The 55086-nt window shown below is 60.6% G+C and carries 57 protein-coding genes and 1 tRNA gene (2 of these 58 cut by a window edge); 21 read left to right on the forward strand and 37 right to left on the reverse strand.

Going from position 1 to position 55086, the window contains the following annotated elements; genetic code table 11:
- A protein-coding gene (locus ACK9YZ_RS21930) for a type II secretion system F family protein (protein WP_416065158.1) crosses the window boundary here: on the forward strand, positions 1-663 show its 3' portion. The gene continues 321 nt to the left of window position 1, outside the view; 663 of the gene's 984 nt are visible here — the last part of the coding sequence; its start codon lies beyond the left edge, outside the window; its stop codon occupies positions 661-663.
- A gap of 14 nt (positions 664-677) precedes the next feature.
- Here the strand turns inward: ACK9YZ_RS21930 and ACK9YZ_RS21935 are convergent, their stop codons facing one another.
- Positions 678-983 carry a hypothetical protein gene (locus tag ACK9YZ_RS21935; protein WP_416065159.1) on the reverse strand — a complete coding sequence of 102 codons (306 nt, stop codon included), beginning with the start codon at positions 981-983 and terminating at the stop codon, positions 678-680.
- Between the two features lie 229 nt (positions 984-1212).
- Between ACK9YZ_RS21935 and ACK9YZ_RS21940 the strand changes: the two genes are divergently transcribed.
- The gene (locus ACK9YZ_RS21940; RefSeq protein WP_416065160.1) at positions 1213-1845 is read left to right on the forward strand and encodes a LysE family translocator; all 633 of its coding nucleotides are present in this window, start codon (positions 1213-1215) and stop codon (positions 1843-1845) included.
- A 1-nt stretch (position 1846) separates the two neighbouring features.
- On the opposite strand, the gene ACK9YZ_RS21945 is transcribed toward ACK9YZ_RS21940, so the two are convergent.
- Positions 1847-2680: a tetratricopeptide repeat protein gene (locus tag ACK9YZ_RS21945; protein ID WP_416065161.1), complete on the reverse strand. Its 834-nt coding sequence runs from the start codon at positions 2678-2680 to the stop codon at positions 1847-1849.
- A 139-nt stretch (positions 2681-2819) separates the two neighbouring features.
- Here ACK9YZ_RS21945 and ACK9YZ_RS21950 point away from each other — a divergent pair, with 139 nt between their 5' ends.
- The 3 genes from ACK9YZ_RS21950 to ACK9YZ_RS21960 all read left to right on the forward strand — a co-directional run bounded on the left by ACK9YZ_RS21950 (position 2820) and on the right by ACK9YZ_RS21960 (position 5552).
- Positions 2820-4211, forward strand: a complete 1392-nt coding sequence (locus ACK9YZ_RS21950) for a leucyl aminopeptidase family protein (RefSeq protein WP_416065162.1) — start codon at positions 2820-2822, stop codon at positions 4209-4211.
- A gap of 113 nt (positions 4212-4324) precedes the next feature.
- Positions 4325-4675 carry a MarR family transcriptional regulator gene (locus ACK9YZ_RS21955; RefSeq protein WP_416065163.1) on the forward strand — a complete coding sequence of 117 codons (351 nt, stop codon included), beginning with the start codon at positions 4325-4327 and terminating at the stop codon, positions 4673-4675.
- Between the two features lie 22 nt (positions 4676-4697).
- Positions 4698-5552: an NlpC/P60 family protein gene (locus ACK9YZ_RS21960; RefSeq protein WP_416065164.1), complete on the forward strand. Its 855-nt coding sequence runs from the start codon at positions 4698-4700 to the stop codon at positions 5550-5552.
- Between the two features lie 8 nt (positions 5553-5560).
- On the opposite strand, the gene ACK9YZ_RS21965 is transcribed toward ACK9YZ_RS21960, so the two are convergent.
- The 12 genes from ACK9YZ_RS21965 to ACK9YZ_RS22020 form a co-directional block, all read right to left on the reverse strand.
- On the reverse strand, positions 5561-6949 hold the full coding sequence (locus tag ACK9YZ_RS21965) for an amidase (RefSeq protein WP_416065165.1): 1389 nt from the start codon (positions 6947-6949) through the stop codon (positions 5561-5563).
- Positions 6950-6985: 36 nt separating this feature from the next.
- Positions 6986-7849: an ABC transporter permease gene (locus ACK9YZ_RS21970; RefSeq protein ID WP_216758961.1), complete on the reverse strand. Its 864-nt coding sequence runs from the start codon at positions 7847-7849 to the stop codon at positions 6986-6988.
- Positions 7849-8796 carry an ABC transporter permease gene (locus ACK9YZ_RS21975; RefSeq protein ID WP_416065166.1) on the reverse strand — a complete coding sequence of 316 codons (948 nt, stop codon included), beginning with the start codon at positions 8794-8796 and terminating at the stop codon, positions 7849-7851. Before ACK9YZ_RS21975 ends, ACK9YZ_RS21970 begins: the two co-directional genes overlap by 1 nt.
- Before the next feature lie 43 nt (positions 8797-8839).
- Entirely contained in the window at positions 8840-10369 is a 1530-nt protein-coding gene (locus tag ACK9YZ_RS21980) for an ABC transporter substrate-binding protein (RefSeq protein ID WP_416065167.1), read from the reverse strand.
- 149 nt (positions 10370-10518) lie between these two features.
- Positions 10519-11439 (reverse strand): LysR family transcriptional regulator, encoded by a 921-nt coding sequence (locus tag ACK9YZ_RS21985; RefSeq protein WP_416065168.1) that lies wholly within the window; start codon positions 11437-11439, stop codon positions 10519-10521.
- 46 nt (positions 11440-11485) lie between these two features.
- Entirely contained in the window at positions 11486-12481 is a 996-nt protein-coding gene (locus ACK9YZ_RS21990) for a P1 family peptidase (protein WP_416065169.1), read from the reverse strand.
- Between the two features lie 140 nt (positions 12482-12621).
- Positions 12622-12816 carry a hypothetical protein gene (locus tag ACK9YZ_RS21995; protein ID WP_184394344.1) on the reverse strand — a complete coding sequence of 65 codons (195 nt, stop codon included), beginning with the start codon at positions 12814-12816 and terminating at the stop codon, positions 12622-12624.
- Between the two features lie 522 nt (positions 12817-13338).
- Positions 13339-16266, reverse strand: a complete 2928-nt coding sequence (locus tag ACK9YZ_RS22000) for an aminotransferase (protein ID WP_416065170.1) — start codon at positions 16264-16266, stop codon at positions 13339-13341.
- A gap of 112 nt (positions 16267-16378) precedes the next feature.
- The gene (purU, locus tag ACK9YZ_RS22005) at positions 16379-17263 is read right to left on the reverse strand and encodes a formyltetrahydrofolate deformylase (protein WP_216756670.1); all 885 of its coding nucleotides are present in this window, start codon (positions 17261-17263) and stop codon (positions 16379-16381) included.
- Between the two features lie 214 nt (positions 17264-17477).
- Positions 17478-18494 (reverse strand): acyltransferase family protein, encoded by a 1017-nt coding sequence (locus ACK9YZ_RS22010; RefSeq protein WP_416065171.1) that lies wholly within the window; start codon positions 18492-18494, stop codon positions 17478-17480.
- A 55-nt stretch (positions 18495-18549) separates the two neighbouring features.
- Positions 18550-19821: a hypothetical protein gene (locus ACK9YZ_RS22015; protein WP_416065172.1), complete on the reverse strand. Its 1272-nt coding sequence runs from the start codon at positions 19819-19821 to the stop codon at positions 18550-18552.
- 1 nt (position 19822) lies between these two features.
- Positions 19823-20878, reverse strand: coding sequence for a glycoside hydrolase family 5 protein (locus ACK9YZ_RS22020; protein WP_216756675.1), 1056 nt, complete (start codon positions 20876-20878; stop codon positions 19823-19825).
- A 131-nt stretch (positions 20879-21009) separates the two neighbouring features.
- Between ACK9YZ_RS22020 and ACK9YZ_RS22025 the strand changes: the two genes are divergently transcribed.
- Positions 21010-22629, forward strand: a complete 1620-nt coding sequence (locus ACK9YZ_RS22025) for a GumC family protein (protein ID WP_416065173.1) — start codon at positions 21010-21012, stop codon at positions 22627-22629.
- 70 nt (positions 22630-22699) lie between these two features.
- Positions 22700-23026 carry a hypothetical protein gene (locus ACK9YZ_RS22030; protein ID WP_216756677.1) on the forward strand — a complete coding sequence of 109 codons (327 nt, stop codon included), beginning with the start codon at positions 22700-22702 and terminating at the stop codon, positions 23024-23026.
- A 36-nt stretch (positions 23027-23062) separates the two neighbouring features.
- On the opposite strand, the gene ACK9YZ_RS22035 is transcribed toward ACK9YZ_RS22030, so the two are convergent.
- The 13 genes from ACK9YZ_RS22035 to ACK9YZ_RS22095 all read right to left on the reverse strand — a co-directional run bounded on the left by ACK9YZ_RS22035 (position 23063) and on the right by ACK9YZ_RS22095 (position 34057).
- Entirely contained in the window at positions 23063-24187 is a 1125-nt protein-coding gene (locus ACK9YZ_RS22035; protein ID WP_416065174.1) for a class I SAM-dependent methyltransferase, read from the reverse strand.
- Positions 24188-24216: 29 nt separating this feature from the next.
- A complete protein-coding gene (locus ACK9YZ_RS22040; RefSeq protein ID WP_216756680.1) occupies positions 24217-25071 on the reverse strand; it encodes a phytanoyl-CoA dioxygenase family protein in 855 nt (284 codons plus the stop codon).
- Positions 25068-25793 carry a WbqC family protein gene (locus ACK9YZ_RS22045; protein WP_416065175.1) on the reverse strand — a complete coding sequence of 242 codons (726 nt, stop codon included), beginning with the start codon at positions 25791-25793 and terminating at the stop codon, positions 25068-25070. Before ACK9YZ_RS22045 ends, ACK9YZ_RS22040 begins: the two co-directional genes overlap by 4 nt.
- Positions 25790-26509 carry a formyltransferase family protein gene (locus ACK9YZ_RS22050; protein ID WP_416065176.1) on the reverse strand — a complete coding sequence of 240 codons (720 nt, stop codon included), beginning with the start codon at positions 26507-26509 and terminating at the stop codon, positions 25790-25792. The genes ACK9YZ_RS22045 and ACK9YZ_RS22050 overlap by 4 nt, the downstream gene beginning before the upstream one ends.
- The gene (locus tag ACK9YZ_RS22055) at positions 26502-27254 is read right to left on the reverse strand and encodes a cephalosporin hydroxylase family protein (protein WP_216756685.1); all 753 of its coding nucleotides are present in this window, start codon (positions 27252-27254) and stop codon (positions 26502-26504) included. Before ACK9YZ_RS22055 ends, ACK9YZ_RS22050 begins: the two co-directional genes overlap by 8 nt.
- A gap of 29 nt (positions 27255-27283) precedes the next feature.
- Complete coding sequence (locus tag ACK9YZ_RS22060; protein ID WP_416065177.1) at positions 27284-28432, reverse strand: DegT/DnrJ/EryC1/StrS family aminotransferase; 1149 nt, start codon at positions 28430-28432, stop codon at positions 27284-27286.
- 110 nt (positions 28433-28542) lie between these two features.
- Positions 28543-29787 (reverse strand): glycosyltransferase family 2 protein, encoded by a 1245-nt coding sequence (locus tag ACK9YZ_RS22065; RefSeq protein WP_216756688.1) that lies wholly within the window; start codon positions 29785-29787, stop codon positions 28543-28545.
- Positions 29784-30326, reverse strand: a complete 543-nt coding sequence (gene rfbC, locus ACK9YZ_RS22070; protein WP_416065178.1) for a dTDP-4-dehydrorhamnose 3,5-epimerase — start codon at positions 30324-30326, stop codon at positions 29784-29786. The genes ACK9YZ_RS22065 and rfbC overlap by 4 nt, the downstream gene beginning before the upstream one ends.
- Positions 30323-31558, reverse strand: a complete 1236-nt coding sequence (locus ACK9YZ_RS22075; RefSeq protein WP_416065179.1) for a methyltransferase domain-containing protein — start codon at positions 31556-31558, stop codon at positions 30323-30325. The genes rfbC and ACK9YZ_RS22075 overlap by 4 nt, the downstream gene beginning before the upstream one ends.
- Complete coding sequence (gene rfbG / locus ACK9YZ_RS22080) at positions 31555-32619, reverse strand: CDP-glucose 4,6-dehydratase (RefSeq protein ID WP_416066788.1); 1065 nt, start codon at positions 32617-32619, stop codon at positions 31555-31557. The genes ACK9YZ_RS22075 and rfbG overlap by 4 nt, the downstream gene beginning before the upstream one ends.
- Entirely contained in the window at positions 32610-33383 is a 774-nt protein-coding gene (rfbF, locus tag ACK9YZ_RS22085; protein ID WP_216756693.1) for a glucose-1-phosphate cytidylyltransferase, read from the reverse strand. The genes rfbG and rfbF overlap by 10 nt, the downstream gene beginning before the upstream one ends.
- 322 nt (positions 33384-33705) lie before the next feature.
- Complete coding sequence (locus ACK9YZ_RS22090; RefSeq protein ID WP_216758971.1) at positions 33706-33879, reverse strand: hypothetical protein; 174 nt, start codon at positions 33877-33879, stop codon at positions 33706-33708.
- Between the two features lie 93 nt (positions 33880-33972).
- Positions 33973-34057 (reverse strand) — tRNA-Leu (locus ACK9YZ_RS22095).
- Between the two features lie 169 nt (positions 34058-34226).
- Here ACK9YZ_RS22095 and ACK9YZ_RS22100 point away from each other — a divergent pair.
- Complete coding sequence (locus tag ACK9YZ_RS22100) at positions 34227-34634, forward strand: BA14K family protein (RefSeq protein ID WP_416065180.1); 408 nt, start codon at positions 34227-34229, stop codon at positions 34632-34634.
- A 3-nt stretch (positions 34635-34637) separates the two neighbouring features.
- On the opposite strand, the gene ACK9YZ_RS22105 is transcribed toward ACK9YZ_RS22100, so the two are convergent.
- On the reverse strand, positions 34638-34931 hold the full coding sequence (locus ACK9YZ_RS22105; protein ID WP_007813273.1) for a SelT/SelW/SelH family protein: 294 nt from the start codon (positions 34929-34931) through the stop codon (positions 34638-34640).
- A 185-nt stretch (positions 34932-35116) separates the two neighbouring features.
- Here ACK9YZ_RS22105 and ACK9YZ_RS22110 point away from each other — a divergent pair, with 185 nt between their 5' ends.
- On the forward strand, positions 35117-36166 hold the full coding sequence (locus ACK9YZ_RS22110; RefSeq protein WP_416065181.1) for a GH25 family lysozyme: 1050 nt from the start codon (positions 35117-35119) through the stop codon (positions 36164-36166).
- Between the two features lie 74 nt (positions 36167-36240).
- Here the strand turns inward: ACK9YZ_RS22110 and ACK9YZ_RS22115 are convergent, their stop codons facing one another.
- Entirely contained in the window at positions 36241-37317 is a 1077-nt protein-coding gene (locus tag ACK9YZ_RS22115) for a class I SAM-dependent methyltransferase (protein WP_416065182.1), read from the reverse strand.
- 160 nt (positions 37318-37477) lie between these two features.
- Here ACK9YZ_RS22115 and ACK9YZ_RS22120 point away from each other — a divergent pair, with 160 nt between their 5' ends.
- The gene (locus tag ACK9YZ_RS22120; RefSeq protein WP_416065183.1) at positions 37478-38524 is read left to right on the forward strand and encodes a GlxA family transcriptional regulator; all 1047 of its coding nucleotides are present in this window, start codon (positions 37478-37480) and stop codon (positions 38522-38524) included.
- A gap of 5 nt (positions 38525-38529) precedes the next feature.
- On the opposite strand, the gene lepA is transcribed toward ACK9YZ_RS22120, so the two are convergent.
- Positions 38530-40362: a translation elongation factor 4 gene (gene lepA / locus ACK9YZ_RS22125; protein ID WP_112705713.1), complete on the reverse strand. Its 1833-nt coding sequence runs from the start codon at positions 40360-40362 to the stop codon at positions 38530-38532.
- A 76-nt stretch (positions 40363-40438) separates the two neighbouring features.
- On the reverse strand, positions 40439-41137 hold the full coding sequence (gene tenA, locus ACK9YZ_RS22130; protein ID WP_416065184.1) for a thiaminase II: 699 nt from the start codon (positions 41135-41137) through the stop codon (positions 40439-40441).
- A gap of 132 nt (positions 41138-41269) precedes the next feature.
- Between tenA and ACK9YZ_RS22135 the strand changes: the two genes are divergently transcribed.
- On the forward strand, positions 41270-41839 hold the full coding sequence (locus tag ACK9YZ_RS22135; RefSeq protein WP_416065185.1) for a helix-turn-helix domain-containing protein: 570 nt from the start codon (positions 41270-41272) through the stop codon (positions 41837-41839).
- Between the two features lie 29 nt (positions 41840-41868).
- Positions 41869-42387 (forward strand): GNAT family N-acetyltransferase, encoded by a 519-nt coding sequence (locus tag ACK9YZ_RS22140; protein WP_416065186.1) that lies wholly within the window; start codon positions 41869-41871, stop codon positions 42385-42387.
- On the opposite strand, the gene ACK9YZ_RS22145 is transcribed toward ACK9YZ_RS22140, so the two are convergent.
- Positions 42369-42995, reverse strand: a complete 627-nt coding sequence (locus tag ACK9YZ_RS22145) for an HAD-IA family hydrolase (RefSeq protein WP_416065187.1) — start codon at positions 42993-42995, stop codon at positions 42369-42371. The genes ACK9YZ_RS22140 and ACK9YZ_RS22145 overlap by 19 nt on opposite strands.
- 151 nt (positions 42996-43146) lie before the next feature.
- Between ACK9YZ_RS22145 and ACK9YZ_RS22150 the strand changes: the two genes are divergently transcribed.
- From ACK9YZ_RS22150 to ACK9YZ_RS22160, 3 genes are all read left to right on the forward strand, one after another.
- A complete protein-coding gene (locus tag ACK9YZ_RS22150; protein ID WP_416065188.1) occupies positions 43147-44172 on the forward strand; it encodes a histone deacetylase family protein in 1026 nt (341 codons plus the stop codon).
- A 9-nt stretch (positions 44173-44181) separates the two neighbouring features.
- Positions 44182-44733 (forward strand): recombination regulator RecX, encoded by a 552-nt coding sequence (gene recX, locus ACK9YZ_RS22155; RefSeq protein WP_416065189.1) that lies wholly within the window; start codon positions 44182-44184, stop codon positions 44731-44733.
- A 93-nt stretch (positions 44734-44826) separates the two neighbouring features.
- On the forward strand, positions 44827-45720 hold the full coding sequence (locus ACK9YZ_RS22160) for an EamA family transporter (protein ID WP_416065190.1): 894 nt from the start codon (positions 44827-44829) through the stop codon (positions 45718-45720).
- A 4-nt stretch (positions 45721-45724) separates the two neighbouring features.
- On the opposite strand, the gene ACK9YZ_RS22165 is transcribed toward ACK9YZ_RS22160, so the two are convergent.
- On the reverse strand, positions 45725-46192 hold the full coding sequence (locus tag ACK9YZ_RS22165; RefSeq protein ID WP_416066789.1) for a group III truncated hemoglobin: 468 nt from the start codon (positions 46190-46192) through the stop codon (positions 45725-45727).
- A 173-nt stretch (positions 46193-46365) separates the two neighbouring features.
- Between ACK9YZ_RS22165 and mbfA the strand changes: the two genes are divergently transcribed.
- On the forward strand, positions 46366-47349 hold the full coding sequence (gene mbfA, locus ACK9YZ_RS22170) for an iron exporter MbfA (protein ID WP_416065191.1): 984 nt from the start codon (positions 46366-46368) through the stop codon (positions 47347-47349).
- Between the two features lie 131 nt (positions 47350-47480).
- Here mbfA and ACK9YZ_RS22175 read toward each other — a convergent pair whose 3' ends face one another.
- Together ACK9YZ_RS22175 and ACK9YZ_RS22180 are read right to left on the reverse strand one after the other, a co-directional pair.
- Positions 47481-48080 (reverse strand): transglutaminase-like cysteine peptidase, encoded by a 600-nt coding sequence (locus ACK9YZ_RS22175; protein WP_416065192.1) that lies wholly within the window; start codon positions 48078-48080, stop codon positions 47481-47483.
- Between the two features lie 209 nt (positions 48081-48289).
- Positions 48290-49087 (reverse strand): alpha/beta hydrolase, encoded by a 798-nt coding sequence (locus tag ACK9YZ_RS22180; protein ID WP_416065193.1) that lies wholly within the window; start codon positions 49085-49087, stop codon positions 48290-48292.
- Positions 49088-49266: 179 nt separating this feature from the next.
- Here ACK9YZ_RS22180 and infC point away from each other — a divergent pair, with 179 nt between their 5' ends.
- The 5 genes from infC (at position 49267) to pheT (ending at position 54420) form a co-directional block, all read left to right on the forward strand.
- Positions 49267-49803 (forward strand): translation initiation factor IF-3, encoded by a 537-nt coding sequence (infC, locus tag ACK9YZ_RS22185; protein ID WP_216758965.1) that lies wholly within the window; start codon positions 49267-49269, stop codon positions 49801-49803.
- A 299-nt stretch (positions 49804-50102) separates the two neighbouring features.
- Positions 50103-50306 (forward strand): 50S ribosomal protein L35, encoded by a 204-nt coding sequence (gene rpmI, locus ACK9YZ_RS22190; RefSeq protein WP_004108077.1) that lies wholly within the window; start codon positions 50103-50105, stop codon positions 50304-50306.
- A 39-nt stretch (positions 50307-50345) separates the two neighbouring features.
- Positions 50346-50750, forward strand: coding sequence for a 50S ribosomal protein L20 (rplT, locus tag ACK9YZ_RS22195; protein ID WP_007813309.1), 405 nt, complete (start codon positions 50346-50348; stop codon positions 50748-50750).
- A 148-nt stretch (positions 50751-50898) separates the two neighbouring features.
- Positions 50899-51981, forward strand: coding sequence for a phenylalanine--tRNA ligase subunit alpha (gene pheS / locus ACK9YZ_RS22200; RefSeq protein WP_216756719.1), 1083 nt, complete (start codon positions 50899-50901; stop codon positions 51979-51981).
- 15 nt (positions 51982-51996) lie between these two features.
- Positions 51997-54420, forward strand: a complete 2424-nt coding sequence (pheT, locus tag ACK9YZ_RS22205; RefSeq protein WP_416065194.1) for a phenylalanine--tRNA ligase subunit beta — start codon at positions 51997-51999, stop codon at positions 54418-54420.
- 51 nt (positions 54421-54471) lie between these two features.
- Here pheT and ACK9YZ_RS22210 read toward each other — a convergent pair whose 3' ends face one another.
- A complete protein-coding gene (locus ACK9YZ_RS22210; RefSeq protein WP_216756722.1) occupies positions 54472-54831 on the reverse strand; it encodes a nuclear transport factor 2 family protein in 360 nt (119 codons plus the stop codon).
- Positions 54832-54945: 114 nt separating this feature from the next.
- Positions 54946-55086, reverse strand: the 3' portion of a protein-coding gene (locus tag ACK9YZ_RS22215; RefSeq protein WP_416065195.1) for a ferritin-like domain-containing protein. Its footprint extends 360 nt past the window's final position; only the last 141 of its 501 coding nucleotides appear in the window; its start codon lies beyond the right edge, outside the window; it ends in the stop codon at positions 54946-54948.

Here is a 55086-nt window from a genome sequence, read left to right on the forward strand (position 1 = left end):
TTTCGCTCGGAAAACGCGTTGAACACTTTCCTCGTCGCGCGCTTTCTTCTGCCATTTCTCTTCCTGGCCGTTGCCGCCTTCTGGATGTTCGGTCTCGGCAACCTTGCCGACAAGGGCCTGCCGATACGGGTCTTCATCGTCATCGGCATCGCCTATGTCGGCTTCTATGCCCCAAACATCTATATCTCCAACCGGATGGGCAAGCGTCAGCACTCCATAAAGCGCGCCTGGCCGGATGCGCTGGACATGATGTTGATTTGCGTGGAATCGGGCATTTCCATCGAAGCAGCCATGCGCCGTGTTTCCGAAGAACTCGGCGAACAGTCGCCGGCGCTCGCCGAAGAAATGGTGCTGACGACCGCTGAGCTCTCTTTCCTGCCGGATCGGCGCGTGGCGCTCGAAAACCTCGCGACCCGCACCCAGATCGATCTCGTCCGTTCCGTCACACAGGCGCTCATTCAGGCAGATCGCTACGGCACGCCGGTAGCAACGGCGCTGCGCGTGCTGGCGCAGGAAGGCCGCGACGAACGCATGAACGAAGCGGAAAAGAAGGCTGCCGCCCTGCCGCCGAAGCTGACCGTGCCGATGATTCTCTTCTTCCTGCCGGTGCTCGTCGCGGTCATCCTCGGCCCCGCCGGCATCCAGGTCGCTGACCGGTTCTGACGCCCGCCCCGGTTCTAGCGCAGGATTTCGCTGTTGAACAATATCAGTACATTGCCTGGACCTAACGCAAATTTCACGACGTCCTCCACCGCAGGCAATATATCTGCGCAGCTCTTGTCATTGAGTCTGATCGAGAAGATGCAGCGCGCCGCAAAGCCGTATTCTCCGGCAGTTTCATTCTCAATTTCGTTCGTATCGTAAACCTCAGAAATCAAGAACCGGTATTCAAACAGTCCCGCGTGTCGCGACAAAAGCTGAGCGACAATGTGCTTGGCGACTTCACGCGGCTTGGGCACAAAACACGAAAGATGGATTGCCATATTACGTTACTCTCTGAATTTAATAATTCTAAAACCTCCCGAACGGTCAATTATCATAACCTGTCTGATTCCGGGGATTGCGTGATTGGTTAACAGGGCTTGCAATGCGGCTGATGAAACGGAGCTGCCGGCCAGATTGACGCATCACGCTCTCTGAAAATCGATTCCAATTTTCATGTCGACGCTGTAGCCTGCGCTTTCAAGCAGCTTGGCTAAACGGAGCTTTGTCATGTCCTCCCTCGGCATCTTCATCAGCATCATTTCGGCCCTGATGATCGGCGCCATGAGCCCGGGTCCGAGTTTCGTCATGGTCTCGCGCATCGCTGTCTCCCGCTCGAGGTTCGACGGGCTTGCCGCAGCGCTCGGCATGGGCATCGGCGGCGTGGTCTTCGCGACATTGGCGCTGGCGGGCCTGACGGCGCTGCTGTCGCAATTCGAATGGCTGTATCTCGTTTTGAAGATCGCCGGTGGTGCGTATCTGCTCTACATCGCCTTTGCCATCTGGAAAGGCGCGCGGGAGCCGCTCTCGTTCTCCGCCGATATCGCTGCCAGAAGCATGCCGTCGCGCAGTTTTACCAGTGCTCTGCTGACGCAGTTGAGCAATCCGAAGACGATTGTGGTCTATGCCAGCCTGTTTGCGGCACTTCTGCCGAAAGCCGTGCCGGTGGAGCTGATGCTGGCATTGCCGCTCGGTGTCTTCGCTGTGGAAGCCGGATGGTATGCGATCGTGGCGCTCGCCTTCTCGGCCCATCATCCGCGCAGGCTCTATCTCGCCGCGAAGGTCTGGATCGACCGGGCAGCCGGCGCGGTCATGGCGGGGCTCGGTCTTCGGCTCATTCTGTCCGGACTGAGCACGCGATAGATCAATTGGTATTTGCAGCCGTCTGCGACGTCGCGTCTTTCGCCGCCAGTTTCTGCCAGGAGTTCTGCTGCGAAAGCATGCCGCGCAGATAGGCGACATTGGCATCGGCCTGCTGCGGCGAGAGTTCGCGCCGCGCGATCTGCTCGGCCTCGGGGAAACGGCCCTGCAGCCCGACGGCGAGGGCGAGGTTCTGGCGCACGCGGCTGTCGGCGGAGGGCTGACCTGCCGCCGAGCGAAGATAGGTTTCTGCCGTGCGCAGATCGCCCGTCAGCAGATAGGACATGCCGAGGTTGGAAAGGATCGACGGCTCGTTCGGCTGGATGTCGAGCGCATCGCGGTAGCGCTGACGCGCCTCGTTTGGTTTGCCCATTTGATCGAGGATCGCGCCTTCTGCCGAGATCAGCCGCCAGTCGGGACGGTCGGGCGTCTGTGCCCTGCCGATCGTGTCCAGCGCCTGCTGAAGCTGCCCCGCGGCTGCCTGCGCCTTGCCATAGGCGGCAAGCACATTGCGGTCACCGGGATTGGCGATGGCGACCTGCTGCATGACCGCCAGTGCCTGTGCGTCGCGCCCGTTCATGCGCAGCAGATTGGCGTAGTTGACGCCGTTGACGGGATCGCGCGGGTTCTTCTCATAGGCCTGGCCGACGCGGTCGGTGGCGGCGCGCAGTTGATTGGCGTCCATCTGCTCGACCGGCCTGTCGAGCTTCGGGATCGAGCCGGTCGTCATCCGGTCTTTTGCCGTCGTCGAGCAGCCGGCGAGCGCCAGCATGACGAGAGCAGCGGCGGTTCCTTGAAAAGCACGCTTTTTAAGAGGAGTAGAGGCCGGGAGGGGCATTGCGCGTTCCTGAATGAAATCGGCGCCTAACCTCAAAGCGGAACAGGGAAAGGTTTGACGCAATCTTCGCTCCAGCAATAGTCTGTTAACCCTAACAGACAGTTAAGAAGTGATTCTGCCCCCGCCTCTAAGGACAATCATGGCCCCCTTCCAGTTCATCGAAAGACCGACCCCTTTCAACACCAAGGGCGGGGCGACGCTGCCGATCTTCGCTGTCACGCCCGCCCATATCGAAACCGGCACCATCGATCCGATCGCGCTCGATTGGGCTCGCAAAGCCGGCTACAAGGCGGAAAGCGGTTCGTTGCTTCTGATCCCCACGGCCGAAGGCCATCTCGGCGGTGCGCTTTTCGGTCTCGGCACCAATCCGTCGGAGCAGCCCTACATTACCGGCAAGCTCGCCCGCGCGCTTCCTGCCGGCGATTGGCATATCGAGACCGCACCGCTGACGGCGAACCGCCTCGCGCTCGGCTTCGGCCTCGGCAGTTATCGTTTCGACCGTTACAAGTCTGAAAAGTCGCCCGCCGCGACGCTGATGATCCCGCGCGACGCCGACGGCAACGAGATCAAACGCCAGCTCGCCGGCGTCTTCCTCGCCCGCGACCTCATCAACACGCCGACCAACGACATGGGTCCGGAGCAGCTCGAAGCCGCTTTCCGTGACCTGGCAACGCACTATAAGGCCGAGATGTCGGTCATCATTGGTGACGACCTGCTCAAGGAAAACTTTCCGCTGGTCCATACGGTCGGCCGCGCCAGCGCCGACGCGCCGCGCCAGCTGGAGCTGCGCTGGGGCAAGAAGGGCCACCGCAAGGTTACGCTGGTCGGCAAGGGCGTCTGCTTCGATACCGGCGGCCTCGACATCAAGCCCGCTTCGTCCATGCTGCTGATGAAGAAGGACATGGGGGGTGCTGCAAACGTCATGGGCCTGGCACTCATGATCATGGATGCCAAGCTGAAGGTGGACCTGCGTGTTATCATCCCGGTCGTCGAGAATTCCATCTCGTCGAATGCCTTCCGTCCCGGCGACATCTACAAGAGCCGCAAGGGCCTGACGGTCCAGATCGACAACACCGATGCCGAAGGCCGCCTGATTTTGGCCGACGCACTCGCTTATGCCGACGAGGAAGAGCCGGATCTGCTGATCGACATGGCGACCCTGACGGGTGCCGCCCGCGTCGCTCTCGGCCCCGATCTGCCGCCCTTCTTCACTGATGATGAGAACCTCGCGCAAGACCTGATGGAAGCAAGTCTCGAGACGGACGATCCGCTCTGGCGCCTGCCGCTTTACGCTGGCTACGAGAAGGACATCCGCACCAAGTTCGCCGATATCACCAACGCTCCGGCGGGCGGCATGGCGGGAGCCATCACCGCAGCACTCTTCCTGAAACGCTTCGTCGGCAAGGCGAAGAGCTGGGCGCATCTCGACATCTACGGCTGGGCGCCGAACGAGCGCGCCCATTCGCCAGGAGGAGGCGAGGCGCAGGCGATCCGCGCCCTCTATCACCATATTCGCCACAGCATCCGCTGAGCCAATTCTTAAAATTTTATTTACCTTGCGAGGCGGCATTCTGTGCCGCCTCTTGCGTGTGCGAGATATCTGCCGGAAAATGAAACGTTAGCGTAACGATTTCCGGAGGGGCCGTGCCGATCGAACTGACCGCCTCGCAGGCGCTTGGCCTCTGGCACGGTGTGGCGCTCAACCAGGTCCGTCATGATGCGCGCGATTTGACGTTGCGCCAGATGGCGATCCTGCTGCATATCTATCTCGTGCCGCCGCCGCATACGGTGCGCGGGCTGGCCGCGACGCTGAACGTGACGAAACCTGTCATCACTCGCGCACTGGATACGATGGGCGAAATGGGCCTCGTCGATCGCGTTCGTGACGATGCCGACCGGCGAAATGTCATCATCAAGCGCACCGTCAGCGGTGCACTCTATCTCGAAAAGCTTGGCGATCTCGTGCGCGAGCAGGGCCGCAAGCTTCCGGTCTGAAAGGCCATCTGAAAGGAATCCCATGACGATGCTCGACCGTCGCCTTCATGCCTACCGCCCGGATCTCGCGGAAGCCTGCCTTGAAGGCAAGGTCGAAGCGACGCGCTTTGTGAGCGGGACGCCGGCCCGCGTCTGCGTTCCGGTCATTGGCCTGCGTCCCCAGCCGGATCTTGCCCGTGGTATCGATACGGAGCTGCTTTTCGGCGAGGACGTGACGGTCTTCGATCGTGCTGATGGCTGGTGCTGGGTCAAGGCCACATCCGACGGCTATGTTGGCTACCTGCCCGAGGACGCAATTGCGGAAGCAGCGACGGCCCCGACCCACATCGTCCTTCCGCAGCGCACCTTCCTCTATCCCGAACCGGAGCTGCGCAAACCGTATAAGACAGTGCTGTCGATGGGTAGTCGTGTCCATATATCAGGCGAAACGGAAGCGCGCGGCAATCACTATCTGGTGCTCGGCGACGGGACCGCGATCTTCGCGAAACATCTCCAGCCGCTCGGTGCGCTGGATGGCCAGGACTATGTCGATATCGCTGCCCGCTTCCTGGAAACACCCTATCTCTGGGGCGGCCGCTCCGGCCTTGGCATGGATTGCTCCGGCCTCATCCAGCTTGCGCTGCAGATGACCGGCAGAAGCGCGCCGCGCGATACCGATATGCAGGCGGCCGGCCTTGGCGAGCCGATCGAGCGCTCAGATGTACGCCGCGGCGATCTGGTCTTCTGGAAGGGGCATGTCGCCATCTTCGAAGATCCCGAAACCATCATCCATGCCAACGGCCACACGATGACCGTGGCGCGCGAGAATTTCGAGGCGGCCGTGAAGCGTATCGGCTGGCTGTACGAACAGCCGACAGGTTATCGGCGCCCGTTCTGAGATTGCTTTCAGGCGGTCGGCGGCTTTGGCCAGTCCTTGATGCCACCCGTCCAATCCTCGAATGCTTTCGAGAGTTTCAGCACCCGCATGTCGTCGAAGCGCGGCCCGACGATCTGCAGGCCGATCGGGATGCCCTTCGAGAAACCGCAATTGATGGACGAGGCCGGCTGCTCCGACATGTTCCAAGGCACCGTGAAGGCGATATGCTCGAAGGGCAGCTTCGGATCGTTGGTCGGCGAGGGCCATTCGGCCGGATAGGAGACGATTGGATTGGTCGGCGACAACACCGCATCGACCTCGGTGAAAAGCCGGCCGCAGGTCTTGCGCATCTCGATTGTCTGGTTGAAGCCCTTGACCGCATCCACACCGCTGACATCGGCGCCGCCCTTAGCCCATTCATAGATATAGGGAAGGATACTTTCGCGTCGCTCTTCGCTCAGCCCGGCAATGTCGCCCCAGAAACGCGCACGCCAGAAATCGTCGAGCCCATCGAGCATGGTCCTTGTCAGCACCGGCCCTGCGGAAACGATCGTCGCACCCGCCTTCTCGAAAAGTTTCGCGGCCTGCTCGACGGCAATCTTCACATCGTCATCGACAGCCAGGCCGCAGCCCGCATCGAGCATCAGTCCGATCCGCATGCCGCTGAGATCGATAGCAAGATTCATCCAGTCGAAATCATTCGGCGGCAGACTGGTGCCGTCGCGCCAGTCTGGGCGGGAAAGGGTCGCCATCGACCAGGCGGCGTCCTCCACGGTGCGGGTCATCGGCCCCGCGCAGCGCCCGACATAATAGGGATCGACCGGAATGCGCCCATGGCTCGGCTTGAAGCCGAAGACGCCTGTCCAGCCTGCCGGCAGGCGCACGGAGCCGCCGATATCGGTGCCGACATGCAGTGGCCCGTAACCGGCCGCCGCTGCTGCCGAAGCGCCGGCGCTCGAACCGCCGGGATTCTGCGTGATGTCCCAGGGATTGCGGCTGAGATGATGGAAACTGGAAAGGCCTGACGAGAGCATGCCGTAGTCTGGGCAGGTCGTCTTGGCGAAGATGATCGCGCCGTCCTCCCGCAGCCGTGCCGCCGCCGGCGCGTCCGCTTCCGCAGGCTTCAGTTCGACCGCCTTGGTGCCGAGTGGCACCGGCTGGTCCTTAGTCGCGATCAGTTCCTTCAGAGTAACCGGAATGCCGTCCAGCGGACCAAGTGTTCCGCCTTTCATCCAGCGTTCGGTCGAAGCCTTTGCCTGCTCGCGGGACGCTTGCGGGTCATAGAGGTAGAGTGCGGCAATGGAGGGTTCCCAGGCATCGATATGTTTTTCGAGCGCGAGCCAGTAGTCGAGCGGCGAGAGGGTTTTGTCAGCGAAGCGTTGCCTGAGCTCACTGATGGTGAAATCGGTTTCGGACATGGTCTGATCTTTCGGGCGGTTTGTCTTGGGAGGACATCAGCGGCTCGCTTCGCGCGGGTCGAACAGATCGCGCAATCCGTCGCCCAGCATGTTGAAGCCGAAGACGGTGAGCGCGATGGCAAGGCCGGGCAGGATTGCCAGCCACGGAGCAAGCGAAAGGAAGGTCTGGGCGTCTGCGAGCATGCGTCCCCAGGTCGGCGCCGGCGGCGCCATGCCGAGGCCGAGGAAGGAAAGGCCGGCCTCGGTCAGGATCGCAAGACCGAGCTGGATGGCCGCATGCACAATAATCTGGCTCACGATGTTCGGCAGCACGTGCCGCACCGAGATCGTGAAACGGCTGTTGCCGATCGCCTGCGCGGCCAGCACATAATCGCGGCTCCAGGCCTGCAGCGAGGTCGCGAGCGTCACACGCGCAAAGACGGGCACCATGAAGACGGCGATTGCCGTGATGGCGGTAAAGCGCCCCGGTCCCAGAAAGGCGCCGAGGATCATGGCCGAAAGGATCGGCGGCAGTGCGAAGATGACGTCACAGGCGCGCATCAAAAGCGCCTGATAGGGGCCGCGGATGGCAGCCGCAGAAATCCCGGCAATGGAACCGAGTGTGCCGCCGATGGCGACTGCGCTGACAGCGATCGACAGCGAATTCCAGCACCCGACCATCAGCATGGAGAGCACGTCGCGGCCGAACTGGTCCGTGCCGAGCAGGCCGAAGGCAAGCGGCGGCTGCAGCTTGTGAATGATCTGCATCTTGGCCGGCGGCAGCGGCGTCCAGAACAGCGACAGCAGGGCAATGGCGGCTAAGAGGCCGATGACGATGGTACCGGTGATGAGGTTCTTTCGCCGGCTAAGCCTGAAGCTTCGGCGCCGTGGAAAGATGGCGGAGGAGACGATGGGTGCCATCATGCCGCCTTTCGCATACGCGGATCGATCGCCAGATAGGAGAGATCGACGATGAAGTTCATCACGATGACAAGCCCCGCGAAGAGCAGCACGACATCCTGCATCACGATGATGTCACGCTGCGACAGGGCCTGAAAGGCAAGCCGCCCTAGGCCCGGCAGATTGAAGACGTTTTCGACCAGCACCGCGCCGGCGACGAGGAAAGTGAATTGCAGGCCGAGGATGGTCAGGATCGGCACCAGCGCATTCGGCACGATATGCCGCCAGAGCACCGTGCTGCGCGACAGTCCCTTGGCGACGGCGGTACGCGCAAAATCCTCATGCATAGTGTCGAGCACCGCCGACCGCGCGACGCGGGTCAGCACGCCGGCTTGCGGCAGCGCGAGCGCCACTGCCGGCATCAGCAGCGCCTGCAGTGCGGGCAGAAGCCCGGCGCCCCATCCCGGAAAGCCGCCGGCCGGCATCAGCCCGAGCGTGGTGGAAAACAGGATGATGAGCAGCAGCGCCACCCAGAAGACCGGCACGGCGATGCTGATCTGCGAGAAGACCGTGGCGATCGCATCGACGATGCCGCCGCGCTGCGCTGCCGCCAGTACGCCGAGCGGCAGCGCAATCAGCACCGACAGCATAATGGCCATCAGCGCCAGCGGCAGCGTCACGGCCAGCCGCTCGACGATCAGACCCGCGACCGGGACGCCATAGGTATAGGACTGTCCGAGATTGCCGGAGAAGACACCGGCAATCCATTGGCCGTAACGAAGGATGAGCGGCTGGTCGAGGCCAAGCTCATGCCGCAGCGCCGCCAGGGTTTCCGGGCTTGCCGAGGTACCGAGCATGATCGAGGCGGGATCGCCCGGCAGCAGATCCATCACGGCGAAAATGACAAGCGAAACGACCAGAAGTGTAAGGACAAGGCCGGCAAGGCGGCGGGAAAGCAGTGCGATCATATCGTCTTCATCACCCTGTCAGCCGCTGCCCGCACCCGGTTGTTCAATCTTCCCAGGAAACGTTGCTGAGAACGTTGGAGGGGATCGGCTCGTTCTCCCACAGGCCCTTCAGCTTCTTGTCCCAGACGCCGAGCTTGGGCATGACGAAAAGGTAGAGCGCCGGCACGTCCTCGGCGAGGATCTTCTGCGCTTCGCCATAGATCTTGGCCTGTCCGGCCGGATCGGCAGTCTCCTGCACCTTCTTCACAAGATCGTTGAAGGCGGGGTTCTTGTAGTTGAAGTAATAGGGATCGCGCGAATAGATGTCGATGTCCATCGGCTCGGCATGGGCGACGATGGTCATGTCGTAGTCGCGGCTGGTCATCACATCCTTCACCCACTTCGCCGGAAATTCCGTGGGCTCGATATTCATCGTCACGCCGATCTCGGCCAACATGGCCTGCATCACCTGTGCGCTGCGCGGTGCATAGGCCATCTGCGGTGATTTGATCGTGAAGGTGAAACCGTTGGGATAGCCGGCCTCGGTAAGCAGTGCCTTTGCCTTTTCGACATTATAAGGCAGCACGCCCGTCATGTCCTGATAACCGGGATCGTTCGGCGTATAGTGGCTGCCGATCGCCGTGCCGAGGCCGGACCAGGCACCATCAATGACGGTCTGGCGGTCGATCGCCATCATCAGGGCCTGGCGTACGCGCTTGTCGTCGAACGGCTTGCGGGCATTGTTCATGCCGGCAACGACCTTGAGTTCGGTATTGCCGACCTTGGTGGTCAGGCGGGCATCGCCATCGAAGGAGCTCATCAGTTCCGGTGCGGAGAATTCCGGAAAGGCGTCGAGATCGCCGGATTTCAGGGCCGCCGCCTGTGCCTGAGGATCGTTGATGAAGCGGAAGGTCACCTTGTCGAGCCTGGCGCTACCCTCCTTGTTCCAGTAGTCGTCATTCCTGACGAGTTCCACGCGGTCGCCCTTGGCCCAGGTGGAAAATTTGAACGGTCCGGTGCCGACAGGCGTCGTCTTGTCGTCGGCTGCAGATTTCGGCCCGACCATGACGGAGGCCGGCCAGCCGAGCCAGTAGATCAGGCTGCCGGTCGGGGTGGAAAGATGCAGCACCAGCGTTTCGGTATCCGGCGTGTCGATAGAGGCGATCGATGCGAAGAAGCGCTTTTGCGGATTGATGGAATCCTTGCCGCGGGCGCGGTCGAGGGCGAATTTGGCGGCGGCGGAATCAAAGACCGCGCCATCATGGAATTTCACGCTGCTCTGCAGCTTGAACGTATAGGTCAGTCCATCAGGGGAAATCTCCCAGCTCTTGGCGAGCTGCGGCTGCACCTTGCCGGTCTCGTCAATCCTGACCAGCCCTTCGAATATATTCTGCCAGGTCACCTGGCCGATGGCGACGGGGGCGGCAATCGTCGGGTCGAGCCCGGTCGGCTCTACGCTCATGCCGAGATTGAGTGTGGTCTTGGCGGCTTCCGCGGGCGTCAGCGCCAGCATCATGATGCCGGCGGAAAGCGCAACGCCCACTGAAAGACGCCGCATGAGACGCGCCGACGGCGCGAGCGAAACCTTGATCATCCTGTTCCCCTGTTTGGCTCCGTTGTTCGGCAGAGCCCTTTTGCGCGTAGAGTGACACCACGGCAGTGCACACACAATGACGATTTTGTGTGCTCAGTGTAGCCGAAAAAGCTACACAGTAATTCTCGGCCCAATGCAAGCCCGTAGGTCTACTCCTTGCTTCCCGCCCTGCGGTTGGCGCGTTCGCGCATGAAGCGTTCGATGAAATCGAGAAGCTTCGTTGCGGCAAAGGAAAGCTGTCGGTCGGGCGCCACGCAAAGATCGACATGCGTTCGGATGCCGGTCTTGCCGGCAAGGGGAATGGCGCAGAGCTGCCCGGCCTCGATCTCGCGACGAACGGTCAGCGCCGGCAGCAGCGTTACCGCCGCGCCGCTCAATACCAGTTCTTTGAGCATTTCGAGCGAACTCGTCACGAAGACCGGATCGAGGCTCAGCCCTTCCCTTTCGAAGAGCGCGTCGAAGGCCTGGCGGAAACCGAAGGATTGGTCGGGCAGCGCCAAAGCATATTCGGCCAGCTCCTTGAGCGGAATATCCGGCCGCGACGCTGCGGGATGGTTCGGCGCGATGATGAGATCATAGGCGATTTCCGAGCGCAGCCGTACTTTGGTGCTGGACATCGGCGGCGCAAACAGCGTCACAGCAATATCGGCTTCCGCGTTGTTGACGGCTTCGATGGCTGCCCGCGCGCTGGTGATCGTCACGGCAAAGCGCAGCTTCGGATATTTCAGGCTAAATTCGGCGAGCGCAGGAGCAAGCAGATTAGCGACCGTCGCGCCGTTCGCATAGATGTTGACGCGGCCGCGCTGCAGGCCCTTCAGGTCCTCGATCAGCTGCTGCACATGATCGAGCTCGCGCAGCGTTCGCCCGGCGCGTGCCGCCAGCAGTTCGCCGGCAGCCGTCAGCTTCACGCCGCGAGCGCTGCGCTCCACCAGGGGCGCGCCGAAATGGTATTCGAGATTCTCGATCTGCCGGCTGATCGCCGTCGGCGCAACATTGAGGTTTTCGGCTGCCTGGCGCATGGAGTTGGTTCGCACCAGCTCGTCGAAATACATCAGCGCCCGAATCTGCATTCACCCGTTCTCCGCCGTGAGGCAATTTTCACGATAGTCTAAGCAATCAGCGTCCGGCCGCATAGCGGTCGCGCCACGCCATCTGCGCGCCCCGCACCGGAAGCGCCGTCGCCTCGTAGACGCCGCGCGCGATCGCCCGCGCCATGACGATCCCGGCCAGATGGCACAATTCCATCAGGCTTGCCATGTCGTTGCGCTGTTGTTTGCCGGTGGAAGCCGCAAAAATCGTATCACCATCGAGCGGCAGGTGGGCGGGCAGCACCGCTCGCGCCAGCCCGTCATGAGCGGCGATGGAAAGCCGGTGCGCTTCCGCCTTGATCAGTGATGCATCGGTGACAACAGCGCCGATCGTCGTTGCCGTCGTCTTCACGCCTTTCAGCCGCAGTTTATGGTCCATCTGGTCGGGCATGCCAAGCCCGCCGAATTCTCCACTCTTTTCGAAGGGGGCCGCCCAGAAATGCGGGCCTTCGCCGATCGTCGTCGTACCGACGGCATTGACGGCAACGATGGCCGCGATGCGATGCCCGGTGCTGCTGACCGCACTTGCCGAGCCGAGCCCGCCCTTGAAGGTCGCGGTCGTTGCCCCCGTGCCGGCACCGACAGTGCCGAGATCGAACGCGCCCTTGCGGGCGGCTTTCACGGCCTCATAGCCCATGTCGCGATAGGGCGAATGCAGACCCCAGTCCTTGTCGCCGCCATTCAGCAGATCCATCAGGATCGCCTGCGGTACGATCGGGATACGAACCGGGCCGACCTGAAATCCGCGTCCCATCTCCCGCAATCCCGCCTGCACGCCGCCTGCCGCATCGAGACCGAAGGCCGATCCGCCCGACAACACGAAGGCGTCGACGGCATCGACCACCATGGAAGGGTCGAGCAGCGCTGTATCGCGCCCGCCCGGCGCACCGCCGAGCACGCTGCCGGAAGCGACCGCCGGTTCATCGAAGACGATGGCAGTGACTCCGGAACCAAGCGACAGGTTGGTTGCGTGACCGACGGAGACACCTTCGATATCGGTGAGAAGATTGAGAAGATCGGACAAGCGCGGACTCCTGTCTTGAAGGGAAGCGCGCCGATAGGAAGTCAAATGCGTTTAAAAGACAAGACGGGCAAAAAACAAGACCGGCCCGTTTTGCCGGGCCGGTCGGAAATCCTCTGATAGTATCGAAGCCGCTTCCCGCATCAGGCGTGCAGAGGCTTCGGATGACGACGGGTCATCAGGTCGTGAATGGCGACTTTCACCTCGGCGGGCGAGCTGAAATGCTGCTCATCGAGGTCATGGACATGGAATTTGACGGCGATGAATTTCAGCCGGTCTTCATCCGGAATGACGATCCCGACCGGGATGCCTGCATATTCGATAACTTCTTTTTTCATACGTAGAACTCCTGCCGCGCGGATGCGCAAGCTATGGCGAATTGACTTGTCTGGTACCGTTGAAAGGAAGGACGAACGTCACATTCGACAGTTCGGGCGGGAGAGGGCGCCCGGACGGTCATTGCCGAGCACAGATCGCCCAGGCAGTACGGCGAGAATTTCGAAATCAATCATGTCTCGTTCCTTGCGTTGGCGTTGCACTCGCGAGGTCCCGGAAGAGTCCGGGGCCGGTGAAAGACCATCTCTATAATCTACAAACTTGATAGAGAATAGCTCATGGTCTGTAAGAAACATATTCCGAAACGTGTCAAAATATCGACGGTCCGAAAAATTTCATTCCATCACATCTCGATTTACAGGAAGAATTCTATCACGCCTTCGTGCAATCAATGTGACGGTTCGAGACGCCTCGAAATCGCCGAGGCAGACATAGGAAGTCGGTTTGATTCCGGCAATGGGTGTTTCGTTAAAAATCGGAAAGCCGCGAAAAGACCGAATTCGTTAATGGCCGCAGTTCCCTGTTTACCAGCCTTCCCGAAGCACCTTTTCCAGCATGTCGACAAAGAAATCAGCGCTTTGTTCGGTTAAGCAGAGTGGTGGTTTGATCTTCAACACGTTCAGGTGATCACCCGTCGGCTGCATGACGACGCCGAGTGCCAGCAGCCGGTCGCAGATCGCTGCCGTCTCTTCGGTCGCCGGCTCCAGCGTCACTCTGTCGCGCACGAATTCGAGGCCGAGATAGAGGCCCATGCCATGCACGGCGCCCACAATCGGATAGCTGTCTATGAGTGCCGCCAGACGCGCCTTCAGATGGTCACCCACCTCCCGGGCATTGTCCTGCAGGCGCTCCTCGGCCATCACGTCGAGAACCGTCATGCCGGCAACGCAACTGACTGGGCTGCCGCCGGCCGAGGAAAAGAAATAGCCTTCCTTCTCCAGAGAAGCGGCTATCTCTTTCGTCGTGATGACGGCGCCGAGCGGGTGTCCGTCGCCCATGCCTTTGGCGATGGTGATGATATCGGGCACGACGCCTTGCTGCTCGAAGCCCCAGAAATAGTGGCCGAGCCGCCCATAGCCCACCTGCACCTCGTCAGCGATGCAGAGGCCGCCGCGTTCGCGCACCTGCCGGTAGACCTCGGTGAGATAGCCGTCGGGCAGTGGAATACCGCCGGCATTGCCATAGACCGATTCGGCAATGAAACCGGCGAGCCCCTCTCCCTCGGCATCAATGGCCTCCAGCACCGGCGTCACGGTGCCGAGATAATCCGCCGTCGACTCCGGTCCGCGGAACCGGCCGCGATAGGTGTGGGGTGAAACGACGGCGTGAACCCAGTCCGGTCGTGTCGTCAACGCTTGCGGATTGTCGGCGATCGAGGTGGAGACGGCATCGCTTGCCACCGACCAGCCGTGATAGCCCTCCAGCAGGCAGAGCATGTTGCGTTTGCCGCTATGCGCCCAGGCAAGCCGCAGCGCCAGATCGTTGGCTTCCGAGCCGCTGTTGACGAGGAACACGGCATCCAGGCCGTCGGGCGCCAGCGACGTGAGACTTTCGGAGAATTCCGCGACGGCGGCATAATGGAAGCGCGAATTGGTATTCAGCATCAGCCATTGCTGGCCGATCGCTTCGGCCATGCGCGGATGGCCGTGGCCGAGGATCGTGACATTGTTGACCATGTCGAGATAGGCGCGCCCCTCGACATCGAAAAGATGCTCCTTCCAGCCGCGTTCGATCTGCGGCGGGTGCGCGTAATAATGCTTCTGCGGGCTGGCGAAATGAGCCTGCCGCAGCTCGAAAAGTGCTGCCGTTTCAGGTTTCGGCGCGTCGGCACCCGGCCCGAGCAGCACCGAAGGCGAGGGGCAGAGCGCGGACCACGCGTCCGCCTGTTGCGGTGTCGCAAAGAGCGGCGGCTCGAAGCCGGCGATGCTGCAAAGCTGCAGGCGCAATCCGCCGAGTGAGGAGGTCTCGCCGGACACCGTGCCGAGCGCCTGACCGGCGGCGACCTCGCTGCCATCGTCGACTGAGAGTTCGATGCCGTCGATATGCAGCTTCATATCGGCGCCTGTGAGGACTAGATGCTGGTCGTACCAGGTGATCCGGCCGGCAAAGGGTGCGGCAACGATACTGCCCGCAGCAAGGCAGATATCCATATGCAGGGCATAGGTCGCCTGGGCTTTTGCATGGTGCAGGCCCGTGCGGGACAAGCGATATTCGCCGTAGCGCGTTGCTGCTGCTCCCGTTTCCGCCGCCGCGCGGGCAAGGAGCCGCCAGTCCATGTCGGTCGTGAGCCAGTTGCCATCCGAAAAATGCGGGCTCTGCACGCCGAGATCGACATAGGCGATTGATTCAGCATCAATCTCCGGCAAGAGTGGCTGCCAGTCCGCCATATTGGCACCGGCAATATCGAGGCCGGCCGCTTGCAGGATCGCAGCTTCCATCAGCTCGAACGGCACGGACATCGCCGTATCGAAGATGCGCCGTTCGCCCTCCAGATTTCCTCTGACATAGTCATTATCAGGATCGATCGCGATCTGCTGTTCGCTGCTGGCGACGAGGATGACGGCGCGCGCCACGACAAGCGGCCAGAGAGCCCTCAGCTCGTCCTCGATCAACGGATAAATCTCGTGATAGGCTTTCACTGCCGGCAGAATGTAGAAGGGATCGCCATCCGCCTGATGCAGCAGAGAGGCGCAGGTCACGGCAAGGTCGCCGACCAGCCAGCCGCGGATGATGTCGCCGAAGTCGATCACCCCGTCGGGAACAGGCCGCCCGTGCGCATCAGGGCGACTGATGACATTGTCGCCCGTCACGTCGTGATGAACCGCCTGAAGCCGCAGCGACGGCGCAAGCGGCTGGATGCGGCGCACAGCCATGACCATCGTCTTGGCGATCCTGTCGCGCGCGGTGCTGTCGGTGATGGAGGAAAGTAGCTGCACGGCCACGGGTCCGGCCCGTCGCAGATCCCATTGCAGGCTGCGGTCGAGCCCGGGATGGGTAAAATCGGCTAGTGCCTCAGCCAGCCGTGCGCAGAGCGCGCCGAGCGCCGCGACAGAGGTGGGCGCCAGATATGCACGGTGTGTCAGGCCTTCGCCTTCGAGATATTCCAGCAAACGGACCTGATAATCCTGCTCACGCACCCTGACGGAAACGATCTCCTGCCCCTCGGTGGACGTCATCACGTTTGGAACACGCGGCGCATCTGCCTTGGCGCGCAAATGATGGATCGCCGCATTCTGCGCTTCGAGCTCTTCTGTCGCGTAGGCTGCATGGCAGATCTTCAGCACATACCGGCCATCTTCCGTGTCGAGCCGGTAATTACGGTCCTGCTGGCTGCCGAGTTCGGACACCGAACCGGAAAGCCCGTAATGAGAAAGCAGGATATCCGCCGCTTCGGAAGCCGTCACATCGGGGCGCGGCAGCGCCATGCGGTCCACAAGCGCTTCCTCGGTCATGGCACCCCTCCGCGGCATGATTCGATTACCTAATGAAACAGATAATCAAGCACTTGCCGACAAGCAACGGAAGATTGTGCCAGCCGAGGATTTGGCGGCGTGGGTCCTGAGTTCAACCCATGCGTTCGGAGGCGTAGCTTCCGGGGCTCGCGGGGAAGACGATCGTGCGATTGCCGTTGAGGAAGACACGGCGATGGATATGCGCATGGATGGCGCGCGCCAGCACCTGGCTTTCGACATCGCGACCGATCGAGACATAGTCCTCAGCGCTCTGCGCGTGCGTAATGCGCGCCGTATCCTGCTCGATGATCGGGCCTTCGTCGAGATCGGCCGTCACGTAATGCGCTGTCGCGCCGATCAGCTTCACGCCGCGCTCATACGCCTGCTTGTAGGGGTTGGCGCCCTTGAAGCTCGGCAGGAAGGAATGGTGGATGTTGATGATGCGGCCGGACATCTTCCGGCACATCGCATCCGACAGAACCTGCATGTAGCGGGCGAGAACAACGAGTTCCGTGCCGGTCTGTTCGACAAGATCAAGGAGCTGGGCCTCGGCCTGTGGCTTGTTTTCTTTCGTTACCTTGATGTGGTGGAAGGGAATGTCGTGGTTCACCACGACCTTCTGATAGTCGAAATGGTTGGAGACGACGCCGACGATGTCGATCGGCAGGGCGCCGATCTTCCAGCGGTAGAGCAGATCGTTGAGACAGTGGCCGAAACGGGAGACCATCAGAAGCACCTTCAGGCGCTCGCTGCCGTCATGCACCTCCGCATCCATGCCGAACTTCTCGTAGATCGGCTTGAAGCCTTCGCGGATCTCCGCAAGCGTTGCTCCTTCTTCGGAAATGAAGCTGACGCGCATGAAGAACTTGCCGGTATCGAGGTCGTCGAACTGCGAACTGTCGATGATGTTGCAACCCTTTTCGGCGAGATAGGTCGAAATCGCCGCCACGACGCCGCGCGTCGACTTGCAGGTTACCGTCAATACGTAGTCCGTCATGTCCTCTTCCCTCCTTGCGGCCGCCGCGCAGTGCTTAGATCAAAGCCGTGGCCTCGAACAGGCCGGCAAGCTTTCATTTCTGCAATAAATTGCAAGCCGAACTTTCATGCCTGCGGCATTTGCTTTCATGGCCGTAAGCTTATGACAGGCTATGCAGGATTCCGTTCTGCCTGCGCCGTCGGAAAGCCCGTCCTCGCCTTTTGATGGATTGAAGTCAGATGGCCGGCCGGCTGGCAACCCGGACCTTTCCGCGCGGGGTGATGATTTCGTGAATGATCGCTCCCACGATGGAAGAGAGCACGAGGCAAAGGATCACGAAAATAACAGGCTGCTGGAGCGCGCCGATCGGGAAACGATTGGCGATTATCCGCAGGAAGGCCAGCGTGAAGGCATGCGTGATGTAGATTTCGTAAGAGGCGTCGCCGAGGTAGTTGAGCCAGCCGACGAAGGACAATTTCGAGAAGTCGATCGAAATAGCGCTGTAGACGATGAAGATCGCCGGTATCCCCCAGCCATAATAACGGTCATCCGGCCGCACCAGACCCTCGTTGATGAAGAGGAAGGCGAAGCCGACGGCCAGCAATACCCAGGCCCAGCGCTGCGGCAGCAGAAGCTTCTGGACATAGAGCCAGCCAAGTATCGCGCCGGCCAGGAATTCCAGGATGATCGGCTCGCCGTAGAATTTCGTAGCCGTCGTTTCCGGCAACAGATGGCAGACGATGAGGATGGCTGCAAAGGCACCAAACAGGGCCGGCAGGCGATAATCCTCGCGGATCGGCAATAGCAGCGCGAAGACGAAATAGAAGAACATCTCGTAATTCAGCGTCCAGCCGGGCACGATGACAGGCACGATCATCGTCGGATCGACCGGATTGATCCATGGTATGAAGAGCAGCGATGCCATCAGATGCGGCAGGTCGAAGGCCGTCGATTTGAGAAGCGACGGTGCGACAAGCGCCACAGCTGCCGAAAACAGCGTCGCCAGCCAGTAGAGCGGCACGATCCTCTTGACGCGCTTGCGGGCGAAATCGACCGGCGTCATGTTTCGTCCGCTCGTTGTCAGCCACATCACGAAGCCGCTGAGCACGAAGAAGATATCGACACCCGTTTCGCCATAGATGAACGAGGTCGCGTCGATGGCGGGATTGACCTTGGCAAGCTGCAGGATGGCATGGAAGTAAACGACCATCAGCGCCGCTATGGCGCGCAGATATTGCAGCTGGACAAGCATCTGGTGTCTTGCTCCCACAGGCTCCCGCGGATCGCCCGTCGGGCAGGCCGCTTCGTCAACTCACTACATTTGCCGGACGATCCTGCCGGATGCGTGGCGTGTCGCGGAAACGCATGAACCCGATGACAAGCCAGAGGAGGCCGGCGATCTTCATCGAGAAGATTGCCGTTCCCCCGATCATCATATTCAGAAAAATGAAAAGAGAAAGTGAATGGGCGCAGCGCTTCTGTGCCGGACTTGTGCCCGCCGGAAACAGGCAGACGAAGAGCCAGAAGGCGATGACGCCGAACACCGTGGCGCCATAAACAAGATAGACATAGCCGCTGTCGGCAAATTCGGCGACCTTATCGACCGAAAGTCCGAGGATCGCCAGCGGATCGAGATCCATCAGTTTCTTCATCGTCAGATTGATACGGCCGGTGAAGTTGTCGCCGATCGCATTGGGGTCCTTCATGTAGACGAGGAAGCCGGCGCAAACGATGAGCGGCATCAGAGCCAGATTGAAGGCCTTGGGGATTTTCGGAAAGACGAAATAGCCGCCGATACAGCAGATGCAGAAGATCAGCATCGTGCGGGTGTCGTTTGTCGTCAGGATCAGCATCGCCGTCGCAATGGCCAGAGCCCGGTCGGCCCGTGTCAGCCTATCCCACATCGAAATAAGGTAGATCGCGATCACGCCGCAGAAATTGGCAAGCGATACCTGTTCCAGGAAGATCGATGACGAACGATGGTCGATGATGCCGAAGGAGAATCGGCCGGGAAAGCCAAGCGCATTCTGGAACAGGCCCGTCGTGTTGAAGCTGAGCGGCTTAAGCCCGCGTGTATTGGCGAAATAGTCGGAGGGGTGCACGATGCTGACATAGAAGGGCACGCTGATGATCTCGAAGATCAGGAAAAGCAGCACCATGATGCAAGCCACCCGGAAGATCAGCTTCAGCGTCCGTTCGTTGCACCAGCCTCCAAGCCCCGTGAAGCAGAAGATGATCAGCACGTTGCGGAAATGATCGATGAAGGCCATCCGGTTGAGCACGCTGACATAGATCGTCACCATCAGTGTGAAGAGCATGAACAGAAAGGCCGGAAGGTCTTCCTCATAGATGCCCTTGCGCAGGATGTAGATGATTGCGCTCGCCATGATCAGGCCTTCGCTGGCCGCCACATGCGTCAACGAAAGCGGCATGACATTGTGGTTTATGAAGGCCAGGATACCGTTGTAGAGAACCGAAAGCAGCCCGAGGGTCAGGATCGGGTAATCGAGACGCGAGGCCGGGCTCGCCGTATCCGCGACCGTTTCGAATCTCGCGCTCGTCTCTCCTATTGCTGCCATGTCACTTCCCCACGGGCTTTACCGCTGCGCAGACGGGGGCATGCTTGGCCACCATTTGCTCGAGAAGACGCATCTGCGGACGCTCCGGCGTATCGCGCGGCTGCACGTTGAAAGGTTCGTTGGCCGGCCACCATTCGCCTGCCGCCCAATAGGAGAAGCCGATCCACGCATCGCTGTTGTCGGACATGGTGGTGAGCATCGTCTTCAGTCCATCGAGGCAATCCGCATTCGCCGAGGCGCCGAACTCGCCGAGAAAGCCGCGTTTGCCGTTCTTCTTCAGCCAGGCAGTCACGTTGGTGATGGCATCGGTCGCCGCCTGTGCACCCTCGCAGGTATCGTGCGTGCCGGAGGAATCCGCATCGAGATACTGATGGAATTCATAGGCGTAGAAATCGAGCGGATCACGCACGCCGAGCATGACGGTTCCGTTCGCACCACCGATAACATCGGTTTCCCAGCTTGCCGCTCCGCTCCAGGCCGTGCCGGGAACGAGGATGAGATTGCGCGCGCCGACCGCCCGAATGCCGCGGATTGCGGCATTGGCGGCTTTCAGCCAATCGGTCGCCGGAATGTCGTGCGGCTCGTTCATCAGCCCGAAGAGCACGCCGTCCTGATTGGCAAATTCGACGGAGAGCCGCGCCCAGAAATCGGCAAAGGCTGCATTCGTTGCTGGCTGCTTGCCGACCTGATCCTTGTCGTAATAACCGAAATTATGCGGATCGATCAGCACGCTCATCTTGTGTTTGCGAACCAGCGAAACCGTATCCTTCAGGCGCTGCAGCTCGTCATCGTCGAGCCGTGCGCCAAGCGCCGGCTGCAGCCGCTCCCAGCGGAAGGGCAGGCGGATGATCGTCATGCCCTTCTCAGCGAAATAGCTGATCGTTTCTTCGGTTGGGTAGGTGTAGTTCGTGCCGTAGACCCCGCCGCGCTCGCCATATTCGGCCCCGGAGAGATTGACGCCGTAATAGCAGAGTGGCACGTCAGCGGCATGGGCGGTGGACGAAATGGTCGTGACGGCGGCAACCAGCACCCTGTGCAGCAGTCTTTTCCGTTTCATGGCTATCCTCGCGGGGTCGCGGCAGGTCGCCACGTCGGCTTCGATGCCGGCATCTTAACGGTCCGTTAGCTAAGAATTTCTAAAGTCGCTCTTGCCCGGCCATGCTTTCTCGCCGGGCGGATGCGGTGGTTATGAATCAGTATGACGGGAACAGGGTGAGCCGCCTGCCTGCCTGGCGCAGTTATGAGTCGTCTCAGTCTGCGCCTGAAGGTAGCCGTGCGCGCAGCCCGATCATCCGGCCGACCGATTTCGTTCCGCTTCCACCGCCCCCCGAGCCCGATCCTCTTCCGGTTCGCGGGACAGCGTCGGAAAGTCGTCCCGCCGAACCGTCACGCCGCGATATTCCTGCCGCCTCCGAACCCCCGTCAGCGCCCGAACCCGCAGTCGAGCAGGAACCGGCCGCCGGACCATTGCTGGATATCCGATCTGCGGTTGCCGCCGTCTGGAGCCGGCGCCTGATCATTGCCGGTCTTTGCCTTCTCGGTGCTGCCGCCGGCGCGGTGATCGCGCCCCGTATTCCGCAGAAATTCACCGCCGTCGCCGCCCTCTATTTCGATCCGCGTCAGATCGGTCTTGCCGACAGCGGCTCTCAGAACGCGGCCCCGTCGCCGGAAATGATTTCGACGCTGATCGACAGCCAGGTTCAGCTGCTGACCTCGGGCAACGTATTGCGTCGCGTAGCCGACGCCATGCAGCTCGATCAGGATCCGGAATTCACCGGCGGCAGAACGGATGGCGCCGCCATCATCGGCACCCTTCAGAAGGCTCTGCTGATCACCCGCGAGAACAACACCTACGTGGTCTCGCTTGCCGCGACGACGCGCGATCCGGAAAAATCCGCGAAACTCGCAAACCAGGTCGTCACCTCCTTCATGCAGGAGGAAAGCAGCGCATCATCAGGCCTTTACGAGACCACGTCGTCAGCACTCGACGGCCGCCTCGACGATCTGCGCCAGAAGGTGCAGGAAGCAGAGCAGGCGGTGGAAACCTTCCGCGCCGACAACGACATGGCGGCGACCGAGGGCAATCTGATCTCCGACCAGCGCCTTTCATCCCTGAATACGCTGCTCGTCACCGCCCAGGAAAAGACCATTCAGGCCAAGGCCCGTGCCGACGCCGCCGCAAATCTGCGGGTCGAAGATGTCGTCGCCGGCAGCCAGACGGATGGCGCCACGGGCACATCGCCGCTCGTTAGCCTGCGGCAGCAATACGCCGCCCAGGCCGCTGTTGTCGGCAGCCTGCAGAGCCAGATGGGTTCGCGTCATCCGCGCCTTCAGGCTGCCCGCTCTTCGCTTGATAGTATCGGAACGGAAATCAAGGGCGAACTCCAAAGGGTCGCGACCTCGGCAAGAGCCGAATATGAGCAGACCAAGAAGGCCGAAGACGATATCGCCAAGGAGTTGGCAGTGCAGAAAGCCCTGCAGGCCACGACCTCGGACAAACAAGTGCAGCTGAACGAGTTGCAGCGCAAGGCGACGGCCGCCCGCGAACTTTACGAATCAGTCTTGAAGCGTTCCGGCGAGACCAGCGAAGAGCAGAACCTGAGCCAAAGCAATATCCGCGTCGTCTCGCCCGCCGAAGTTCCCGTCAAGGCGGATGGGCCGAGCAAGAAAGTCATCATGGTTGCAGGCATGATCGGCGGGCTGCTTGCAGGCTTTGCCATCGGCGCAGGCTTTGCGATCCTCGCCGGCCTCTTCTCTCATCCCATCATCAGAAGCTATTTCCGCAAGCCTGCCCGCGCTTCCGCTTGATGGCGACCGCCGATCTTCCTACATCCTGAACAAGGGCACCGAACGAAAGACGCCCGTGAAAGAGGTTGTAATGCGGTTCGCTGCGGTTCTCCTGCTATCGCTTGTTGCCGGCGCTTCGGCTGCGCCCGCCTTTGCCATAGACTGGCAGAATTCCGGCAAGCAGGCTGTGCAGCCGCTCTATCCCTACAAGGATCTTCCGGGCGTGAAGGCGCAACCGGATAAGAAGGTGGAAGAGTCCTACGACTGCCACACCGAAACCGTGCAGATCCGCCGCCGCTACGACGAGATCTTTCGCTCCGGCGGCATGCCGACCCTGATGTATGTTTGTGAGCGTGACGGTGTCGTGTCTATGGACAGCCGCGTGCCGCTACGCGGCCATTACCAGCCAGTGCGGTGAAAGCCGGAGGCGAAGGACGCCACCGGCTCGTTCATTTCAAGCGTCCAGCCAGACCAGTTCCAGACCCGGCTTGTGCAGGTATGGCATATTGCCGATTGCAGCGCGTGCTTTCAGCGGGTTGAGGCCGATGAACAGGGCCTCTGCGTCTTCGGCGATTGCCGTCGGTGCGGTGACCGGGTGGCCGAAATGCGTTGCATTTTGCATGTTCGGGTTCTGATCCAGGAAGGCCGTCACCTCAACGTCTTTGCCGATGCGGCTGAAGATCCAGCTTCCATAAAAGCCTGCGCCATAGATTGCCGCCTTGCGTCCGCGGAAGTTCGCTGCCTGTTTTTCCAGTCCGTCGGCCGCAGCCCGCCAGAAATCGCAGATTTCCAGCCCGCGATCGACAGCCTGCCGAACGAGAGTTGCGTCCTGTTCTTCCTTTACAGGCGTTTCGCTGCGCACAGCGACGACGAAGAAAGCGCCCGGGAAGGATGTCGTGTCGAGCACCGAAACTTCGAAACCGCCAGCGGCAAGGGCTCGACGCAGCGAGGCTTCGCTGAAATGATTGACATGGTCCGCCACCGTCATATCGCCCGGATTGGCCGAAACGTCAGGCATCGAAAGCAATAGCGTGCCGTGCGGCTTCAGCAGTTTGCGGATGCCGCTGATGAAACCGACGGGATCGGCCACGTGCTCGATCACGAAATGGCTCATTGCCGCGTCAAAACGGCCCGCCCATTCTTCCGGCGCCTCGTAGGTGGCCTGTGCCTCGGGCGCGATCCAGCCTTCCCATGCCGGTGCATAGTCGGCGGAAACATCGAAGACATGAGGCTTGATATCGGGCCGGGCAGCAACCACTTTGTGCAGTGTTGTGGCCTTGGCGGCGCCGTAATCGAGAAGCTTGGCACCCTGAGAAAGAGCGAGCAGATTGCGGGAGATCTCTGCTTGATGATCCGTGCGATAGATTACAGTACCATCTGGTTTGACCGCAAAGATCTGGTCATGGTCCTCGCTGCTCAGCGAAATACGATAGCCGGTATCGTAGAAGCCTTTGATATCCGGAATTTCATCGCATTGCGCGTGGCCGCACCCATCGCAGATATAAACGCGGGTCGGAATGTCCAGAAGAGTCATGATGGAAGTAAGGGCAGGCGCCGGCGTTTCATAGGCCGGCGACACAATCTCCTTGCTGCAAACGCGGCAGGGCGTCATTCGGCTGCCTCGCGCTGTACGGAAAGCTCCGGGAGCACGTCGGCGAACTTAATGCCGGCGGCAAAGGAGCCCTTCCAGCCGATGCGGATGCCGACCGGCTCAAGATAGTTGAAATAGCGGAACTGGATGCTCCAGCGCGGCGTGGTCGAGACGTTGTGGCCCGACTGATGCAGCGTCAGGAAGTCCATCAGCACGAGGTCGCCAGGGTTCGTCGGCGGTGCGACATGCTTGTAGCGGGCCAGACGCTCTTCGGCGCGATCGAGATGCAGCGCGTAAGCGCCCGTCTTGCCGGCGCCGGCATCGTCTTCATAGACCGGAACGAGGCCTTCGGCATGTGAACCGTGGGCGATTTGCACCGGCCCCATGTCCTGCGTGACCGGCAGAAGAGGTGTCCAGAAGACAACGCCGTCGACACTGCGCAGCTGCGATGGGAATTCCTGATGCCATTGGGCACGGAACTTTTCCTCGCCCGGATTGTCGATCCGGATACCGTAGCCGCCGGCTGCAATGCCCGGAACACTGTCCGGACGCAGTCCCCTGAAAGCTTCGTCATTGGTTGCGTTAGTAACGAGCCGCATGAAGGCCGGGATCTGCTTGACGGCATCATAGACTTCGCCGCCCCATACGCGGTTCTTGGCGATTAGCATCGGATAGGCGATCGTCATCGCCTCATGGGTCGTTTCGGTCGGGGCATCGATGCCGTATTTCCTGCAGATCACTTCAAGGATCTGGCGGATGCCTTCCTGGATCGGCGCGATGTCTGCAGCCGGATCGTAAAAGCCGCGCATGACGAGATAGCCGTTGCTGTTGAATTCAGCGCGCAGGCCGTCGGTGATCTTTGCGTTGGTCATGATGTTACCGTTTCCTCCTTCAGGAAGTCTTGCCACGCCACGGTGGCCGGGATGAGACAGCTACGCGCCTCCGGACCCATTCGGGCGATGAGATCGAGTACAGAAACATAAGGGGTGAACGTGCCGACCGGTTGGGGCCAGGGTGTACGGCTGTAGTTCATATACTCAACCTGCACACCGGCCCGTTCGAAGGTCGCATGGTCGAGATAGTTCGCTGCCCCGTGACCCGTCAGATAGCGGGTGCCGCTCACCTTCAGCACGATGTCGAGCACGCGCTGCCATGACGTACCTTCGACGCCCATCTCGCTGGTCTTCTCGATCGTCCGGTTCGCACCGATGCCGAGATAGCGGGCGGGTTCTTCGATACTGGCGATCAGCAGTTCTAGCAGCGAGGAATGACTGTAAACGCTGTCGAATATCGAAAGCGCATCGTCGATGTAGGGCGCTCCGAGCAGCGATTGGCGCAGCAGAGAACGATGGCTTGCCTTCCAGTCTTCGCCCGCCGCCGTGAGCTCCGAAATCATCTGGAAGCTGCCCTTGCCAGCAAGCGGGATCGTCATCCAGCAGCGATCATTACCACGCAGAAGCTGGATGCGGTTCGTGAAGCTGCCCTTCGAGAACTGCGTATCATCAAGATAGATATAACAGTCGGCAAGCATCAACTGCTCGAAGAAGCCGGGCCATGGAAACAGCATCGGTTGGGTAATGACAACGGCGGTCATGGGACCAGATACCCCTCAAGAGCTGATCGTGTCTTTTGAAAATCTGAGAATGCCGAGAGGAGAGACGGTGTTTGAATCGCAGGCGCGGCAGACGCCGTAACGCGCAGTCCTTCGGACAGGACCACAGTTTCGGAGGCCGGCTTGATGACAAGCAAGTCATTGGCAACAAGATCGATTGCGCAAAGCGTTAGATAGACCTTGTGTAGAAACGACAATGGCCCAAGTTCGTCGGCAGTGAAGGTTCCGAGCGCGGGCGTTGCAACCTGCGCCACAATGGAGCCGTCGTCGACGCCGGCACTGACGGCATGCAGTGTCGAACCGATAATCGGAACTGGATACTGCACTGCCTGTTTGAGTGCGTTTATTCCGGCAAAAGCCGGAAGAAGCGACGGGTGCACGTTCAGCGAAGGGATGACTGAAAAAAGTTCGGCGCTGATAAGCCTTGCGAAGTAGAGGAGGACCAGATCCACGCCGCGTTCCTTGAGAATCGTGCACGCTTTCCTGCTGAATTGGACCCGATCCTTTTCCTCCAGTCGCTGTCTGTAGACAGATCGGCTGTCGGCTTCGTCTTCTGCGCCGCACGGCCGATCGGTGATCAATGTCAGGTCAGCGTAATCGAGAAAGGACGTCCGCACCGCCAGGTCGGCGGCCGTGAAAAACGGCGCCCCACCAGCAGAGCAAATCACACCAATCTTCAGTCTGCGCTTGTCAGCCACGGACACACCTTATGTAACCGCCCGGCGAACTGGAAAGCACCAGCTTGCCGTTCAGCACTTCGTCAGTCTCGAAACGGTCGGTTTCCTTGAGATAGGCATTGAGCGCCGCGTAAGGCTCGTCGCCCGGATACCAGATCTTCGAGCGCTTTGTCGGCGTCTGCGACATGTCTCCGCGGCCGAGCAGCGTATCGGCGACGACGATATACTGACCTTCGGTAACCAGTGGGCCGTAGCAGCGCAGCTCGTCGAGCACGTGATCGCGGCTGTGGTCGCTGTCGAGAACCACCATGACGGAGGCGCCGGCCGGGATTTCGGCCTTCACCTTGGCAAGCGTCTCGACGGTGGTCGACGGTCCCTCGATCAGTGTGATCAACGGCGAAAGCGGGTGCTTCTCGATGGAATCGCGATTATGGGCGCGGATGTCGATATCGACGCCGATCACTTTGCCCTTGCCGATCACTTTCAGCAACGACGCCATGAAGATCATCGAGCCGCCGCGCGCCACTCCGGTTTCGATGATGATGTCGGGCTTGGTATTCCAGATTACTTCCTGGGTGGCCATCACATCGGCCGGCATCTGGATGATCGGCACGCCCATCCACGACCAGAGATAGGAGTAATCATATTTGTCGAGTGTCACAATCGTGTTGAGCGCGTGCTGAAAGGCTTCCTCGTCCTTGCCCAGCGCAAGCGACATTTCGCGCTTGTGGGCTTCGAATTCGAGGCGATCATCCTTGGTGGTCATAACTCTGAAACCTTCTGTCTATTCTGCGCTCAGGCCGACTGGCGGAGTTGAACGGCGCTATTGTCCTGATGGCTGCGGACGACCGAGATCAGCGTTTCCGCCACGCGCTCGATATCGGCCTCGCTCATGTCATGATAGCTCGGCAGGTTGATCGCCCGCTCCGGAATGCTCCAGGCGTTGATGTTGGCTGGCTTTTCCTCAAACATCGAAAGGCTGGACAGCGGGTGGAAGAAGACGCGCGCATCGATATTGGCGGCTTCGAACGCCTGTTGCAGCACTTGGCGGGTGATTCCGGCGGCGGGGTGGAACACGGCCGTCGGCATCCAGGCGCCGTTGATCGTGTCGGTATATTCCGGGTTCATGCTGATGCCGTTGAGCGTCGAGAGACGCACCATATAGGCGGCCAGGATATCCCGCTTGCGGGAAACCAGTTCCTCAATTCGCTCCAGCTGGGCGCAGCCGATCGCCGCCTGAATGTTCGACATCTTGTATTTGAAGCCGATCGCATCAGGCCAGAACTGTTTGGTTTGCCCACGCGCCCGGCCGTGATTGCTGAGCGTCAGTACCTTTTCATGGAGATTGGCATCGCTGGTCACGAACATGCCGCCTTCGCCCGTCGTCAGCGTCTTGGTGCCGTGGAAGGAGAAGGTGCCGAAAATGCCCATGGAGCCGGCGCGGCGGCCATGCCAGACGGAGCCGATCGCTTCTGCCGCGTCCTCGATAACAGGGATGCCGGTGCGGCGGCTGATATCGAGCAGCGCATCCATGTCGCAGAGATTGCCGTAGATATGGGTGGCGATGATGGCGCGCGTGCGCGGGGTGATATGGCGCTCGACCTCGCTGGGGTCGATGCACCAGGTATCGGGCAGCACATCGACGAACACAGGCTCGGCACCCAGATGCTTGATCGGAGCGACGGTCGCGATCCAGTTCGTGTCGGCGAGGATCACCTCGTCACCGGCGCCGATGCCGAGCGCGGCAAGACCCATATGCATGGCGCCGGTGCAGCTCGATGTCGCGATCGCATGGCTGGTGCCGAGATAGGCCGCGAATTCCTTCTCGAAACGAATGATATAGTCGTAACAGCGCGCACCCCAGCCGTTCGCTGCAGCATCGGCTGCATAGCTCGTCTCAAGCTCGGTGATCGACGGTTTGGTGTAGAATATCCTGTTGGTCATGCCTTAATTCTTTGTGATGGGGCCTGAGACTCACGAAATCGGGGCACACGGAACTCTGTAAAAACTAGGGGGTGAAACTGGCGCGAGGCTTTGCAGCGCCGGACGCAACTTCAGATGAGCACATGCTGAGTCAGGTCGGTTTCGATGAAGATGAGGTTCGGCTTGTAGCCGAGCTTGAGGAAATTCTCGCGTCGCGGCATGTCGGCGGCGAAGATCGCGGTCTTCTCCAGACGCGCCGGCTCATGCGTCTGCGGGTCGGCGACAATCTCGATCTCCGACAGCAGGCCCATGTTCCGCAGCATCTCGCCGATCGATTTCGGATCGGCCATGCCGCTGAGGATGAGCCTGCTGATGCCGGCGGTCGCGTTGACCTGATAGACGAGCGTCTGGATCGCCACCATCATCGGGAGACTGTGGCGAAGCTCAGCGACTTCAGGATGTTCGCCAAGGCCGCCGAGGGCCATGCGGGTGTAGAGCTCGTACGCCTTGATGAAATCCTTGCGTGCCACCCAGAAACGAATGGCGACAGAGATGCGGTTCAGCGTGAAGACCTTGCACATCTCGTCGTAGATGGCGCGCGCCTCGCGGCTGGTGTTCAGCTTGCCGCGCTTGGCGGCGATATAGAGGAAGTATTCGAGACCACCGCGATACTTGTCCCATGAGGTCATTACATCGTCATTGCCGGCCTGCTGGCGTGCCGGCGCGATCTTGGAGACCGCTACCGAGCGATAGAAGGGCTGCTTGAGGAAAGTGACCGCACCCTGATCGACGAAATGCGCGAGATAGGAAAAGGCCCAGAAGCAGAAGTCGCGTGGCACCCAGGCGGAGCGCAGGGCAGAGGAGCGATAGATGCCGATCTCGGGGAAGATGTGTCCGTTAAAGATGAACTGGAAGAGCTCTATGAAATTCTGCTGCGCGAACTTGGTGTTCTCGGCGATATCGTAGAATTGCGAGAGGTCCCGATCGTGAATTTCATCGTACAGATACCAAGGCGCCTGGCACGCGACGACATCGGGATTGGCGTCCAGATAGGTCATTGCCGCTTCGACGCCGGCAGGCACCAGGAAGTCGTCATCGGCAAGGTAGATCGAATATTCGCCGACCGCATGATGGAAGGCGCAGGCAAGGTTCGGTCCCGAGCCGCCGTTGACGGCACGGCGGTGATAATGGATCGGCAGGCCCCTGGCGATGAATTCCTCGGCAACCTGTGTCGTATTATCCGTCGAGGCGTTGTCGGAGATGACGATCTCGTAGGGGAAGCTGAAATTATAGGTCGCACAATGCTCCAGCGCGTTTCTGAGATAGGCCTCACGATTGTAGGTCGGAATGCAGATGCTGAGTTTGATGCCGCTCAAAGGCCTGTCTCCTGGCTGTAGCTTTCAAGCGCGGCGTCGCGCTCGCTGATGACACCAGGCGTGAAGGGCCAGGCGATGGAAAAGGCGGGATCATCCCAACGGACGCCGCGGGCAAGCTCCGGCACATAGACTTCCGACATCTGGTAGAAGAGCTCGCAATCGTCCTCGAGCGTCAGGAAGCCGTGTGCGCAGCCGGCGGGTATGTAGAAGGCGTTGTACTGCGCTGCGTCGAGTTCAACGGCGGCCCATTTCAGATAGGTCGGCGAATCCAGCCTCAGATCGAGCGCCACGTCGAAGACCCTGCCGCGCGTTGCGCGCACCAGCTTGATCTCCGGCCGCGGCTCGGCCTGATAGTGCATGCCGCGCAGCGTCCCGCGCTGGTGGTTCTGCGAGACGTTGCATTGCGGATAGACAGGCACGAGACCGTGGTCGGCGAAACTCTTGGCGTCGAAGGTCCGCGCGAACAGTCCGCGCTCGTCGGAACGCGCGTCGACTTCGACGATGAAGGCGCCTGAAACCGCGGTCGGGACGAATTTCATCCGATCACCGTCAGTTCCGGCACGGCGACGGCGAAGCGTCCGCCCCAGGCGCCGACCCGGCTATTGGCCGCCACGACTTCATTCTTGATGTTCCAGGGCAGGATGAGAACATAGTCCGGCTGCGTCTCGTCCATCTTTTCCGGCGCATAGATCGGCAGTTTGCTGCCCGGCAGGAAGTGGCCCTGCTTGTGCGGGTTGCGGTCGACGACATAGTTGATGAGGTCGGTGCCGACGCCGCAGAAATTCAGGAGCGTATTGCCCTTGGCGGCAGCGCCGTAAGCGGCGACCGTCTTACCGTTGCGTTTGGCTTCGTTGAGGAAGGCGAGCAGCCCGTCCTTGATCGGCGCAACTCGGCTCTGAAAGGCCTCATAGGTCTCGACCTCGTCGAAGCCGGCAGCCGCCTCGTCGGCGCGGACCTTGGCAACGCCTGGGCCGGTCGGATGAGCGGTAGACGTTGCGCGGCAAGCAAGCACGCGCAGGCTGCCGCCATGCGTCGGCAGTTCTTCCACGTCGAAGACCTTGAGGCCGTGTGCCCCAAAGACCTTTTCGACTGCGAGCAGCGACAAGTAATAGAAATGCTCGTGATAGACGGTGTCGAACTGAATGTTCTCCATCAGCCGCAGCAGATGCGGGAATTCGACGCTGACGACGCCGTCAGTCTTCAGCACGCCAGAGAGCCCGCCGACGAAATCGTTGATGTCGGGGACATGCGCCAGCACGTTGTTGCCGATGACGATATCGGCAGCAAGGCCGCGGGAGACGAGATCGGCAGCCGTCTCCTTGCCGAAGAAGCGCGCTTCCGTCGGCACGCCGACCTGCCGCGCCACCTCGGCGACGTTTTCGGCCGGCTCGATGCCGAGCACCGGCACGCCGGCCTCGACAAAATGCTTCAGCAGGTAGCCGTCATTGCTCGCCACCTCGATGACCTGCGATGTCTCGTCGAGACCGAAGCGCTTGCGTGCCATGACGGTGAACTGGCGGGCGTGCTCCACCCAGCTGTCGCTGTAGGAAGAGAAATAGGCGTAGTGGCTGAAGATGTCCTCCGGCGGCACGAAGGCATCGGCCTGCACCAGCCAGCAATCGGAGCAGACGAAGGCGCGTAGCGGATAGGACGGCTCCGGCTGCTCGAGCTGCTCTTCCGTCAGATAGGCGTTGGCAAGCGGCGTCGAGCCGAGGTCGACGAAGCGATGATTTAACGGAGCGCCGCAGAACCGGCAATTATGCGCTGTCATGATATTGCTTCCTCATAGGCCGCGATCTGGCTGAGCGAGAAGGCGCGCATGTCGGCTCCTTCGCGGTTGGCCTTGTACCAGGCGGCTGTCCAGTCGATTGTCTGTTGCAGGCTCAGGCGCGGGCGCCAGCCGATGGCGGAAAGCGCCAAGGCCGAGCTCAATGTCAGAGCAGGCGCCTCCGGCAGATGCGTTCCGGGCGCCTGCTTCCAGACGTCGTTGACGCCATGGGCAAGGCCGAGCGCATCGGCGAGTTCGCAGACGGTTGCGAAACTCTGCGGGTCCGGGCCGAAATTGAGCGCCTCGGGCAACTCCTTTTCATCCGAAAGCGTCAGCGCTTCGGCGAAGGCGAGATAACCGCCGAGGGGCTCAAGCACATGCTGCCAGGGACGGATCGCTTGCGGGTAACGAAGCAGGATCGGCTGGTGGCTCTCGAAAGCGCGGATGAAATCGGGGATCAGCCGATCCCTGGACCAGTCGCCGCCGCCGATAACGTTGCCGGCGCGCACGGTCGCAACGCTGATGTCGCGCCCCTTGAAGAAGCTGTCGCGATAGCTCTGAACGACGAGTTCGGTGCAGGCCTTGGAATTGGAATAGGGGTCCTTGCCGCCGAGCGTATCGCTTTCGATAAAGGGAACACCGCTGCCGTTGTTGGCATAGACCTTGTCGGAGGTGACGACGAGAACCGTTCGAACCGAAGGTGCCTCGCGCACCGCATCGAGGACGTTAGCGGTTCCCATCACATTGGTTGCGAAGGTCTCGGTCGGATTTTCATAGGAGCGTCGCACCAACGCTTGCGCTGCCATGTGGATGACGATTTCGGGCTCGAAATCGGTAAGGCGCTGCTTGAATGCTGCTGCATCCCTGATGTCGGCGATGTGGTGACCCTGCCCGTTCCAGGGGGAAAGCCGCGCATAAAGAGAGGGACTGGTCTCGGGTTCGAGCGAGACCGCCGCCACCTCCGCGCCGAGCTTTTCCAGCCACAGCGAAAGCCAGGATCCCTTGAACCCCGTATGTCCCGTCAGGAACACACGTCTGCCATTCCAGAAGTCCGTCAGGCCCATATCTTCCACGGCGCCTTTCCGGAGCTCCAGAGCTCTTCGAGCTGGTTGCGCTCGCGTAGCGTATCCATCGGCTGCCAGAAGCCGTCGTGGCGGAAGGCGGCCAGTTGCTTGTTGGATGTCAGCCACTGCATCGGGCCGGCTTCCCAGATCGTGTCGTCGCCTTCGATGAGGTCGATGACGGAAGGATGCAGCACGAAGAAGCCGCCATTGATGCGCTGGCCGTCGCCCTTCGGCTTTTCGATGAAGGCGGTCACGACATCGTTTTCGATATTCGTCGCGCCGAAACGGCCAGGCGGCGTCACCGCGCACATCGTCGCTTTCAGGCCGTGGCTGCGATGGAAGGCGATCTCTGAGGTGATGTCGATATCGGCGACACCGTCGCCATAGGTCAAGCAGAAGGGCTCGTCGGGGTTCAGATGCTCGCGGACGCGCCGGATACGGCCGCCCGTCATCGAGTTCATGCCGGTATCGACGATAGTCACCTTCCAGCTGGGCTTCGAACCCTTGTGATATTCGATCGCGTTGGTGGCGAGGTCGACGGTGATGTCGCTGTGATGCAGGAACAGGTTTACGAAATATTCCTTGAGCATGTAGCCCTTATAGCCGGCGCAGATGATGAAATCATTCAAGCCGTGATGGGCGTAGATGTTCATGATATGCCAGAGGATCGGCTTTTCTCCGATCTCGACCAGAGGCTTAGGCCGCACGCTGGTCTCTTCGGCGAGGCGCGAACCCAGACCACCTGCCAGAATTACGACTTTCATCCCAAGCGAACTCCAAAGTGTCTGATAACATCCATTGCCGCCGGCATGCGCCTGGCGAATATGTCCGGTATGCGGGCAACGATCTCCACGGAGCGGAACGGCAGTAACTTCATCGTGATGCCGGTATCCGATTTCGTTCTTGTGCGAGGCTTGCCTTAGCCAAGGCGAAAATAACCATCAGCCGGGTGGTATCTGCCCGCCCGCTGAGTGGTTTGCCCGATAGTCTCTTGGAATTATTTGCTATTTTGCAACGCCCTGCATCGGCGCTGCATGCCTATGATTTTTGAGGGGTAAGAAAAGCGCTCTGCAGGGAATGAGGCGATCAGAGAATCCGGTCGATCTTATGCTGGATATGCAGGTTGGGCATCAAACCAGCCGTATGGGCGGCGCGATAGGCGTTGCGCGCAGCATCGAACGTCACGCCCCACATGATGGCGCTCAGAAGAAAAGCGATGATGTAGACCTGGATCCGCATAGCGCCATGGAAATGGAGCATGGTGGCATTAGTGTGGCGATGCTGAAGGGAGCCCGCACAGGGGCGAATTCTCGACAGAAGATATTGTGAAACAAGCTCTTTCGAGAAAGGAAATGGTGCCCAGAAGAGGACTCGAACCTCCACGCCTCGCGGCACAGGTACCTGAAACCTGCGCGTCTACCAATTCCGCCATCTGGGCGACGGAGAGCCATGTACGGGGGTGGCTCTTTGCTGTCAACAGGGTTTTTGAAGTTTTCCTGACAGTCTGTGAAAAAGCTTCATGAAGCTGTGATCGCAACCCGCGGGTCAGTGGATGGCATGGCCTGCTTTCCGCACTATATTTGGGGGGTATCGGAAAGGAATGTGCCATGTTCGATCTTCGCCACGCTTTTCTCGCAGGTCTGCTTCTGGCAGTGCCGCTGGCCGGGGCCAATGCCGCCTCGCCATCGCTGGGGCCTGTCAATACGCAGTCGACGATCTGCGATTATCGCGGCTGCTTCGGCTTTGGTCCGCAGCAATGGCATCGCCCGGCCTATGTCCAGCCGAACTATCGGCCGCCGAATGCCGCCGGCCCGAAATATTACCAGCCGCCCGGCCAGTTACCGCCACGCCTGACCTACGACCCGCCGCCGGTGCAGCGGATACAGCCTTCGGCTGACAATCAGACTCGCCATCAGCAATGGTGCCGGAACGAATACCGCTCCTACAATCCGCGAACGGATCGTTTTCTGACCTATCAAGGCATCTACAAGACCTGCAATTCGCCTTATAACTGAGTGTCAGCTTTCCAGCGAAGCGCGATCGGTATGCCCGAGATCGCGATCGGGCTCGATGATGTCGCGCACGCGCTGCTTGAGTTCCTTCGGCCCCGGAAAACCGCCATCGCGCTTGCGCTCCCAGATCAGATCGCCATTGACGCGGATTTCGAAATTGCCGCCGGTGCCGGGAATGAGTGCCACCTCGCCAAGACTATCGGTAAACGTCTGCAGCAGTTCCTGCGCCATCCAGGCGGCACGCAGCAGCCAGTTGCACTGAGTGCAGTATAGGATCGTCACGCGGGCTTTCTCGGTCATCGGAATCTCCTTTTATCCCAGGGGATCTAGAGGCTCGCAAGCGGCGCTGCAATGCGCCTGGCGCCGAATCGTCAGACCGAAAGTTCGGATTCAGTCTTTTTTGATAATTTTCCGTTAGCTATTCCGGATTGGTGTCTTCCCGAGTAGCTGAAGCACCCTGGTTCTTGTTTTGCTTACGGGTGCTCATGCGTTCCACGGCTGTCCCAGCGATCCTCGTTGCCTGCCTCGCTCTGGCGGGTTGCTCGTCGGCTTCCGGTCCGGAGAATCTTGCCGCCGGCGTCACACCGAAGCCTTCCAAGGAAATCACGGCTTCCGTCACCCCGCCGCCGGCACCTGTGCCGCAGGCCACAGTCGCCGCGATCGATGCGGACGATGCCACTCCGCAGACAAGCCTTGCCTGGGGAGCCCCCGTGCCGGAGTCCAGGGCCTTCTCGGCAGTGACGCCTTCAGCCACATCGCAACCGGGTATGCCGGTTCCAAGCGATCGCCCCGTCGAATTCGCCATGGCGGCGGCACCCGCTATCGAGCCGCCGACGCGCGGCCGCTCACGCGTCTACGGCTATGGTTTCCGCGACGCCAAGCCGATCAATTTTGGCAGGACCTCGCCGCGCAAGCTGGCCGTCCACGGCGTCGACGTCTCCCGCTGGCAGGGTGACATAGATTGGGAAACGCTTAGAACCCGCGGCGCGAACTTCGCCTTCATCAAGGCGACCGATGGCGGCGACCATCTGGACCCGATGTTCAAGACCAACTGGCGGCGCGCCAAGGAAGCCGGCATCAAGCGCGGCGCCTACCACTTCTTCTACTGGTGCCGTACGGCCGGCGAGCAGGCCGACTGGTTCATCCGCAACGTCCCGCGGGATCCGGATGCACTGCCGCCGGTCATCGATGTCGAGTGGAACGGCGAATCGAGCTGCAAGGTGAAGCTTTCGCGCGCCCGCGTGCTGGAAAAAATGCAGGTGTTCATGGAGAAGATCGAGCGGCACTACGGCAAGCGCCCCATTATTTATACGGCCCCGGATTTCTACGCCGACAATCTCGAAGGCGCCTTCCAGAACTATCACTTCTGGCTGCGCGCGGTCGCCGAGCATCCTTCGAAGGTCTATCCGGGCCGCAAGTGGCTCTTCTGGCAATATTCCGGCTCCGGCCTCTCGCATGGCGTCGAGGGCCGCATCGACCTCAATGTCTTCCGCGGCAGCGAGGAAGAATGGCACCGCTGGGTAGCCGGCCTCTAAGAATTTCACCCCGTACAAAGATGCCGCAGAACTGACGATGGCAGCCCTGCGGCATTCGGCTCCGACCGCAAGGATCAGAGTCGCGCTTCCAGCACGAGGTTGAACGGCGTTGCCATCGCTCGGCGAAACCGCGTGAAACCGGCCTTCCGGAAGATTTCGGCCAGCCTTTTCTCGCCGGCCTGTGCGCCAAGCACGATATGGCCGCCGTCAGAGATCGCATGAGCGCAGCAGATCGTCGTCGAGGCGGCATAATACATGCGCTCGACCGGCGAGATACTGTCGTCCACGCCATCCTTCGCATAGGGCTCGACCAGCATCACCGTTCCGTTGCGGGCGATGGTTCTGGCCGCGTGTTTCGCGACGGCGAGCGGATCGCCCATGTCGTGCAGGCAATCGAAAAAGCAGATGAGATCGTAATCCGAACCGGAATAGGCGTCCGCCCGCGCCGTCTCGAATGTGACCCTCTCTGTCCCGCCCGCCGCAGCAACAACCTGCCGGGCCTTATCGAGCGATTCCTGATGCGAATCGAAACCACGGAAGCGCGATGACGGAAAGGCTTCGGCCATCAATGCCGTTGAATGACCGTGGCCGCAGCCGACATCGGCGACCAGAGCGCCAGCCTTCAGTTTCTCGATGACGCCATCGAGAGCCGGCAGCCATTCGGCGACAAGGCTTGCCTTGTAGGCATTGCGGTAGAGCGATGCCACGCCGCAATAGAGCCTGCCGTCATGATCGCCCCAGGGAATGCCGGCGCCCGTGCGGAAGGCATCCAGCGCCTTGTCCTCATCAGCCCACATTGAAGCCGGAATTGCCCAGGCCGCAGCCATGAAGACCGGGCTGTCGTCCTGCGCCAGCACCAGCGCATGCTCTGCCGGCAGTTCATAGCTGTGGCTTGCCGCATCATAGATCACATAGCCCCCTGCCACCTGCGAACCCAGCCATTCGCGGATATACCGTTCCGCACAGCCGGTGATGGCCGCAAGTTGGTGCGAACTGATCCACCCGGCCTTCGCCATCGCTTTATAGAGGCCGAGCCGGTGGCCGATGCTCACCATCACGCCGCCATAGCCGGCCGAGAGGTCGCCGATTGCCCGCGAGACGATGAGATCGAGTTTGGCCGCATCTATAGTGTTGTTTTTTATCTGGTCCATTTCCTTCTCCTGTCGAAACATTCAGAATGGAAATGGAATGACAGCAGCGGGGGCCTTGTGGCAGAGCGGCATGAGCCAGAAGCGGGCCATTTGCGCCAATCGTTGCGCCGGTGTAGGCAAAAGAGACGAATAGCGCGGCTGTTCCTTCCGGAGGGATGAGATGCAATCCGGTGCCGACCGCGTCGCTTCCAGGTCGCTTCATGTCAGCCTCGTGGCCATTCCCGAGGCTGTCGTATCGACGCTGAGCGGCATTTTCGATGTGATGAATGCCTTTGCGGTCTTGCCGGCAGCGAGCGATGTCCTTGCCGGTCGGGCGCCCTTCAAAGTGGAAATCGTCGGCACATCCGCGGAGCCGCTGGAACTTGCAAGCCGCCTCCCGATTACCGTCCAGCGCAGCATCTCATCTCTCGACCATACGGATATCATCATCGTCCCCTCCGTTTTGCTGCCATCGGGCGGATGGGAGAAGGGACGTTATCCGGAACTTGTCGAATGGGTGCGTGCCATGCATGCCCGCGGCGCGCTGATCTGCTCGGCCTGTTCGGGCCTCTTTCTGCTGGCCGAGACCGGGTTATTTGATGGCATGGATGCGACAGTGCATTTTGGCTATGCCGAGTCCTTCCGGACCAGCTTTCCGCAGGTGCCCGTCCATCCGGAGCGTGTGCTCGTGGTCTGCGGTAGGCGGGAAGAGTTGATCAGTTCCGGTGCCTCCATGACCTGGCATGATCTGGTCCTGTACCTGATCGCCCGCCATGCGGGTGCTTCGGCCGCGCAGGCGATTGCCCGTTTCTTCGCGTTGCAATGGCATCAGGATGGGCTGGCGCCCTATATCGTCTTCGAGGGACGCAGAGGTCATGGTGACACAGCGATCCAGATAGCGCAGGACTGGCTTTCCAGCCATTTCTCCGTCGCCAATCCCATCGAGGAAATGTCCCGTCATGCCGGCCTGACAGAGCGCACTTTCAAACGCCGCTTCACCCAGGCGACCGGTGTCAGTCCGATCGCCTATGTTCAGCGTTTGAGAGTGGAGGATGCAAAGCGGCGGCTGGAGCGCACGGATACGCCTGTCGACGAGATCAGCTGGCAGGTCGGCTATGAAGAGCCGGCGTTTTTCCGCAGGCTCTTCAAGCGTATGACAGGTCTGACACCCGGCAGCTATCGCCGCAGGTTTCGCGTGCCCGATTATGCGCGACCGTCAAAAGGCTGAGGCGCTTACTCGTCGCCCATCTTGAGCGCCGCAATAAACGCTTCCTGCGGGATTTCCACCTTGCCGAACTGCCGCATCCGCTTCTTGCCTTCCTTCTGCTTTTCCAGAAGTTTGCGCTTGCGGGTGGCGTCGCCGCCGTAGCACTTGGCGGTCACGTCCTTGCGAAGGGCGGAGATGGTTTCGCGGGCAATCACGTTGCTGCCGATCGCCGCCTGGATCGGGATCTTGAACATGTGCTTCGGGATCAGCTCCTTCAGCCGCTCGCACATGTCGCGGCCGCGCTTTTCGGCGGCGGCGCGATGCACCAGCATCGAGAGTGCGTCGACCGGTTCGCCGTTGACGAGGATCGACATCTTGACTAGGTTGCCTTCGCGGTAGCCTTCGAGGTGATAGTCGAAGGACGCATAGCCCTTGGAGATCGATTTCAGCCGGTCGTAGAAGTCGAAGACAACTTCGTTGAGCGGCAGCTCATAGGTTACCATCGCGCGGGTGCCGACATAGGTCAGCTCGGTCTGGATGCCGCGGCGGTCCTGGCAGAGCTTCAGGATGCCGCCGAGATAGTCGTCCGGTGTCATGATCGTTGCCTTGATCCACGGCTCGCGGATTTCGGCGATCTTGACGACATCGGGCATATCGGCCGGATTGTGCAGCTCGCGCTCGCTGCCGTCGGTCATCGTCAGCTGATAGACGACAGAAGGAGCTGTCGCGATCAGGTCGAGGTCGAACTCGCGCTCCAGGCGCTCCTGAATGATTTCGAGATGCAGCAGTCCGAGGAAACCGCAACGGAAGCCGAAGCCGAGTGCCGCCGACGATTCCATTTCGAAGGAGAAGGATGCGTCGTTGAGACGAAGCTTGCCCATCGCGGCACGCAGGTCTTCGAAGTCGGCTGCATCGACCGGAAACAGACCGCAGAAGACGACCGGCTGCGCCGGCTTGAAGCCCGGCAGCGCCTGGGCCGTCGGGCGCTTGTCTTCGGTGATGGTGTCGCCGACGCGCGTATCGGCCACTTCCTTGATCGAAGCGGTGATGAAGCCGATTTCGCCTGGGCCGAGGCTGTCCACATTGACCATCTTCGGCGTCAGCACGCCGACGCGCTCGACCTGATACTTGGCATCCGTGCCCATCATGCGAATCGTCTGTCCCTTGGACAGCACGCCGTCGATGACGCGCACCAGAACCATGACGCCGAGATAGGTATCGTACCAGCTGTCGACGAGCAGTGCCTTTAGCGGCGCCTTTTCGCCGCCGGGGCTCTTCGGCGCCGGCAGCTTGTGGACGATGGCTTCCAAGACGTCGGGAATGCCGAGGCCGGTCTTGGCCGAGATCAGCACTGCCTCAGATGCATCGATGCCGATCACTTCCTCGATCTGCTCCTTGATGCGGTCGGGCTCGGCCGCCGGCAGGTCGATCTTGTTGAGAACGGTGACGAGTTCGTGATTGTTGTCGATCGCCTGATAAACGTTGGCGAGCGTCTGGGCTTCGACGCCCTGCGACGCGTCGACGACGAGCAGCGAACCTTCGCAGGCCGAGAGTGAGCGCGAGACTTCGTAGGCGAAGTCGACGTGGCCGGGCGTGTCGATGAGGTTCAGCACATAGGTTTCGCCGTTATTCGCCTTGTAGTGCAGGCGCACGGTCTGTGCCTTGATGGTGATGCCGCGCTCGCGCTCGATATCCATATTGTCGAGCACCTGCTCGGACATCTCACGCTCGGCAAGGCCGCCGGTCGTCTGGATGAGGCGGTCGGCAAGCGTCGATTTGCCGTGGTCGATATGGGCCACGATCGAGAAGTTGCGGATATGGGATAGCGGAGTCGTCGAATTGGTGCTCATGCGCGCCATATAGCAGCGCGCAGATCGCCCGCAAAGCGGTAATTCTACCGGGGTTTACCGTATTTTGCAGACTGTGGCGTGTGGCTCAGACCGGCCAGGTCTCCAACCGCCAGGCTGAATCCCAAAACATCCATTCATATTGGGAGGCACGCACGAAAACATCCATCATCTGCTGGCGCTCCACCGGCGAGGCGGCGCGGGCGGCGATATCCGTCAAGGCAATCACTTCGCGCGCACCGGCTGCGAATTGCGGGTCGCCATAGGTGTTGATCCAGGCCTGGAAGACGTTGCCCTCGATCGCCGGCCTGCCCTTGATGCCTTCGCCGACATGCCAGTAGATCCAGAAGCACGGCAGGATGGCGGAAAGCGCGACAGCATAGGAGCTGTGATAGGCCGTCGCCAGCAGGAAATTCGTATAAGCGAGACAGGATGGCGAGGGCTCTGCCGCCGTCACGTCAGCGCTGGAAATGCCGAACTGGGTGAGGAAACCGGCATGCAGGCCCTGCTCGACCGTGATCGCCTTCTGTGCCGAACCGAGGAAACGCAGTACCTGCGCATTGTCGGGCGCCTTTGCCGCGACGATCGCAAGGCACCGGGCATAATGTTTCAGGTAGATCGCATCCTGCAGTATGTAATGGCGGAAAACCTCCGGCGGCAGCGTACCGTCAGAGAGACGTTCCAGCAGCGGCAATCGCTCGATCTCGGCCATGATAGGCTTGATCCGGTCCCAGGCGACGGCGGTGAAGCTTTCTGTCGTCTCAGTGCCGTGCGTGATTCCGTCCATGGTGCTTTTCTCCGCTCGTGAATGCCGTTGCCATATATCGACGGCGCCATGGTGAAAGCAAGGCGGCTCGCCGGGACTTGATTCCATCATTAGATCCTGTATTTCTCTTATAGTAGAATCGAGGATCGAAACATGGAACACGAACTCGAGCAGGCAATCGGCCTCCGCGTTCGCGCGCTGCGGACGGAAAAGGGACTGACACTGGATGATCTCGCTACTGCTTCCGGCGTCAGCCGCGCGATGATCTCCCGCATCGAGCGCGCGGAAGCGAGCCCGACGGCTTCGCTGTTGGCGAGGGTCTGTGCCGCGCTCGGCCTGTCGCTTTCAGAGTTTTTTGCCGATGAAGGGCAGGAAGCATCACCGCTCTCGAGTCGTCAGGACCAACAGGTCTGGCGCGATCCCGAAACCGGCTATATGCGCCGCGCCGTCTCGCCGCCGGGCACAGCCTCGGATGTCGATATCGTTGATGTCGAGTTTCCGGCCGGTGCGCGCGTCAGTTTCCCGCCGCATGCTGCCAGCCGCGGCATGACACAGCATGTCTGGCTCTTCGATGGCGAGTTGGAAATGACCGTCGGTGAAACCGTTCATCGTCTCAAGCCCGGAGACTGTCTCTTCATGCCGGTCGGCGACGGCCATGTCTTTCACAATCCGGGTCATGCGCCGGCACGCTACTGCGTCGTGCTGGCCCGCGGCGACTACTAAATCACGTGCTCATTTATCAGGAGACCATCATGCCGACTATCCGTCTTCTCTCCGCCGCCGAAGCCCACGCCGCCATTTCCGATCTTTGCGAGGTGCTGGCCGATTGCGTCAATGGCGGCGCCTCTGTCGGCTTCATGCAGCCCTATACCCCGGCTGATGCCGAACCCTACTGGCGTGGCGTCGCCGAGGCCGTGGCTGATGATGCCACGCTGCTTTTTGTGGCTGAAGTGGACGGCAAGATTGTCGGCACCGTGCAGGTCGGCGCTGCGCAGATGCCGAACCAGCCGCATCGCGGCGATCTGAAGAAGCTGCTCGTCCATCGCTCTGCCCGCGGCCATGGGCTGGCGCGCCTGCTGATGGAAATGGCCGAACAGGAAGCGGCCCGCCGCGGCAAGACGATCCTCGTCCTCGACACGGCAACCGGCAGCGATGCCGAAGCGATCTATCCGCGCCTCGGCTGGGAGCGCGTCGGCGTTATCCCCGATTACGCGCTGTGGCCGGAAGGCGGGCTTTGCGCCACCACTTTCTTCTACAAGCGGGTCGCCTGAGCATTCTGCGTAAACGCGGCGATGGCATCTGCAAGCGCTGACGCTGGCGTCCAATGCAAGGCCCTCCAGCCGAATTGCGCGGCGGCCGCAATATTCTCTTCGACATCGTCGATAAAGCCGATCTCATGCGGTGCGACGCCAACCCCATCGGTCACAAGGCGGAAAAAGTCGCTTTCAGGCTTTCGACTGCCGAGCGCTGCGGAATAGAAGATGCCTTCGAAAAGCGCGCCGAGTTCGAGCACGTCGCGCAAATAGGCCGCCCGCCTGTGTTCTTGATTGGTGGCAAGATAAAGACGCGTGCCTTCGTCCTTCAGGCGGGCGAGGTCGGCGAGCAGCTGCCGGTCCAGGCGGGAGTCGTTTTCGAACCAGTAGTCGAGCAGTTTCTCGGTGGTGAGATGCGGGGCGATGCGGTCGAGAACCTCCGTCAGGCGGGGCTCGATCGGCTCCTGTCCCGTGACGATCCCGACCCAATAAGGCTTGAAGAACTCCTGCTGAAGCAAGGACGGCGCCAAGCCAAGATCGCGCTCAAGGTAGGTAAAGAGCGGCAGACCGTCCGTCGGTCGCCCGTGAACCAGCACACCATCGACATCGACCATCAGGATTTTCATGGGTTAATCTCGTAAGGAAAAGGGACGCATTCTGAAATCGGCTTGAACGTGGCGTCATCATCATCAGCGATCAAGGCGCGTTCAGCGCTTTTTTCTTCCGACGGGCATGTGTAAGGCTTGAGTCCAAGAAGCTGATTTGCGGAGGAGTTCAGTGCGCGTCATCTATTCCGAAGACCACAAGCTGCGTGATGCGAAGACCGAGCTGCATGACGGTCAGCTCGTGACGCCCTTCGAGGCGCCGTTCCGGGCCGAATGGATCCTTGCTGCGGTCAAGGAAGCAGGCTTTTCGGATGTCGTCGCGCCGGAGACCCATGGCCTCGAAACGGCAGGCAAGGTGCATGATCCGGCCTATCTGGAATTCCTGGCAACGGTCTGGGATCGCTGGGTGGCGGCAGGATATAAAGGCGAGGCGATCGCCAACTCCTTTCCCGTCCGCCGCACCAGCCAGCGGGTGCCCGAAAATATCGTCGGCGCGATCGGCCATTATGCCAATGCCGCCGATACCTCCATCAGCAAGGGGTCTTATGAGGCAGCGCTTGCTTCGATGCGCTGCGCGATCACGGCTGCGGACTGGCTCGACGCCGGCAACCGCTTTGCCTTCGCGCTCTGCCGCCCGCCCGGCCATCATGCCGGCATCGATCTCTTCGGCGGCTATTGCTTCATCAACAATTCCGGCGTCGCGGCCCAGCGCCTGCTCGATCACGGCGCCGGGAAGATTGCCGTGCTCGATGTCGATTTCCACCACGGCAACGGTACGCAGGATCTCTTCTATCGCCGCGGCGACGTCTTCACTGCCTCGCTGCATGGCGATCCCATCCACGCCTTTCCCTATTTCCTCGGCCATGCCGATGAAGTGGGCGAAGGGGAGGGCGAGGGTGCCAACCGCAATTACCCAATGGCGCGCGGCACGGGCTTTGATGTCTGGTCGGCAGCGCTTGCCGATGCGCTCTCCCGCATCAAGGTCTTCGGTGCGGAGGCGATCGTCGTGGCCCTTGGCGTCGATACGTTCGAGCGCGATCCGATTTCCTTCTTCACGCTGAAATCAGAGGATTTCATCCGCATAGGCGAGATGATTTCCGCTTTTGGCCTGCCCGTCGTCACCTGCATGGAAGGCGGTTATGGGGTGCCGGAAATCGGCTTTAACGTCGCCAATGTGCTCAAGGGCATGGAAGCCTGATCACTGCCGATGACCGAGGAGACCATCTCATCCGATATCCCGACGCCCCGCATGCTGAGTTGGGCGCGCAATTCGACCATCTACCGCCTCGAGCGGCGCATGATGACGGAAAAGCAGCTCTTTGACGCCATCACCCGCAAAGCAAAGGAGAAGTTCGAGGATATCAGCGCAGCCCAGGTCAAGGCTGTTGCCGATTTCGCCGTCAAATTCGCCTATGACAACAAGGCGATCGACGATACCGCCTATGCCGAAATCAGCACGCGTTCCGCCATGCGCAGCGGCAAGTCGAAACGCGCCATCGCCCAGAAGCTTGCGGTCAAGGGTGTCCCCAGCGACAGGGTTGAGGCTGCGCTCGAAGAGGCTGACGATCTCTATGCTGCTGCGATATTCGCCCGCAAACGCGCCTTCGGCCCCTTCCGCCGCGTCGAGCTTGATGAAAAACGGAAGGCGAAGGAGCTCTCGGCCTTCGCCCGTAACGGCTTCGGCTTCGAGATCGGCAGGAAGGTCTTCGAGATGAGCTTTGAGGATGCCGAAGAGGTGATCCTCGCCGGTCGTCTCTGATATCGCATCAAGCCTTTTGCTGCCCCGATCAGAAGTTTGAATTTGTCGCCCGCAAGCTGCCTTCGTATGAAGAGCGCGCAACCGGAGACATCAATGGAAGACAGAACGAACGCCGAAGCGGGTACCATCGCCGCGCAGACATCATCAGCATTTGGCGGCGTAGCGGCTGGCGGGCTGATGTGCCTCATGTCCATGTCATCAATCCAGTTCGGTGCAGCCCTTTCCTCCTCTGCCATCTCCGCCTACGGGCCGGCTGGCGCCAGTTGGCTGCGCCTTGCCTTTGCAGCGATCATTCTGGCCGTCGTCGTGCGCCCGCGCATGTCAAGCTACAACCGCGACCAATGGAAAAGCGCCTTGGTCCTCGGCACGACGACCGCGCTGATGACCATGAGCTTCTTTTCGGCCATCGAGCGCATTCCGCTCGGTCTTGCCGTGGCGATCGATTTTCTTGGCCCGCTTACTGTGGCAACCATCGGCTATGGGTTCGGCCGGCGTCTCGTCTGGCCGCTGGTTGCTGCGCTCGGTGTTCTGGCTCTCGCTCATGATGGCGAAGGCTGGGTTGGCGATCCCTTGGGTGTTTTCTTCGCGTTCGGCGCGGGAACCGGCTGGGCGATTTATATCGTCCTGACGAAGAAGATCGGTGCAAGCTTCAAGGGGCTGGACGGGCTTGCCATGTCGCTCATGGTCGCCGCCTTGGTTGCGACACCCTTCGGTTTTGCCGGTGCCGTGCCGAAGCTTGATGCTTCCGGTGTGATCGAAATGGCGGGCCTTGCCATTCTCGTGCCGCTGCTGCCCTACACGCTGGAATTGATCGCCTTGCGGCGCATGCCGACAACCTCCTTCGGCATTCTCATGAGCCTCGAGCCGGCGGTTGCCGCGCTCGCAGGCTTCATCATCCTGATGCAGCCCATGACGCTTCTGCAGATGGCCGGAACGGCCTTGGTCGTGGCCGCAAGCACCGGTGCGACCTTTTCGGCAAGGCAATGAAGGATCAGCCCGTCTTCTTCGTGGGATCGTCGAGCGCCGGATTGTAGAAGAGCGACAGCGTCAGGCTTTTGGCGATCCGCTCCGCCGTCGCCATGAACCAGTCCTTGGCTTCCGGCGTCGGCGCGACGTCGTCGAGCGTTGAAGAAAACAGCGAAAGCCATTTTGGAAAAAGATCAGGCGTCATGTTCGCGACGCCGAGATGCGCCTGCACTGGCTTGCCGCCATAGGCACCGCTGCGGAAGGCAACGGCCGACCAGAAGCTTTTCATCCTGTCCATATGTTCGGGCCAGCGCCCGGAAAGCCGCGCATCGAAGACCGGCCCGAGTTCAGGATGCGCCAGTACCCGCCCGTAGAAGGTCTCTACCAGCTTCGAAATGAAGGCCTCGTCCACCCCGATCTCTTTCATCTCGGCTTCGGCCTTCTCGCGGATCGCAGCAACATGTGCGGCCCGTCCCTGTATCTCATTATCCATCATAAACCCCAGCGCCGCTTGCAGCTCGCGGCCTTCATATAGGTTGACGCGCCGTCTCAGCAAAGCGCGATCGGTCGATCGCGTCATTCTGTCAATCCCGCAGGGCTTTGATCTTGACCCATGCTGCTTGCCCCTTTAAGTTTAGAATAATTCTAAATTGTTGGAGATTGTCTATGCTGGCTCGGTTTTTCAGATCACCGAAACGTTCTTTCCGTTCTCTCTCCGAGCAGGAAATCCTGGCGCTCGCCATCGCCTCGGAAGAGGATGATGCCCGCATCTATCTCGCCTATGCGGAACATCTGCGAAAGGAGTTTCCGGCTTCCGCCAAGGTGTTCGAAGATATGGCTGAGGTGGAAGACACGCACCGAAGGTCGCTGATCGAAATTCACCGTCAGCGCTTCGGTGAGCGAATTCCTTTGATCCGCCGCGAGCATGTCGAGGGATTTTACGAACGCAAACCGGACTGGCTGCGCGCCAACCTCTCCCTCGATACGATCAGACAGGAAGCGGAGGCGATGGAGGAACAGGCCTACCGCTTCTATGTCGAGGCGATCAAACAGACCTCCGATGCCTCCACCCGTCAGTTGCTTGGCGATCTTGCGCTCGCCGAGCAGGGCCATGAGGACATCGCCCGCATGCTGGGCGACAAGCACACGCCTGAGGATGTGAAGAAGGAAGAGGATGAGACGGCGCGTCGCCAGTTCGTGCTGACCTATGTGCAGCCAGGCCTCGCCGGCCTCATGGACGGTTCGGTTTCCACGCTCGCACCGATCTTCGCAGCCGCCTTCGCCACGCAGGATACCTGGCAGACCTTCCTCGTCGGCCTATCGGCCTCGGTCGGCGCCGGCATCTCGATGGGCTTCACCGAAGCGGCTCACGACGACGGCAAGATTTCCGGCCGTGGCTCGCCGATCAAGCGCGGCCTCGCCTGCGGTATCATGACGGCGCTCGGCGGCCTCGGCCATGCGCTGCCCTATCTGATCCCGCAATTCTGGACTGCGACCATCACCGCTGCCATCATCGTCTTCTTCGAGCTCTGGGCGATCGCCTTCATCCAGAACAAATATATGGAGACGCCGTTCCTGCGCGCGGCCTTCCAGGTGGTTGTCGGCGGCAGCCTCGTGCTGGCAGCCGGCATTTTCATCGGGAACGCGTGAATATCGGGGTGAGGGCGGTCGGGGCGAAGCCCGAGCAATCGATCCGGTGAATCGATTGCAGCGCGACCGCACTCCCCAAATGAAAAAGGCCGGCTTTCGCCGGCCCTCCCCACAGTCCCCCTCAAAACTCGTTACTTCAGAGCGCCGACCAGAATGTCGCGGCCATTCTCGATGGTGACCCAGCGGCCGGCATTGAAGCTCGATTGGCGCTTGATGAACGTATAGGGCGTCGAAAACCATGGCTTGACGTCGGTCGCGAGGTTGTCGAGCACGAAGTCGCCTTCAGCGGTGCGCAGCGTCAGAACCGCGTGGCCTTCCCCGTCAGGCTTGCGCACGACGGTCATCAGCAGGTCTGCGGGCGAGAAGCCGCGCTGGATGAGGATACGGCGCTTCAGGAGCGCAAAGTCCTCGCAGTCGCCAGCCGTGGTCGGATAGGCCCAGACCTCGTCCTTACCGTAGATTTCCTTGTCGGTCATCGGCGTGATGGTGCGGTTGACGGTCGCGTTGACGGCGCGAACCGTAGCCCACTTGCCGCCGGTCATGACGAGCGGGCCACTATTACGATTGGCGCCGCACTCGGCGCGGTGTGTCTGACAGAAGTCGTAGTGACCGATCGGCTGCGAAGTCGCACTGCCGGTCACCATGGAGGCATTCTTGCTCGGAGCCGGAATAGCGGCCGGCGCCATTGCAAACACGGCCATGATGGCCACGAGGAAACCCTTGATCCGCACGCCCTACTTCCCTGCATCGCCCTTTATTTATTAACAAACAGTTAACGGAGAGGGCCGAAAGGAGTCAATCGTTACTTCTTGGGAGGACTTTGCAACTCGCAGACATGGTTAAAATGCAACGTAACCTTTGCGTGATTGAGCGGAACTTGTTCAACCATGGCATTCTATTGGGGCAGTTGCATATTCTTTGGTGAGTGACCGGCTTCCCCTCAGCGGATCAGGCCTTTGACGGCGTTGCGCAGCCGTTCGATGTCTTGCGGGCGCGAAAGCCGGTGGTCGCCGTCGCGGACGAAGGTCAGGAGAACGTCGTCGGCCGGAAGATGTTCGACCAGCTTCATCGCGTGCAGATAGGGAACATCTGCATCCTTCATGCCCTGCAGGATATGGATCGGGCAGCCCGTTTCAATGATGCCGGTCAGCACGCGGTTCTCACGCCCGTCTTCGATCAGCGCCCGAGTATAGATATTGGGCTCCGCACTATATTGCGAACGTTCCTCGAAGTAGCCGCGCTGTTCAAGAGACGTGCGTTCTTTCTTCTTGAGGTTCGGTTCGATGAGATCGGAGGTGAAGTCCGGCGCCGGCGCAATCAGCACCATGCCCTCGAGCCTCGGCCCGCCATGCCGCGCGAGCTCCTGCGCCACCCTGAGCGCAATCCAGCCGCCCATCGAGGAGCCGACGAGGATCATCCGGTCCGGCGCGATATGACGGATCACTGCGAGCGCCTCCTCCAGCCAGCGCGAGATCGTGCCATCCGTGAAGGAACCGCCGGAAAGTCCGTGGCCGGAATAGTCGAGACGGATGCAGGCCGCGCCCAGTTCCGAGGCCAGCCGGTCGATCTCGATAGCCTTGCTGCCACTCATGTCCGATCGGTAGCCGGATAGCCAAACGAGGGCGGGAAGATCGGTGTTGGCCTGAGCCGGGCGCACCAGCATGGCGATCTGCCGCGCAGCCTCGCCTTCACCGACATCAAGGAATTCGGGCACAAGGACGGTCATTTGATCGGACATCGGGCAGAACTCCTGTTGTTTTGGCCTATAAAACAGATTCTTGACAGGCTGACAGCAGGTGATTTTTCCGCTAAAGGGTGTTATTGACTCCGTTGCAGCGATGACGTGACCTCGTTTGTGCCCCCTTCGAGAGGGACACGAAGCTGCAACGTTCCGATCAACGCGAGGAGAATACGACCATTCGCAGACCCTTTAAAACCGACGCGCCCGTAAAGGATGGACCGCGCTCGAACCGGGAGATCCGCATTCCCAAAGTTCAGCTGATTACAGCTGACGGACAGAATATGGGCATCGTGCCTACCGACCAGGCCTTGAAAATGGCGGAAGAAGCCGGCCTCGACCTCGTCGAAATTTCCCCCAATGCCGAACCGCCGGTATGCAAGATCCTCGATCTGGGCAAGCTGAAATATTCGAACCAGAAGAAGGCCGCCGAGGCGCGCAAGAAGCAGAAGATTGTCGAAGTCAAAGAAATCAAGATGCGCCCGAACATCGACACCCATGACTATGAGGTGAAGATGAAGGCGATGGGTCGCTTCTTCGACGAAGGCGACAAGGTAAAGGTGACGCTGAAGTTCCGCGGCCGCGAAATGGCTCACCAGGAACTCGGCATGAAGCTTCTCCAGCAGGTCAAGGCCGACACGCTCGAGATCGCCAAAGTTGAAGCTGAGCCCAAGCTCGAAGGCCGCCAGATGATGATGGTGCTGGCGCCGAAGTGACCGGTGCCGCATCCTTTCGCTCAAAGCCGTCCGACAGGGCGGCTTTTGTGTTTCCTGGGGCAGTAAGATTCGTCATCCGCCCCGTTGCACTTTCATGACGCTGCGGTTATAAGCGCGCGTCCGAACTGACCGGCAGGGCATGCCGTGGCAGTTTTGAATGCTTGCGGGCAGGTTTCGTCACTGGACCCGCAGATCAACAACAAACGCTCCCGCGCCTTTGGCGAAGACCGTAAAACCGGGTTTCGCAGAAGGGTTTCTTTAACGAAGCGAGTGAGGAGCTCTCAGAACGGAGTAGCAAAATGCCCAAGATGAAGACGAAGTCCTCTGCCAAGAAGCGGTTCAAGATCACCGCTACCGGCAAGGTCAAGGCGGCTGCCGCTGGCAAGCGCCATGGCATGATCAAGCGCACGAACAAGTTCATTCGCGATGCACGTGGCACGATGGTTCTGGCAGAACCCGATGGCCGCAAGGTCGTGAAGAACTATCTGCCGAACGGTCTCTGAGACTATTCCGGTAACGCGTTAGATTAAGGAGATCATGAAATGGCACGTGTAAAAAGAGGCGTCACCGCCCACGCCAAGCACAAGAAGGTTCTGAAGCAGGCCAAGGGTTTCTACGGCCGCCGCAAGAACACCATCCGTACCGCCAAGGCTGCCGTCGATCGCGCCAAGCAGTACGCATACCGCGACCGCAAGGTTAACAAGCGCAACTTCCGCGCCCTCTGGATCCAGCGTATCAACGCTGCCGTCCGCGAATTCGGCCTGACCTATGGCCGCTTCATCGACGGCCTGAACAAGGCTGGCATCGAAGTCGACCGCAAGGTTCTTTCCGACATGGCAATCCACGAGCCGGAAGCATTCGGCGCCCTGGTTGCTGCCGCCAAGAAGGCCCTTGAGTATCTCAAGGAAACCGGCACGGCTAATGAGTTTGAAGGCGCGGTTCGTTAACCAGCGCTTCCCAAGCTTGACGCTTTTTTGAATTTTGGGAAACCCGCGCTGGTCTGGGCTGGCGCGGGTTTTTCTTTCTCTGTAGTGCTGGCGCCGGCCGCTCGGCCCGCCATTTCGAACGCCGCCTGATCCGGACGGAAAGAAGACAATGTCAGATATCGACCAGCTGAAATCCTCTTTGCTTGCCGAAATTGCCGCCGCCAATGATGAGCCTGCGCTTGAAGGGGTCCGCGTTTCCGCGCTCGGCAAGAAGGGCTCCGTTTCCGAGCTCCTGAAGACGCTCGGCGCCATGACCCCGGAAGAGCGACAGACGCGCGGCGCTGTCATCAATGCTCTGAAGAACGAGGTGACCGACGCTCTCACCGATCGTAAGACGGTGTTGAAGGAAGCGGCGATCAACGCCCGGCTGAAAGCCGAAACGGTCGATGTCAGCCTGCCGGTCCGCTCCTCGCCGGCGGAGCGCGGCCGTATCCATCCGATCAGCCAGATCGTCGACGAAGTCACCGCGATCTTCGGCGATATGGGCTTCTCGATTGCCGAAGGTCCCGATATCGAGACCGATTACTACAATTTCACGGCTCTCAACTTCCCCGACGGGCACCCGGCCCGCGAGATGCACGACACCTTCTTCTTCAATCCGGATGAGAAGGGTGAGCGCAAGGTTCTGCGCACGCACACCTCGCCGGTGCAGATCCGCACGATGGAATCGCAGAAGCCGCCGATCCGCATCATCCTCCCCGGCAAAACCTATCGCCAGGATTCCGATGCCACCCATTCGCCGATGTTCCATCAGGTCGAAGGCCTCGTCATCGACAGGAAATCTAATGTCGCCAATATCCGCTGGGTGCTGGAGGAGTTCTGTAAGGCCTTCTTCGAGGTCGACAGCGTGACGATGCGTTTCCGCCCGTCCTTCTTCCCCTTCACCGAGCCGTCCTTCGAGGCCGACATCCAGTGCGACCGTTCCGGCCCGATCGTCAAGTTCGGCGAAGGCACCGACTGGATGGAGATCCTCGGCTGCGGCATGGTTCACCCGAACGTGCTGCGTTACGGCGGCCTCGATCCTGATGAATATCAGGGCTTTGCCTGGGGCATGGGCCTCGACCGCATCGCCATGCTGAAATACGGCATGCCCGACCTGCGCGACTTCTTCAATGCTGATGTCCGCTGGATGAACCATTATGGCTTCCGCCCGCTCGACATGCCGACGCTGTTCGGCGGCTTGAGCGTCTAAGGGAGGATTGGACCAATGAAATTCACGCTTTCCTGGCTTAAGGATCATCTGGAAACGGATGCCACGCTCGATGAAATCTGCAGCCGCCTGACTGAAATCGGGCTGGAAGTGGAAGATGTCGACGACAAGGCAGCCTTCAAGCCTTTCGTCATCGCCAAGGTTCTCTCCGCTGAAAAACATCCGCAGGCCGATCGCCTGAAGGTGCTTATGGTCGATATCGGCGAGGGCGCTCCGGTGCAGGTCGTCTGCGGAGCGCCGAATGCGCGTGCCGGCCTCGTTGGTGCCTTCGCGGCTCCCGGCACCTATGTTCCCGGCATCGACGTGACGCTGTCGGTCGGCAATATCCGCGGCGTCGAAAGCCGCGGCATGATGTGCTCGGAAAAGGAGCTGCAGATCTCCGACAATCACGACGGCATCATCGATCTGCCTGACGATGCGCCTGTCGGCACGAGCTACGCCGCCTACACCCATCTCGACGACCCGGTCATCGAGATCAACCTGACGCCGAACCGCCCGGACTGCACCTCGATCCATGGCATCGCCCGCGATCTCGCAGCCTCCGGCCTCGGCACGCTGAAGACGCGGCCTGCGCCCTCCTTCGCCGTCGAAGGCGAGACGCCGGTGAAGCTGACGCTCGATCTCGACGATCCCAGGCTCTGCCCGGGCTTCAGCCTGCGTCTCGTGCGTGGCGTGAAGAACGGCCCGAGCCCGCGCTGGATGCAGCAGCGGCTTCTCGCCATCGGCCTGCGCCCCATCAATGCGCTTGTCGATATCACCAACTACATGACCTTCGATCAGGGCCGGCCGATGCACGTCTTCGACGCCGCCAAGGTCACGGGCAACCTGACTGTGCGTCGCGCCAGGGAAGGCGAAACCGTGCTGGCGCTCGATCAGCGCGAATATAAGCTCGGCCCGAACAACGTCGTCATTGCCGATGAGGACGGCATCGAATCGATCGGCGGCATCATGGGCGGCGAACATTCCGGCTGTGACGAGAACACCGTCGACGTGTTGATCGAATCCGCTCTCTGGGATCCGATGAACATCGCCAAGTCCGGTCGCGCACTCGGCATCATCACCGATGCCCGCTACCGTTTCGAACGCGGCGTCGATCCGGAATATATGGTTCCCGGCCTCGAGCGCACGACCGAACTGGTGCTCGAGCTTTGCGGCGGCACCCCGGCCAAGGCCGAGATTGTCGGCTACAAGGGTTATGAGCCGAAGATCGTCGACTTTCCCTATTCGGAGGTCAAGCGGCTGACCGGTCTCGAGGTCTCGACGGAGGAAAGCAACACGATCCTGACCCGCCTCGGCTTCAAGGTTTCAGGCTCCGGTGAGCGCGTCTCCGTTGCCGTTCCCTCCTGGCGCCCGGATATCGACGGCAAGGCCGATCTCGTCGAAGAGGTCATGCGCATTCATGGCGTCGACAATATCAAGCCGGCGCCGCTCGAAAGCCATGCCGCCGTCAACGGCAAGATCCTGACAACGCTGCAGATTCGGACCCGCGCGGCCAAGCGCGCCCTTGCCTCGCGCGGCATGCTGGAGGCCGTCACCTGGTCCTTCATTCCGGAAGATCACGCAAAGCTCTTCGGCGGCGGTTCCGCAGCCCTCAAGCTCGCCAATCCGATCGCTGCCGAAATGTCGGACATGCGCCCCTCGCTGCTGCCGGGTCTGCTGACGGCCGCCCAGCGCAATGCCGATAAGGGCTATGGCGACGTGGCGATCTTCGAAGTCTCGGGTACCTACGAAAACGATACGCCGGAAGGCCAGCGGCGCGTGGCGGGCGGCATCCGCCGCGGCACGGCCTCGCTTGCCGGTGCCGGCCGCATGTGGTCGAACGCCTCAAAGGGCGGCGGCAAGCCGGTCGACGTCTTCGATGCCAAGGCTGACGCACTGGCAGTTATCGAAGCCTGCGGCCTGCCGATGGGCAATATCCAGATCGAGCAGGGCGGTCCCGAATGGTATCACCCCGGCCGTTCCGGCACGATCAAGATGGGTCCGAAGGTGATCCTCGGTTATTTCGGCGAGTTCCATCCGACCACGCTCGAAAAGCTCGATGTCTCCGGTGCCCTCTGCGGTTTCGAAGTCTATCTCGATGCCATGGCCGAGCCGAAGAAGAAGGCGACCCGCACCAAGCCGGCGCTCGATCTCTCGCCCTTCCAGGCCGTCAAGCGCGACTTCGCCTTCGTCGTCGACAAGACGGTGGAAGCGGGCGCCATCATCAAAGCTGCCACGGGCGTCGATCGCAAGCTGATCACAGGTGTCAATGTCTTCGATATTTTCGAAGGCGCCTCGATTGGCGAAGGCAAGAAGTCTGTCGCGATCGAAGTCCAGATCCAGCCGGCTGAGCGCACGCTGACCGACGAGGATTTCGAAGCGCTGACGCAGAAGATCGTTGCCAGCGTTGCCAAGTTTACCGGTGGTGTTCTTAGAAGCTGAGCCGGCTACAAGAATGACATCGATGGCCGGCGGCGCGGGCTGCCGGCTTTTTCATATGTGAAGATGATAGATCTTGCTGACGATCGTCCAGCGGGCCTCGATCTTCAGCAGCGAGAGATAGTCGGTGAAGCGCATGCCAGCGAATTCGTCGGTTACTTTCACGGTCGCTGCATCGCCTGATATATCGATGCTTTCGATATCCATGTAAGGCTGGGTGCCGGGCGGTGCTGCCCCTTCTTCGATGATTGCGGCAATGAATTCATCGCGCGAGAGCCATTCCACCGCGTTTTGATAGTGCCCGATGATCGAACTCTTCGGGTGGAACGCTTTCTTCAGGGCTGCCTCATTGGCGAAGGCCATGCCCTCGACATAGAGATGAACCGTTGCTTCGATTGCCTGCCTGTCGGCCATATCGACACCTCGCCTCATATTCTGAAGGAAATGATAGCGGGGTCGTCGGCGAAGACAAGGCTGGGAGAAGGAGAGCAGCCGGCGGTGGCCGCTCTCCTTGTGTGAGGACAAGTATCAGGCTGCGCGCGAAGCCTTCTGGTTCGCGGCAGTCGTTGCAAGCTTCGTCAGAAGCTGATCGGTCTTGCCTTCTTCTTGCAGAGTCTGGTCGAGAAGCATGACGGCGTCCTTGAAGCCCAGCGTCTGCGCCCACGTCTT

It is taken from the genome of Rhizobium sp. ZK1 (assembly GCF_047782645.1).
Classification (GTDB): Bacteria; Pseudomonadota; Alphaproteobacteria; order Rhizobiales; family Rhizobiaceae; genus Rhizobium.

Excerpts from the sequence above, each read along its gene's own strand:
- ACK9YZ_RS21935 (WP_416065159.1), bottom strand. The coding sequence starts at position 983 with ATGGCAATCCATCTTTCGTGTTTTGTGCCCAAGCCGCGTGAAGTCGCC.
- ACK9YZ_RS21940 (WP_416065160.1), top strand. The coding sequence starts at position 1,213 with ATGTCCTCCCTCGGCATCTTCATCAGCATCATTTCGGCCCTGATGATC.
- ACK9YZ_RS21945 (WP_416065161.1), bottom strand. The coding sequence starts at position 2,680 with ATGCCCCTCCCGGCCTCTACTCCTCTTAAAAAGCGTGCTTTTCAAGGA.
- ACK9YZ_RS21950 (WP_416065162.1), top strand. The coding sequence starts at position 2,820 with ATGGCCCCCTTCCAGTTCATCGAAAGACCGACCCCTTTCAACACCAAG.
- ACK9YZ_RS21960 (WP_416065164.1), top strand. The coding sequence starts at position 4,698 with ATGACGATGCTCGACCGTCGCCTTCATGCCTACCGCCCGGATCTCGCG.
- ACK9YZ_RS21965 (WP_416065165.1), bottom strand. The coding sequence starts at position 6,949 with ATGTCCGAAACCGATTTCACCATCAGTGAGCTCAGGCAACGCTTCGCT.
- ACK9YZ_RS21970 (WP_216758961.1), bottom strand. The coding sequence starts at position 7,849 with ATGGCACCCATCGTCTCCTCCGCCATCTTTCCACGGCGCCGAAGCTTC.
- ACK9YZ_RS21975 (WP_416065166.1), bottom strand. The coding sequence starts at position 8,796 with ATGATCGCACTGCTTTCCCGCCGCCTTGCCGGCCTTGTCCTTACACTT.
- ACK9YZ_RS21980 (WP_416065167.1), bottom strand. The coding sequence starts at position 10,369 with ATGATCAAGGTTTCGCTCGCGCCGTCGGCGCGTCTCATGCGGCGTCTT.
- ACK9YZ_RS21985 (WP_416065168.1), bottom strand. The coding sequence starts at position 11,439 with ATGCAGATTCGGGCGCTGATGTATTTCGACGAGCTGGTGCGAACCAAC.
- ACK9YZ_RS21995 (WP_184394344.1), bottom strand. The coding sequence starts at position 12,816 with ATGAAAAAAGAAGTTATCGAATATGCAGGCATCCCGGTCGGGATCGTC.
- ACK9YZ_RS22000 (WP_416065170.1), bottom strand. The coding sequence starts at position 16,266 with ATGACCGAGGAAGCGCTTGTGGACCGCATGGCGCTGCCGCGCCCCGAT.
- purU (WP_216756670.1), bottom strand. The coding sequence starts at position 17,263 with ATGACGGACTACGTATTGACGGTAACCTGCAAGTCGACGCGCGGCGTC.
- ACK9YZ_RS22010 (WP_416065171.1), bottom strand. The coding sequence starts at position 18,494 with ATGCTTGTCCAGCTGCAATATCTGCGCGCCATAGCGGCGCTGATGGTC.
- ACK9YZ_RS22015 (WP_416065172.1), bottom strand. The coding sequence starts at position 19,821 with ATGGCAGCAATAGGAGAGACGAGCGCGAGATTCGAAACGGTCGCGGAT.
- ACK9YZ_RS22020 (WP_216756675.1), bottom strand. The coding sequence starts at position 20,878 with ATGAAACGGAAAAGACTGCTGCACAGGGTGCTGGTTGCCGCCGTCACG.
- ACK9YZ_RS22025 (WP_416065173.1), top strand. The coding sequence starts at position 21,010 with ATGAATCAGTATGACGGGAACAGGGTGAGCCGCCTGCCTGCCTGGCGC.
- ACK9YZ_RS22030 (WP_216756677.1), top strand. The coding sequence starts at position 22,700 with ATGCGGTTCGCTGCGGTTCTCCTGCTATCGCTTGTTGCCGGCGCTTCG.
- ACK9YZ_RS22040 (WP_216756680.1), bottom strand. The coding sequence starts at position 25,071 with ATGACCAACGCAAAGATCACCGACGGCCTGCGCGCTGAATTCAACAGC.
- ACK9YZ_RS22045 (WP_416065175.1), bottom strand. The coding sequence starts at position 25,793 with ATGACCGCCGTTGTCATTACCCAACCGATGCTGTTTCCATGGCCCGGC.
- ACK9YZ_RS22055 (WP_216756685.1), bottom strand. The coding sequence starts at position 27,254 with ATGACCACCAAGGATGATCGCCTCGAATTCGAAGCCCACAAGCGCGAA.
- ACK9YZ_RS22060 (WP_416065177.1), bottom strand. The coding sequence starts at position 28,432 with ATGACCAACAGGATATTCTACACCAAACCGTCGATCACCGAGCTTGAG.
- rfbC (WP_416065178.1), bottom strand. The coding sequence starts at position 30,326 with ATGAAATTCGTCCCGACCGCGGTTTCAGGCGCCTTCATCGTCGAAGTC.
- ACK9YZ_RS22075 (WP_416065179.1), bottom strand. The coding sequence starts at position 31,558 with ATGACAGCGCATAATTGCCGGTTCTGCGGCGCTCCGTTAAATCATCGC.
- rfbG (WP_416066788.1), bottom strand. The coding sequence starts at position 32,619 with ATGGGCCTGACGGACTTCTGGAATGGCAGACGTGTGTTCCTGACGGGA.
- rfbF (WP_216756693.1), bottom strand. The coding sequence starts at position 33,383 with ATGAAAGTCGTAATTCTGGCAGGTGGTCTGGGTTCGCGCCTCGCCGAA.
- ACK9YZ_RS22090 (WP_216758971.1), bottom strand. The coding sequence starts at position 33,879 with ATGCTCCATTTCCATGGCGCTATGCGGATCCAGGTCTACATCATCGCT.
- ACK9YZ_RS22100 (WP_416065180.1), top strand. The coding sequence starts at position 34,227 with ATGTTCGATCTTCGCCACGCTTTTCTCGCAGGTCTGCTTCTGGCAGTG.
- ACK9YZ_RS22105 (WP_007813273.1), bottom strand. The coding sequence starts at position 34,931 with ATGACCGAGAAAGCCCGCGTGACGATCCTATACTGCACTCAGTGCAAC.
- ACK9YZ_RS22110 (WP_416065181.1), top strand. The coding sequence starts at position 35,117 with ATGCGTTCCACGGCTGTCCCAGCGATCCTCGTTGCCTGCCTCGCTCTG.
- ACK9YZ_RS22115 (WP_416065182.1), bottom strand. The coding sequence starts at position 37,317 with ATGGACCAGATAAAAAACAACACTATAGATGCGGCCAAACTCGATCTC.
- ACK9YZ_RS22120 (WP_416065183.1), top strand. The coding sequence starts at position 37,478 with ATGCAATCCGGTGCCGACCGCGTCGCTTCCAGGTCGCTTCATGTCAGC.
- lepA (WP_112705713.1), bottom strand. The coding sequence starts at position 40,362 with ATGGCGCGCATGAGCACCAATTCGACGACTCCGCTATCCCATATCCGC.
- tenA (WP_416065184.1), bottom strand. The coding sequence starts at position 41,137 with ATGGACGGAATCACGCACGGCACTGAGACGACAGAAAGCTTCACCGCC.
- ACK9YZ_RS22135 (WP_416065185.1), top strand. The coding sequence starts at position 41,270 with ATGGAACACGAACTCGAGCAGGCAATCGGCCTCCGCGTTCGCGCGCTG.
- ACK9YZ_RS22140 (WP_416065186.1), top strand. The coding sequence starts at position 41,869 with ATGCCGACTATCCGTCTTCTCTCCGCCGCCGAAGCCCACGCCGCCATT.
- ACK9YZ_RS22145 (WP_416065187.1), bottom strand. The coding sequence starts at position 42,995 with ATGAAAATCCTGATGGTCGATGTCGATGGTGTGCTGGTTCACGGGCGA.
- recX (WP_416065189.1), top strand. The coding sequence starts at position 44,182 with ATGACCGAGGAGACCATCTCATCCGATATCCCGACGCCCCGCATGCTG.
- ACK9YZ_RS22160 (WP_416065190.1), top strand. The coding sequence starts at position 44,827 with ATGGAAGACAGAACGAACGCCGAAGCGGGTACCATCGCCGCGCAGACA.
- ACK9YZ_RS22165 (WP_416066789.1), bottom strand. The coding sequence starts at position 46,192 with ATGGATAATGAGATACAGGGACGGGCCGCACATGTTGCTGCGATCCGC.
- mbfA (WP_416065191.1), top strand. The coding sequence starts at position 46,366 with ATGCTGGCTCGGTTTTTCAGATCACCGAAACGTTCTTTCCGTTCTCTC.
- ACK9YZ_RS22180 (WP_416065193.1), bottom strand. The coding sequence starts at position 49,087 with ATGTCCGATCAAATGACCGTCCTTGTGCCCGAATTCCTTGATGTCGGT.
- rpmI (WP_004108077.1), top strand. The coding sequence starts at position 50,103 with ATGCCCAAGATGAAGACGAAGTCCTCTGCCAAGAAGCGGTTCAAGATC.
- rplT (WP_007813309.1), top strand. The coding sequence starts at position 50,346 with ATGGCACGTGTAAAAAGAGGCGTCACCGCCCACGCCAAGCACAAGAAG.
- pheS (WP_216756719.1), top strand. The coding sequence starts at position 50,899 with ATGTCAGATATCGACCAGCTGAAATCCTCTTTGCTTGCCGAAATTGCC.
- pheT (WP_416065194.1), top strand. The coding sequence starts at position 51,997 with ATGAAATTCACGCTTTCCTGGCTTAAGGATCATCTGGAAACGGATGCC.
- ACK9YZ_RS22210 (WP_216756722.1), bottom strand. The coding sequence starts at position 54,831 with ATGGCCGACAGGCAGGCAATCGAAGCAACGGTTCATCTCTATGTCGAG.